This window comes from Candidatus Rokuibacteriota bacterium (assembly GCA_016188005.1).
Classification (GTDB): domain Bacteria; phylum Methylomirabilota; class Methylomirabilia; order Rokubacteriales; family CSP1-6; genus UBA12499.
Window position 1 is genome coordinate 1 of sequence record JACPIQ010000115.1, and the last position, 48,237, is coordinate 48,237.

A 48,237-nucleotide genomic window follows, 5' to 3' on the forward strand; every position below is an offset into this window, starting at 1 on the left:
CCGCTCTCAGCGCGCCGCCGGCCTCCGGCCGCTTGCACTCTCACGCGGGCTCGGAGTACAACACTCGTGCTTGGGGCGCTCGCCCACTGGCCGGTTTTCACCCGTCCACGACTGGCCGGTTTTCAGGTGTCCACCGAGGGCGATGCCGGGTGCCGTCCTTGGTGGTGAGGGTCCAATAGTCGCTCGGCGCGTCGTACCGGAGATGCGCGAGGATGTCGTCCTTGGTGCGGTAGAGGCTCTGGGCGCCGTCCACGAGGGCGAGATCGTAGCTGCGGCCGCCGAAGAAGAGCTTGAAGGTGTCGTCCGAAGCGGTCAGCGTGTTCTTCGTGTCCCGCGTGATCTGACCGCCCACATCGAGGGTCCAGCCCAGCCCGGCGGATTGGCCCTGGGTGCGGGCTCCCAACTCGTCGACGGTCCGGCTGTCGTAGCGGAGGACGACCGCCGGCGCCATCCCCGCGGCCCCAGCTGGGGCCACGGCCCGGATCTGGGCTGTGGCCGCACCCGTGAACAGGTCCGAACCTACACCCTCGATGGCGATGGTGTCCTCGGACTCGGTTCCCTGGGCGGGCACAATGGATAGGGTCATGACCATGACTATCGCGATGCTGAGCAGAAGTTGGCGCATGCTTGCCTCCCGGCTCATGGGGCATTGCGGATCGTTGGACCCCACCGTGCCGTGTGGTGCCTTGCTCATCAATGAACGGGTGAGCGCAACAGATGGAGGAACGGTTCGAGGCGCGTCGAAGGTCACGTGGCCGGCGCCGTGCGCCGGGCGATGAATCGCCCAGCCAGTCAACGGCGTCGTGTCACTGCCTGGATCCTGGGTTTGGGAGCACTGTCCACGGGCGAGCCGGAGTCCCTGGCGGCGCCGCCGGTGGCTCGATGCCGGATTCCGGGAGCCGGGCGGCCGCGGGGAACGGAGGCCCTGAGCCCCCAGGGCCTCCGGCGGGGGCCCGGCCGCACCGACGCGGCGCTTCGAGGGATCGCGCAAGAGCACCACCAGGGGGAGGGTGGGCTCTGCGGCCGTCAGGGGCGGCGACGGGGCCGCCGCGGCTGTAGTCGCCTCCGTCCGGGTCGGGCTGAAGAGGTTCCGTGCCGCGATGCTGTCCACTGCGGTGGACAGCGGCACGGGCGACTTCCTCTGATCCTGGATCTCCGCGAGCCGTCCGTGGTCGGGCAGCGTGACCCCGTCGGGAACCGGAGGAAGGGGGCGCCGGACGAACAGGCTCTGGTAGACCATCCAGGCCAGGAGCCGGCTACCGCCACCAGGGCCGCGTTGACCACCAGCACGACGCCGCGCTGCCGCCGCGAGAGGCCGCGACTCACGGAGACGCTCCGCGATGAGTCGGAAGCCGGCTCATCGCCCGCCGGTAGGCGCCTGGCCGCAAGCCGGCGTGCTCCTGAAACCGCCGCGACAGATGCGAGGCATCCGCGAAGCCTGCGCGCTCCGCGACCCGCTCGAGCTTGTCGTCCGTGGCGACGAGGAGGCGTCTGGCCACCTCGACCCGCACCCGCGTGATGAAGGCCTCGAGCGGGCAGCCGAGCTCCCTCGCGCAGAGATCGACCAGGTGCCGGCGCGACACGGCTAGGGGGCGGCGCACCTCGCCGACTCTGGCCTCGGCGAAGTGCGAGGCGACGAAATCGACGGCGCGGGTCACGTGGGGCCCGAGGTGGGGAACCGCGTTGGCGCCGGGCCCGAGGGCCGCGGCGAGGTGGTCCAGGAGCTTGCCCATGGGCACCGGCTGGTCGAGCATGCTGACCGCACCCAGCCGCGCCAGGTTGTAGATCGTGCTCGGCTGGCTTTGCCTGAGCAGGACGATGGCCGGCGCGTGAGTCGTCCGGGCGCGGAGCGCGTGGATGGCGGCAGCTGCGTCGAGGCGCGGCGGCGCGTGCTCGACGAGGACCGCGTCAGGCGTGAGGCGGCTCAGCACGAGAAGGGCCTCGGCGATGGTCGCAGCCGCCGCAACCTGGACCCTACCGTCGAGCAGGACCGCCACGGCCGCTCGGAACCCGAGGTCCCCATGCGCGACGAGGAGGCGGGGGCCCCGCACCTGCGTCCTCGCCTCGCCTGCCGAGGAGAGTGCCGCCGCTACTTCCCGGGGCCGCTGATCGCCATGCTCCAAACGAACCATGCGCCCCTCCAACGACCATCGCGGGCGTGACGCCCCGACGGATGGTGCTGAGCGTCGAGGAACTTAAGGGGGCGCACGGCGCCATCAATGGACGGATGAGCGAAAGCCGTGGACGTGGACTCTGCGCCGCGCGCTCCGCGCGGGCCCCCACTGTTTCTATCAATAGGCGTGCCAGCGCCGGCTCTCGGGGGATGTCTTTAGGCGACGGGCACTTGCGCAGGCGCCTATCCTGGACTTGCCCCGTGGACTGTGCACAATCGAGGGGGATGTGCACTGCCAACAGTGCATGCTCCCTCCAGACAACTGTCCCGGGCAGGGAAGGCTGGTGGCGGGCGCCCGCCTCCCTACCGGGTCAGCGACGGTCGAGGGCGAGGTGGATGAGCCGCGAGATAAAGGCGGGATAGGAGGGGCCCGAGGCCTCCCAGAGCCGCGGGTAGGCGGATGTGGCGGTGAAGCCGGGGATGGTGTTGATCTCGCTCACCAGCAGCCGGTCGGCCCGCTCGCCCGCTTGGCTCCCTGGTCGCGGTTCGCGAAGCCCTGCCGGGAGGGCGGGCGACTCCCTGCAGGTGCTCGTCGATGAGGGGTTCTTCTCGCACACAAGGGGTCTCGCAGCGCCCCCTGGGGCTGACGATGCGCCGCCTCGCCCGCCCACCGCGCCTCTACGTGACGATCGCCCCGTTCGGCGCGGGGCGCTGGACGGTCAGCAGCGTCGCCGCCCGGGGATCCACACACCCGACGCCGAGGAGCATGCCCTGCGACTCGATCCCCCGGATCCGCGCTGGCGCGAGATTCGTCGCCACGACCACCTGCATGCCGCGGAGCTCGTCCGGAGTGTAGCTCTGGGCGAGGCTGCCCACCACGGTCCGCGTCTCCCCGCCGACGTCGACCAGCAACTTGAGGAGGCGGTCCGAGCCCGGGATCGACTCAGCAGCAACGATTCCGCCGATCCGCAGCTCGATCCGCCGGAACTCCTCCAGGGAGATCACCTGGCTCACCCCTTTCGTCCTGATCGCTGAACCGCGGCGGCCGCCCCTGGAGGAGGGCCTCGATGCCCTCCTTCCAGTCAGCGCGGCCCCAGATCCGCGCGAAGCATGCCGGGTCGTCCGAGCCGCGCAAAGCGCATTTCGCGGCCCGGAGGGCGGTCGAGGACGCGGCAGTGAGATGGTGGGCCTCTGCGATGGCTTCCTCTCGCAACCGCCCCGGTGAGGCCACGTGGCCCACGAGCCCGATCGCGGCAGCCTCCCGGACCTCGATGCCCTGTCCCGTGAGCAGTAGCCGTGTGGCGGGGGCCCGGCCGACGGCGCTCGTCAGCCGGGAGATCGTGCCCCACCCCGGGATGAACCCGTAACCCAGCTCCGGCAGACGGAAGCTGGCCCCGGGCGCGGCGATTCGAAGATCGCAGGCGAGTGCCAGCGCCAGCCCGTCGCCGATGACCTGGCCGTTGATGGCCGCGATCGTCGGCAGCGGTAATGATTCGAGACGGGCGAACACGCTCCGCCCGGCGCGGGCGACATCCGCCCCGTCGGGCACCGTTCGCCAGTACTTCAGGTCGCCACCGGTACAGAACACGCCCTCGAGTCCGCTCGCGATCACTGCCGCTCGGGTGTGATGGGTGCTCTCGAGGTCTTGCAGCAGGCGGTCCAGCTCACCGAGCGCCTCGCGGTCCAGCGCGTTGATCGGGGGCCGGGTCAGCGTGAGCACCGCGATGCTGCCGTCCCACTTGCGATCCCATGCTCCCATGCTCAGCGCTCCTATCGAACCGGCTCGCCGCGCCCGGGCGGCTCGTGGCGGGAACCGCCCGGATCACACCGGAACACGCCGCGGGAGTCGTCGTAGAAGCGGCATTCGGCCTGAAGCATCGCTCGGAGCGCCTTCCTCGCGCGATGCGTCCGCACCTTCACCGCGGCGACGGAGCAGCCGAGGGCCTCCGCGGCGGCCTGCTCGCTGAGCCCCTCCAGATCCCGCAGCAGCAGGCTGGCTCGCAGCGGAGGCGACAGCCGGTGGATGTACTGCTGCAGACAGGCCGCCATCTCGCTCTGCTCGAGCCGCTCCTCGGCGGATCGCGCGCCATCCGGGACATCGGATGGACCGGGCCCATCGGCGTCAGCGTCCAGCGAGGCCGTCCGGCTCGATTCGCGGGCGGCCCGGCTCTTGAGGTGATCGAAGGCGACGTTGGAGGCGATGTGGAAGATCCAGGTGGTGCGCGCCTCGGGTGCCTGGAGCGAGGGGAGGCCACGGTGGACCCGGGCGAGCGCCTCCTGGGTCACGTCCTCGGCATGGCCCGGGTCCCCGACGAGCCCGGCCACGTACCGTGTCAGCCGTGGCCGGTACTCCCTGACGATTGCCTCGAACTCATGGGATTCCATGGGCCCTCCACTTCCCAGGACGAGATCCCGGGGCTCGAAGTTACCGGGAAGCGCCCTTCCCAGCCGCCTCGACGGTACAGCCCCAGGGCCTCGAACACCACAGACCTCGGTTCCCGACGCGCATCTCCGCGCGAGGCGGGCGGCTGTCCGCCCCCTCGCCGGGATCCGTCATCTCCTCAGCCGCAGCACCGGGACGACGTGGTGTCGGCCGGCCTGTCTTCTCCCTGCCCCAGGAGGCGATTCGCCCGGGCGATCATGAGCCTGGCCGGCGTCTCCTTGACCTGCTGGGCGACGGCGACGGCCGCCTGGAGCTGGTCGTTCGTGATGCCCGCCTCGCGAGCCTTCTGCACGTGGTAGGCCAGGCAGGGTTCACAGTTGGCCGCGATCGCCGCCCCGACGGCGACGAGCTCCTGATGGACTTCCGACAAGGTCGCATCCATTCCTGGGCCCTCCTCCGGTTGGTGTGGGACTCTTCGGTGCCGTCACCTGGAAAGACGAGATGCCCTGGCCCAACGTTACCGCGGCGCCGCACGAGCCCCGTGGCCGGGCGCGCCGGCGTCAGCGAGTGCCGAGACGCCTCTCCGGAAGCCGGCACCGCTCCTGCGCCGGTCCGGCCGGCGCTCGCCGGCCCCTCGCCGCCGGCCTCACCGGCCGCGGAGCGGTTCCAAGTTCGTAGAGGCGGCGGTAGTGCGGGTTCCCCACCAGGAGCTCGTCGTGCCGGCCCTGGCCGACGATGCGGCCGTCGTCGAGGAGAATGATGAGGTCGGCGTCGGCGGCCACGCGAAGGTCGTGGGTGATCGTGAGAGAGGTCCGGCCCGCCATGAGGCGCCCCAGCGCTTCTCTGACCTTCGCCTCGCTCTCGACGTCGAGCCCCGCCATCGGCTCGTCCAGGATCAGGATGGGGGCATTGCGGACGAGCGCGCGCGCGATCGCGATCCGCCGGCGCTGGCCGCCGGAGAGCGTGCAGCCCCGCTCGCCGACGACCGTGTCATAGCCGTGTTCGAGCTCGACGATGAAATCGTGGGCGTTGGCCGCGCGGGCGGCGGCCCCGATCTCGTCCGGGGTGGCATCGAGCTTGCCGTACGCCATGTTCTCCCAGATCGTCGTGCTGAAGAGGACCGAGTCCTGCAGGACCACGGCGGTCTGGTCGCGCAGCGAGGCCAGCGTGTAGCGGCGGATGTTTCTCCCATCGACGAGGACCCGTCCGGCGCTCGGATCGCAGAAGCGGCTGCCCTGAAGCAACCCGCCGAGAAAGGCGAGGGAGGCGGGGAGCGGCCGCTGCAGCAGGACGTGATCGAAGCTTCACCGACCAGGGGGCGAGCAGCTCGGTCACCGACAGCCCCAGTATGCAGATCGTGGCGAGCAGCAGGGCGCCCTTCGCCTGGCGCAGGGGGGTGAGGGCAAATCCCCGCCCGGGACGACAGCTACTCGGGGGATCCCGCCAGCCGGTCGCAGGCTTCGATGTTGGCGATGTGGCGCGTCTTCCTCAGGGCCGCACTGCCGGCGCCTCGATCGTCATCCCGCGCGCCCGCCACATCAGGAACAGCTCGAGATCCACGAGCTCGGGGGCGCCGTATGCATACGGTTCCGCGCGCATCCCGACGAGACAGCCGCGCAGCCGCCGCTGGAGCGAGCCGAGCCCTTGCCACTCCAGCCGGTAGAGCGGGTACCCGGTCGGGTGCGCCTGCGGAATGACGTTGCCCGCGAGCCGCCGCCCCCAGTGGTCGTCGTGACACTGGCCGCAGGAGAGATTGAGCTGGCCCTGGCGCCGATGGAAGGTGGCGCGGCCGGCATCGAGGAACGGCTGTGTCCGCTCGTCGATCGCGACCTCGACCGGCCGGCCGCGCGACTGGCGTGCGACGTAGGCGGTCAGCGCGAGCAGGTCCCTGCTTTCCCAGTCGAGCGGCGGCGCCTGCTGCCGGTCCGTGCGGCAGAGGTTGATGCGCTGCTCGAGATCGATCGGCCGTCCCTTCGCGGTGCTGAACGACGGATGGCGCGCGGCGACGCCCGTCATGCTCGCGCGGGCGTCGCCATGGCAGTCGGCGCAGGCGCGGCCGGTGGCGCCGGTCTTCCGGTTCCACAGCGCTTCGCCCTCGAGCACCCAGAGCAGGCCGGGATTGGCGCTGTCGTCGTCCTGCATCGCGCGGGTCTCGCGGCTCATGAAGTCGTAACCCGAGCGGCGTTCGGAGCGCGGGATCTCGCCGGCGAAGGCCGCCGCCGCCAGCGCGACCGCACTCACCGCGGCGCAGACTTGCCGGACTGACAGCATTCCCCCGCTCGATCACTCGACGGTGATGGCGGCCGACTCCGTCAGCGAGAAGTCCTTGTCGCCCGTCCAGTGGAACGCGAGGGTGCCGCTCTCCGTGGCGACCGTCGAGAAGACGAGGAACGGATTCGCGGCGATCGCCGGGTGGAGCTCGGCGCGGAAGACTTCCGTACCGTTGTAAGTACACACGAAGAGCCGGACGATGTCGCGCGGGATCGGCGCGCCCACCTGGCTCCGGCGATACCCGGTCTCCATCGGATGCGAGATCAGCGTCTTGATCTCGATGATCTCGCCGCGCTTTGCCCGTTTCGGCACGTTGATCATCGCGCTCGCCACGGTCACGTCTCCTCCAGGCACGCTGCCAGGGTCACCACGACCGCCGCGCTGGTCGACCAGAACGAGCCGTCACTCAGCTCCGAGATCGCGACGACGGTCTGGGTGTCGGCGAGCCGGATGCGCGTCGCCACGCTCGCCCGCCCAGCGCGGGGCCCGAGACGGAAGCTGGCGACGTTGGGCTGCGGGTTCTTCTCCGTGAAGACGTGGATCGCCCGCACGTGGTCGGCCTCGGTCATGGGACTCTCGACGCTGACGGCGAGCGGGACGGTGTTGCCGTTCTCGACCAGCGGTGGCAGCTCGAGCTTCACCCTGCCCGGAGTGACCCGAGCCGAGCCCACGACCTTGCGGATGGCCTCTCGCATCGCCGCGGGCGTCGCGCGCGGGGGCTCGGCAGCGGCCGCCGACGCCAGCCCGAGACCGGCGACGGCGCCCCCGGCGACCACCAGGAATTCTCGACGGGATGCCCGTCTCTTCATTCAGTCCTTCAATGTCATCAAGAAGGCCACCACGTCCTCGATCTGCTCCGCGCTGAGGACCGGCTGGCCGCGGTAGGCCGGCGCAACCCGCACCAGTCCCTCGGTACGATGATACGCCGGCATGATCGTCGCCGGGTTGACCCGGCCCGGATCGACGATCTGGAGCCGTAGCTGGCCCTCGGACAATCGGCCGCCGACTCCCCTGAGATCGGTGGCGAGGTCGCCCTGGAGCCGCTCCTCCGGGAACGGCCCGCTGTGACAGAGCAGACAGAGGCCGACCTGGCGGCTGGCGACGATCGCGCGGCCCCGCGCCGGATCGCCCTTGGCGCCCGTGAGCGGCTGCCGTATCGCATCGTCTGCACGCGCAACGCCGGCCATGCCGCAGACCGCGACGAGCGCAGCGCCCCACGTCGCGACCGCTCTCACCCGAAGACCTCGGCGCCGATGGTGCGGAACCAGGCCTCGGCCAGCGCGGCCTCGAGCGCCCGCGTCGCGCGCGGTGCGTGCGCCGGACTCACGCCGCCGGAGCCCGGCACCTCGGCCAGCTGGCCGCTCGAAGGTGCGTAGACACCGGCCACCGAGATGCCGTAGTCGGGTGCGACCAGGCTGTAGCAGGTGTTGATCAGCTTGGGGACGGACGGCGCCGCGCCCGTGACGAGCCGTGCGACCGCCGCCGCGCACGTCTTGGCCTGCGAGTTCGCGGCGAAGGCGGATTTCGGCATCGCGCCGGCGATCGCGGCGTCACCGATGACGTGAATGCCGGTCTGGAGCGTCGACTCGAAGGTCACGGGATCGATCGGGCACCAGCCGCTCCGGTCGGTGACGCCTGCGGCGTCCGCGATGCGGCCCGCCTTCTGCGGCGGGATGACGTTGGCGACCGCCGCCTTGTGCCGGCCGAAATCGGTGACCAGCGTGCGGGTGGCCGCGTCGACCGAGATGACCTTGCCGCCCTTGGACAGCGGCACCCACTCGAGCAAGCCCGGGTACAGCTCGGTCCACGCCTGCTGGAACAGCCGCTGCTTGGAGAAGGTGTCCTTGGCGTCGAGGACGATCAGCTTGGATTTCGGCTTCTTCGTCTTGAGATAGTGCGCGATCAGGCTCGCGCGCTCGTAGGGCCCGGGCGGGCAGCGGAACGGATTCGCCGGCGCCGAGATGACGACGAGCCCGCCGTCGTCCATCGCCTCGAGCTGCCGGCGCAGCAAGAGAGTCTGCTCGCCCGCGCGCCACGCGTGGGGCATGTGCCCGGCCGCCGTCTCGTCGTAGCCCGGCAGCGCGCCCCAGCGGATGTCGATGCCGGGCGCCAGCACCAGCCGGTCGTACGGCAGGCGCGTGCCGTCCGCGAGGGTGACCCAGCGCGCCTGCGCGTCGACGGCAGTGGCGCTGGCGCGGGCGACGACGATGCCGGCCGCGGCGATGCGCTCGTACGTGAACTGCTGCGCACTCATCTCTCGCAAGCCGCCGATCACGGCGTTGCTGAGCGGGCAGGCGATGAACGTCGCGCTGGCCTCGACCAGTGTCACGGCGATGCGCGGGTCGGCCTGCCGCAGGGCGCGGGCGCAGCTCGCGCCGGCGAACCCGCCACCGACGACGACGACTCGCGGCGCGGAGCCTTGCGCACGGGCTGGCACGGGGAACAGCGCAGCCGAAGCCGCGACACCCAGCTTCAGGAACGCGCGGCGGCTCGGCCTCATCGCTGCGTGGCGTACCAGCCGGCGATCGCCTGGGTCTCCTCCTCGGTGAAACCCTTGGCGATCCGATCCATGACGGTGGCGGCCCGCTTCCCTGAGCGGAAGTCCTGCATCGCCCGCACGATCGCCGCCCGCTCGAGCCCGGCGAGCCGCGGGACGGGCGAGGTCACGCGCGCCGAGGCCGGATGGCAGCCCGAGCACGCCGCGGCGCCCGGAGGCGGCTCCGCCGATGCGACGACGGCCGCTGCGATCGAGACGGATCCGATGGCAGCGGCCAGGGCCTTGCGCATCGCCTACACCAGCTGGATGCCGTGGTTCTTCAGCGGGAACGTGCGGACGCGGCGGCCGGTCGCATTGAAGAAGGCGTTCAGGACCGCCGGCGCCGCCACGCAGATCGTCGGCTCGCCGACGCCGCCCCAGAACCCGCCGGACGGCATGATGATCGACTCGACCTTCGGCATCTGCGCGATCCGCATCGAATCGTAGGTATCGAAGTTCTGCTGCTCGATGCGGCCGTCCTTGACCGTGCACTCCTCCATGAACAGCGCCGACAGTCCGTACACGAAGGAGCCGGCCATCTGCCGTTCGATCTGCGCCGGGTTGACCGCGTAGCCGGGATCGATCGCCCCGACGATGCGCTGCACCTTCACCTTGTTGCCGCCGCTGACCGAGATCTCGGCGCACGCGGCCACGTAGCTGCCGAACGACATCATCTGGGCCAGTCCGCGGTGGACGCCCCGCGGCGCCGGCTTGCCCCATCCCGCCCGGTCGGCCACGGCGTTCAGCACGGCGAGGTGCTTCGGATGCTTGGTCATCAGCTTGCGCCGGAACTCGAGCGCATCCTGGCCGGCGGCATGAGCGAGCTCGTCCATGAAGCATTCCATGAAGATGGCGTTCTGGTTGATGTTCACGCCGCGCCAGAACCCCGGCGGGACATGCGTGTTGCGCATCGCATGGTCGATCAGGAGATTCGGGACGCTGTAGCCGAAGGCGAAATCCCCGCTCGGGTGGAGCCCCTGGAAGGTGAGAACGTCCTTCCCGTTCTGGAGATTCTGCGGGAACACGGCGGCGAGGATCGACTGTCCCGACAGACGCACATGCAACCCGGTCAGGCGTCCGCCTGCGTCCAGCGCCCCGGTCAGCTTCGCCTGCATGACCGGGTGATACCGGCCGTGCGTCATGTCTTCCTCGCGCGACCACAGGAGCTTCACGGGCGTGCCCGGAATCTGCTTGGCGATCTGGACGGTCTGGGTCACGTAGTCGTGAAAGGCCCCGCGCCGGCCGAACCCGCCGCCGAGATTGATCTTGTAGACCTCACACTTGTCGGCCGGGAGGCCGGACGCCGCCATCGTTGCCGCGAACGCGGCCTCGCCGTTCTGCGTCGGGACCCAGACCTCGCAGCGGTCCGCCGTCCAGCGCGCCGTCGCGTTCATCGGCTCCATCGTCGCGTGGTTCAGGAACGGATAGGCGTAGACCGCCTCGACCCTCTTCGCCGCGGCGGCGATGGCTTTCGCGTCGCCATTCTGGTTGCCGATGAAGGCCTGATCGGCATCGAGGCCGGCTTTCAGCATGTCGGCGATGGTGGCGCTCGACGCCTTGGAGTTCGGGCCCTCGTCCCAGACGATGGGGAGCGCGTCGAGCGCGGTCTTGGCCTGCCACCACGTGTCGGCCACCACGCCGACCGCGGAATCGCCGACCGGCACCACCTGCCGGACGCCTGGCATGCCCTTGACCTTCGCGGCCTCGAAGCTCTTCACCTTGCCGCCGAACACCGGGCAGTCCTTGATCGCGGCGTTGAGCATCCCGGGCAGCTTCAAGTCCGAAGCGTAGATCTGCGCGCCGGTCACCTTCGGCATCGTGTCGAGGCGCTTCATCGGCTTCCCGATGAGCTTCCAGTCCTTCGGGTCCTTGAGCGTCACGTTGGCCGGCGGGGTCAGCTTCGCGGCGGCTGCCGCGACCTTGCCGTACGTGGTCGTGCGGCCGGAGGGCCTGTGCGTGATCACGCTGTTGGCGGCGGTGCACTCGGCGGCAGCAACGTTCCAGGCGTCGGCCGCCGCCTGGACCAGCATCATCCGCGCCGTGGCGCCACCCTTGCGGACGTACTCGTGCGACGTCCGGATGCCGCGGCTGCCGCCCGTGGAGAAATCGCCCCACACGCGCTTGCGCGCGACGCTCTGGCCGGGCGTCGGATACTCGGTCGTCACCTTCGACCAGTTGCACTCGAGCTCCTCGGCCACCATCTGCGCGAGGCCGGTGAGCGTGCCCTGCCCCATCTCGGACCGCGCGATCCGGATCACGACCGTGTCGTCGGGGCGGATGACGACCCAGGCGGTGATCTCGGGCGACCTGTCCTGCGCGCGGGCGAGGCTCGCGCCGAACGGGATCCTGAGGCCCAGGGCGAGCCCGCCGCCGACCGCGGTGGTGCCGATGACGAAGGAGCGGCGGTTGATCTTCGCAGCCTCGGTGATCATGGCCTCTCCTCCCTCATGCCTTCGCCGCAGCGTGGATGGCTTGACGCACCTGCTGGAACGTGCCGCAGCGGCAGATGTTCGTGATCGACGCATCGATGTCGGCGTCGGTCGGCTTCGGCGTGTCCTTCAGGAGCGCGGCCACGGCCATGATCATGCCCGCCTGGCAATAGCCGCACTGCGGCACCTCGTGGTCGACCCAGGCCTTCTGCACCTTGTGCAGGACGCCGCCGACGGCGAGGCCTTCGATGGTGGTGATCTGCTTGCCCACCGCGGCGCTGACGGGCACCACGCAGGAGCGGACCGCCTTGCCGTCGATGTGCACCGTGCATGCGCCGCAGTGCGCGACGCCGCAGCCGTACTTGGTCCCCGTCAGGCCGAGCTGCTCCCGGATGGCCCACAGCAGAGGCGTGCCGGGATCGACGTTGACCTCGCTGGTCCTGCCGTTGATCGTCAGACGTGCCATGGCGTGACCTCCCTGGGTTTCGGTGCTGGAAATATCCGCCCTCGCGCCTCTCGATGCAAGCAGTCGTCGCGGCGGGATCAGGACGTCGGCTTGCAGTGCGTCCGGGGCGCCTGTACACTCACCAACGTTTGGCAATGGCACAGAAACTCCTCAGCCGCACCCGCTGACCGCGCTCGATGCAGATCTGGGTCGACGCCGACGCTTGCCCCCAGGCCATCAAGGAGATCCTGCTCCGGGCCGCTGAGCGCGCGCAGGTGCTGACAACGCTGGTCGCCAACACGCTGCTTCGGACGCCGTCGTCGCCCTTCATCCGGGCCATCCGGGTGCCGCAGGGGTTCGACGTGGCAGACCACCGCATCGTGCAGGAGATGCAGCCGGGCGACCTCGTGGTCACGGCCGACATCCCCCTGGCCGCCGAGGTCATCGCACGCGGAGGGCACGCGCTCGACCCTCGAGGCGAGCTGTACTCGGAGGACAATGTCCGCGAGCGCCTCGCCATTCGCAACCTGATGCAGCAGCTGCGCGCGAGCGGGGCGCTCATCGGCGGCCCGGCGGCGTTCGCCCAGAGCAACCGGCACCTGTTCGCGAATCACCTCGACCGCTTTCTGACCAAGCAGCGGCCGGCCTGATCCCCGGCGACAGAGGGCGCGACCGAGGTCATCGCGAACGGCGGCGCTCCTCGAGCTCCGCGAGCGTGCGCGGCCAGTCCTCTCGGAGCAGGCGCGAGAGCGCGCGGTCGGCGAGGAGCTTCCCGCCCGTCTGGCAGCGCGCGCAGTAGTTCGTCTCGTTCTCGGCGTGGACGATCCGCTGCACGGGCGCGCCGCAGTCGGGGCAGGGCTTTCCGTAGCGTCCGTGCACCGCCATCCCGTCCCGGAAGGCCGTCACCCCCTCGGGGAACCCCTCGCCCGCCTCGCGCCGGAGCCGCTCGATCCAGTCGATGAGCGTGGCCCGCGTGGCCGCGTGGAAGCGCGCGCTCTCCTCCTCGGTGAGCTGGCGGGAGAGCTTCACCGGAGACAGCCGCGCCCGGTGGAGGATCTCGTCCGCGTAGGCGTTGCCGATCCCGCTCACGAGGCGGGGGTCGGTGAGGATGCGCTTCAGCGTGTGGTTCTCGCGCGCGAGCGCGGCCCGGAAGGCCGCGAGGTCGGCCTCGAGCACCTCGAGCCCGCCGGGGTCGTGCTCGCCGAGGGCGGCCTCCCCGCGCACGACGTGGAGGGCAGCCCGCCGGGTGGTGCCGGCCTCGGTCAGCACGAGCGTCCCCGCGGTGAAGTCGAGCGCCGCCAGCCCGATCTTTCCCGGCAGCCGCGCTCCCGCTCCCCGCCAGTGCAGGCGCCCCGCGATCATCAGGTGGAGCACGAGGAAGAGGTCCCCCTCGAGGGCGATCACGATGCGCTTGCCGAGGCGCCGGAGCCCCCGCACCTCCCGGCCCCCGGCCTCGACGAGGGGCGGGTCGACGGAGCGGAGCACGAATGGGCTCGCCAGCCTCGCGCGCTCCAGGCGCGTCCCCACGATCCGGGGCCTGAGCGCGTCGATGTAGACGGTGACGTCGGGCAGCTCGGGCACGGCGTGGGGGGTCAGCGGCGCCGGGCCGCCCGGACGGCTCGGCGTTGGCCGGTCGCCGGCGGACGGGCCAGGCGCTCCAGCTCGGCCAGGCGCCGCTCGATCGTGCGGAGCACCGGAGCCATGGCGTCCACTCCGCGCGGCTGGCTGAGATAGCCCCGCTCGAGCAGTGCGACGAACGCGTCGGCGATCCGGTCCGGCGCGAGCCGGCCCTCGGGGCGGTACCACTTGTAGAGCCAGTTGCACGCGCCGAGGATCGCGAACACCAGGAGGATCGGATTGACGTCGCGGAAGGTCCCCTGGCGGATCCCCCGCCGCACGACCCCCTCGATGGTCCGGTCGTACTGGCGCTTGGTCCGGGCCACGCGCTGCGCGAGCTGTGCGGGGAGCTCGCTCTCCTCGCTGAAGAAGACGGCGAGGAACGGCAAGTGGGTGGTGAGCATGCGCACCTGATGATGTACGATGCGCCGCAACGTCTCGTCGGGAGGCAGACCCTGTTGGACGATGGCCTCCAGACCCCCGTGAAACGCCTCGATGGTGCGCTCGAAGACCCGCCAGAGAAGCTCCTCCTTGCTGGACACGTACCGGTAGAGCGTGACCTTCGACACGCCCACCCGGGCCGCGATGGTCTCGAGCGTCGTCGCGTGGTACCCCACCCCGCCGAAGCAGACGGCGGCTGCCCGGACGATCTCCTCTTCGACGAGCCGGGCGACGGCCTTGCGACCGGTCCGGCGCCCTCCCTCAGGCTGTCTTGACATCCGCCCGCCCTCCGTACTACTGTGAACGCGCCGGTTCAGTAAGTTAACTCCGACGTAACCCCAGTGGGGGTCCGCCATGGCCAGCCCGCGCACCACCGTCGCCGGACACGATACCGCATTCGCCGACGGCCGTCCCGGCGAGGCGCCGGCGTTGCGCCGGCCGTGCGAGGACGCCCCTGAGGATACCCGGCCTCCACGTCCCGGCGGGGGTCGACCGCGCGCCGTGCCGACGGATCTGGACAGAGAGAGGTGACCGCCATGGAGCCCGACACCGTTCACTACGACCGACACTTCGGCCGCCTCGTGAGAGACAAGACCCAGAGCAACATCCCCATCAAGCCCGTGTACGGCCCGGCGGACGTCGACGGGCTCGACTACGATCGGGACCTGGGCAACCCTGGCGCGCCTCCCTTCACCCGCGGCCTCTACCCCGAGATGTACCGCCGGAACCTCTGGCTCAAGTCCCTGATCGTCTGCTACGCGACGCCGGAGGAGACCAACCGGGCCTTCAAGAAGTACATTGCCGCGGGCCAGACGGGTCTGCGTGTCCTGACGGACACCTCGACCCTCTCCGGGGTCGATCCCGACCATCCGCTCGCCCGGTACGACATCATGTGCAACGGCAGCCCCACGTTTGCGCTGAGCGAGTACGAGACCATGCTCGACGGCATCGCACTGGAGAACGTGGACCTCGAGTCGGCGAACTCGACGCCGTCCGGCAGCTTCTTCACCTACGTGTTCCTGGTCGCGCTGATGGAGAAGCGCGGCTTGGACATCTCGAAGCTGCGCGGCACGAACATCAACGATCCCATCCACGCCTTCATCGTGTACGGGACGCCGGAGTTCCCGCCGGCCGTCGCGCGACGGGTGAACCTGGACCTCATCGAATTCGGGATCCGCCACACGCCCCGGTGGCACCCCTGCACGCCGTGTGGCTACGACATGCGGGACGCCGGGCTCACGTCCCCGCAGGAGATGGCCTTCGTGATCGCCAACGCCCTGCAGTACTATGGTGACGCAAGCCGGGAGCGCGGCCTCCCCTTCGACGGGTTCCGGCCCATGGTGTTCTCCATGAGCTCGGAGTCGGACTTCTTCGAGACCATCGCGAAGTTCCGGGCCACGCGGCGGCTGTGGGCCCGGGCGGCCAGGGAACGGCTGGGGGCGTCGACCCCGCGCAGCATGTCGTGCCGGATCGGCATCCGCACCGCGGGCAACTCCATCTACCCGCAGAAGCCGCTCAACAACACCGCCCGCATCACGCTGCAGGTCTTGGCGGCCGTGCTGGGCGGCGTGCAGGCCATCGACCCGTCGGGGATCGACGAGACCTTCGGCCTGCCATCGGAGGAATCCCGCATCTTCGAGCTCGATCTCCAGCACATCATCGCCCACGAGGGGAACGTCCCTCTCACCGCCGATCCGCTGGGCGGCTCCTACTACGTGGAGTGGCTCACCACCAGGCTGGAGACCGAGGCGACCCGGCTGCTGGAGGAGATCGATCGCCTCGGCGGCATGTGGAAGTGCCTGGAGTCCGGGTGGCTGCGCCAGCAGTTCGACCGGACGACGACGGAGGTCCAGGGCGAGATCAACGACGGCAAGCGCCTGATCGTCGGCGCCAACTCGTTCCGCGGCCCGGACGGGGCCATCAGCCGCGCCGTCGTCGACGGGGCGTACAAGGTCCCGCCGGACGACAAGCGCTTCGGCGCCATCGACCGGGTGCGGCAGCTCCGGGAGGCGCGCGACGGAGAGGCCGTCAGGCGGCGCCTGCGCGACCTGGCGGAGGCCGTGCGGGAGCAGCGCAACGTGGTCCGGGCGGCGGTCGAGGCGACCAAGGCCTATGCGACCCTGGGCGAGATGGTGGGGACGATCCGGATGGCCCACGGCCTGTGCTTCGACCCCTACGAGCGCATCGCGGCCCCTGACTGTCTGGCACTCGTGTAGGGAGGGCGGCGCCCATGGTCCAGAGCGAAGCCAGGGTCCGCGTGCTGATCGGCAAGGTCGGGTTCGATCCCCACGATCGGGGCATTCTCGTCCTGTCTCGGGGGCTCCGGAACGCCGGCATGGAGGTGATCTTCCTCGGCAAGGTCATGACGGCGGAGGAGGTCGTCTCCGCCGCCATCCAGGAGGGCGTCGACGTCATCGCGCTCAGCGACCACTGCGGTGTCATGCGGCTCATCGGGCGGGACATCATGGCGGAGCTCGAGCGGCAGGGGGCGCCGGACATCTGCGTCGTGGCGGGGGGCATCATCCCGGAGGAAGAAAAGCCTGCCCTCGAGGCCATGGGGGTCACCGGGAACTACGGCATGGGGACCCCGATGGAGGAGATCGTCAGCCACATCGTCCAGCGCGTGAGCAGCCGGGCGAAGAAGGCCTAGCGCGGAGCCCTCGCCGGGGTCGCGCGCCCCCGGCTCTCAGGCGCTGCGCTCGGACCCCACGATGCTGACGAAGGACACGCACTCGCCGGGGGCGCCGCCGAGGTTGTGGGTCATGGCGAGCTTCCTGCCGCGGGCGACGCTCGGGATCTGGCGCGGGCCGGCCTCGCCGCGGAGCTGCAGCCAGGCCTCGAAGAGCATGCGCAGGCCCGAGGCGCCGATGGGGTGGCCGAAGGACTTGAGCCCGCCGTCGGGGTTCACCGCCAGCTCGCCGTCGAGGTCGAAGGTGCCCGCGAGCACCTCCTTCCACGCCGTCCCGCGCGGGGCGAAGGCGAGGTCTTCCATGAGGGTCAGCTCGGTGGGGGTGAAGCAATCGTGGACCTCGGCCATGGCCAGCTCGGCGCGCGGGTCCTTGATGCCCGCCTGGCGGTAGGCGTCGACGGCGGAGGCCGCCACCTCGGGGAAGGTGGTGTAGTCGTAGTCGGGATCGATGGGCCCGGCGGCGGGGCCCGCGATGAAGGACAGGGCCTTCACGAAGAGCGGCTTGTCGGTGTACCTGTGGGCATCCTCGGCCCGGACGATCACCGCGGCGGCCGCGCCGTCGCTCACGCCAGAGCAGTCGAAGATGCCCAGCGGCCCTGCCACGCGTGGCGAGCAGGCGATGACCTCCTTCGCGACCTCTTTCCTGAACTGGGCCCGCGGGTTGAGCGCCCCGTTCTTGTGGTTCTTCCAGGCGATGCGGGTCATGACGTCCTTGAGGAGGGCCTCGTCGATCCCGTACTTCTTGGCGTAGGCCGGGGCCAGCAGGCTGAACATGGCCGGCGCGGTGATGCCGGCCTGGGTGCCGTCGGCGGGGGCGGCGAGCCCGGGCAGCCCGGAGAACCCCGAGTCCTTCAGCTTCTCGACGCCGATGGCCATGGCCATGTCGTAGGCGCCGCAGGCGACGGCGTAGGAGGCGTTGCGGAAGGCCTCGGAGCCCGTGGCGCAGAAGTTCTCGAGCCGGCTCACCGGCTTGTAGTCGATCTTGAGCGGGCGGGAGAGCGTGAGCCCGCTCTGGCCGGAGAAGAGCGTGCCGAGCCAGAAGGCGTCGATCGCGTCGATGGGGACGCCGGCGGAGTTCAGGGCGCCGGTGGCCGCCTCCACGAGGAGATCGTCGACGCTCTTGTCCCAGTGCTCGCCGAAGGGCGTGCAGCCCATGCCGATGATCGCCACGCGGTCGCGGATGCCGTTGCTCGCCATGGTCAGATCTCCTTCACCTGGGGCGGGCACCCGGGCTGTCGCCACGCCCGCCCCCGCCGGATATTCGCGTTGCTTGATTCTCTTCGCGCGGCCTCAGCTGCTGCTGGCGCGGAGAGGACGCGCCTTCCAGAAGTAGTTGTGGACGCCGCCGGCCGTGAAGAGCCGCCGGAAGGTCATCTCCACTCGGGTGCCGATGGCGACCGCGGCGGGGTCCACGTCGGTCAGCTCGCACTGGAAGCGGCCGCCGCCCTCGAAGTCGATCACCGCGGCCACGACGGGCGGCGACAGCGAGTAGGCCAGCCGGTCCACCGTGAAGGTGGCGATGACGGCCGGCACATCGCTGAGCCGCTCGGGCGCCATCCGGTCCACGGCGTGGCACTTGAGACAGATGCGCTGGGGCGGCACGTGCCGGGCCCCACAGGCCTGGCAGCGGCTGCCCGTGAAGGCGAACTTCCACGCCCCGCCGCGGAAGGACGGCGGCGCCGCCGGGCGCTCGGGATCGGGCCGGCGCGGCGGCTCGCGGTCGAGGAAGCCGCGCCAGGTGAGGAAGGCCGCGTAGGGGACCGCGGCGCCCCCGGCGACCTGCTGCGCCACCGTCCCCGGCGCGCGGCGCGTGGAGAGCGCGGCAGTGGTGCGCCAGATCGTCACGTCGCAGCCGTCGGCCAGCGAGACCACCGCGAGGAGCTGATCGGGCGCGGCGCCGTCGAGGGTATCCGCCAGCAAGAGCCCCGCGTGCGCCGTCCCCGTGTTGCCCACCGTCGCGGAGAGGTCGTCGGCCACCGCCGCCGGCTTCGCCCCCACCGCCGCGGCGACCCGCTTGCAGGCCCGGGCATGCGGCCCGGCGACGATGAGCCGGTCCAGCGCCTGCGCCGTGACACCGGCCTGCTTGAGCGCCTCGGTCACGGCTGCCTCGCCCAGCGGCACGTAGGCGTGCTCGCCGAAGCGCTCCTCCCACTGGCGGGAGGCGGTGGCACCCGGCGGCCGCCAGCGATCGAGGAACTCGGCCGTGGCATGGGCCCAGGCGACGGGCTCGGCCAGGAGCGGCGCCTCGGCGGAGCCCTCGCCGCAGAGGAAGGCCACCGCCGCATCTCCGCCCTCGCGCTCGTCGGCGCCGCCGGGCAGTCCCGTGCGGATGTCGGCGCACACGGCCAGCGTCAGCCGCCCGGCGTCGAGCGCCGCGCGCAGCGCGCCTGCGCCCGAGCGCACCGCCCCCAGCATGTCCCAGGCCGGCGCGGTGAGATCGAGGCCGAGCGCCGCGTGGATCGCCGTGGCATTGGTCTTGTCGAGGTAACCTGGCGCGGCGGTGGCGAAGTAGAGGGCGGCCGGCCGCACCCGGGGCGCTGCCCGCAGCGCCGCCCGCGCAGCCTCCACGCCCATGGAGGTCGTGTCCTCGTCGTAGGAGGCGACGGCGCGGGTGCCCTTGCCGCCCGGCTGGCCGAGCGCGGCGGCCATCGCCGTGCGGTCGAGGCGGAAGTACGGGACGTAGGCGCCGTAGGCGACGATGCCGTTCATGGCTCCGCCACGTTAGCAGGGGGCGCCGGCGACAGTCAATCGGTCGTCACGCTGTCGTCACGCCGGCCGCTTGACCCGGTCCGCCGGGACCACCGCGACGGCGTCGATCTCGATGAGGTACTCGGCCTTGACGAGGCGCTTGACCTCGACCAGGGTGCTGGCGGGATAGGGGCGCCGGAAGTACTGGCCGCGGACCTCGTGGATCTGCGCGAGCCCGCTCATGTCGGTGACGTACACGGTGACCCGCGCCACGTCGTCCAGGTAAGCGTCCGGTGAACCCCACCTTCACGCCGAGGCCGTAGCGCCGCACGATAGTCGTCGTAGCTCATTCCCTGGAGGTGATCTATGGCAGCGGCGAAGTCTCGAACGAGGGCGGCGACGGCCCCGGCGGCCCCGGGGTCACGGCGAGCGTACTGGCGGGCGCTGGTGGCGGCGCACCAGGGGAGCGGGCTGAGCCTGGCGGCGTTCTCCCGGCAGCGGGGCCTGCGCAAAGGCACGCTCGGGTTCTGGCGGTGGACGTTCGCGCGGGAGACGGCGGCCGCGCCGCGGCCCATCCCCCCGACCTTCGTGCCGATCCAGCTCGCGCCGGCGCGGCCGGCGCCCGGCGCCGCCGGGGAGCTGGAGATCGCGCTGGGACCGGCTGTCCCAAATGCCAAACTCTGGCGAAAGAGCGCTGACTCGCCGCCCGGCGCGCGGAGCTGTTGCCCGTCGAGTACTTCCATCTCGTCTTCACCCTCCCGCATCCCCTCAACGCCCTCGCCCAGGGGACCCCCCGGCTCCTCTACACCCTGCTCTTCCGCGCCGCCGCCGACACGCTCACCACCTTCGGCCGCGATCCCCATTATCTCGGTGGCGATCTCGGCGTCACCGCGATCCTCCACACGTGGGGGCAGAATCTGTCTCAACACCTCCACCTGCACTGCGTCGTCACGGGGGGCGCCCTCGCCCCCGACGGCGCGCACTGGCTTTCCGCCCCGCCCGGCTTTCTCTTCCCCGTCCGCGCCCTCGCCCAGGTCTTTCGTGGCAAGTACCTCGACGCGCTCCGGCGCGCGTTCCACGCCGGCAAGCTCATTTTCGCCGGATCGACTGTCCCTCTCGCCGACCCCCGTGCCTTCGCTGAGTGGCTCCGCCAGCTCCGCCAGCCCGACTGGGTCGTGTACGCCAAACGCCCCTTCGCCGGCCCCGAGCAGGTCCTCGAGTACCTGGGTCGTTACACCCATCGTGTCGCGCTCTCCAACGAGCGCATCGTCAGCCTCGCCGACGGTCGCGTCGGCTTCCGCTGGAAGGACTACGCCGACGGCGATCGCGTGAAGGTGATGGAGCTGGCGGCGGCGGAGTTCATCCGCCGCTTCCTCCTCCATATCGTCCCCGAGGGCTTCGTCCGCATCCGCCACTTCGGCCTCCTCGCCAACCGCACCCGCACGGCCAAGCTCGCCCAGTGCCGACAGGTCCTGGCCCAGCCCGCTGCCCCGCCCGCCCGGTCGAGTCGGTGCACGCTCTGATGCTGCGGCTGACCGGCATCGACATCGACCGCTGTCCCGTGTGCCAGCAGGGGCGCGTGCAGCACGGCCATCCTGCCGTCGGCGGCGCGCCCCGCTCGCCTCGCGCCGATCTGGGACAGCTCGTGAGCCCGGCCCCCCGGCCATGGCCCGCCCCCGGCTCACCTGATCCCGATCAGGATCCCCGACTCCCCGTCCCCTCCGCTCCCGCCCAATCCGCCACCCGCCTGCTCCACACGCGCCGCCATGGCCGGCCGGACCTAGCGGAATCCCGTCCGGGTACCCACGTCGGGCCATCCGGCCAGTCCTCAAGCGACTTCCCCGCTGCGCACGACAGGGCTAGAATCCCCATAGCGGTGGGAGCACTGCGGTTCAGTCCAACTGGTCCTATCCGCCGTGCACCCCCCTGGACCGATGAGACTGCGCGCGTGGCACGGCGGATGAGACCTTATTTGTTGGCCGATTTCAGGATCGAGGGTTCGTTCATTGATGCGACACCCAAGCGCAAGGCGTCGAGGACGGCCATGGTTGGAATGGGAATACCGGAAGTAATCATTCTGGCTCGAAGCGGCTCGCGGACATTCGAAAGTAGGCTCCCCTGTAGACCGCTCATGCCTTTCATGCCTGGAATAAGCGAAGTGAAAACGATCCTCCTGCTCTTGGTTTGCGCATCGCTGCTCGCATTGGGCGCCGAGGCGCAGACGCCCGCGAAGATTCCTCGGGTGGGGGTGCTCCAAAACGGGTCCACGGCCACGGCTGGCCACCTGACGGATGCCTTTGCGCGGGGCCTGACCGAGCTTGGTTACACCGAGGGCAAGAACATCATCCTCGAAGTGCGCTACGCCGAGGGCCAGTTGAACCGGCTGCCTGCCCTCGCGCAGGAGCTTGCGAATCTCAGGGTGGATGCGCTGTTTGCGCCGTCTGCGCTGGCATCCAACGCTGCAAGGAAGGCCGGCCTCCGGGCGCCGATCGTGTTCGCCTTGGCGCCCGATCCGGTCGGCGACGGGTTCGCCGCCAGCCTTGCGCGGCCCGGGGGAAACATGACCGGGCTGACGAGCCAAAGCCCTGATCTCGCCGCCAAGCGCGTCGAACTCCTGCGTGAGGCGTTTCCGAAGACTTCCCGGCCGGCGGTCCTCTATGCCATGGGATTCCCGGGTGTGGGCGCGGAGCTGCAGGAAACAGAGCGCGCCGCGCGGACGTTCGGGAAGGATCTTTTGCCGGTCGAGGCGAAGCGTCCCGGGGACTTCGAGTCGGCGTTTGCCGAAGCGCTCAAGCGGCGGGCCGATGCGCTGCTGGTCATCGAGAATCCTATGTTCTTCACCAACCGGACCACGATCGTCGGCCTGGCGGAAAAACACCGGCTCCCCGCCATCTACCGATCCAGGGAATACGTCGTTTCGGGCGGGCTGATGAGTTACGGCTCCAACTACGCCGACCTCTGCCGGCGCGCGGCGAGCTACGTCGACAAGATATTGAAGGGAGCGAGACCCGGTGAGCTTCCTGTGGAGCAGCCGGTCAAGTTCGAATTGATCATCAACCTCAGGACCGCGAAAGCAATAGGACTGACGATCCCGCGCGGGCTGCTGCTGCGCGCCGATGAAGTGATCGAATGACCGCAAGGAAGTTCGGCGCTCAAATCATCTTGGTTGAACCGATTTTCGTAGGAGGTCATCCATGATCATTGCGCTGGCGTCGCCTCGTATCGCCTCGGCCCTTGATGAGGGCTTATTAGCGGGGGGCGCCGGCGACAATCAATCGGCCGTCACGCCGGCCGCTTCACCCGGTCCGCCGGGATCACGGCGACGGCGTCGATCTCGATGAGGTACTCGGGCTTGACCAGGCGCTTGACCTCGACCAGGGTGCTGGCGGGATAGGGGCGCCGGAAGTACTGGCCGCGGACCTCGTGGATCTGCGCGAGCCCGCTCATGTCAGTGACGTACACGGTGACCCGCGCCACGTCGTCCAGGGTCCCGCCGGCGGCGGCGAGGACCGTGCGGAGGTTCTCGAGCACCTGCCGGGTCTGGGCGCGGATGTCGTCCTTGCCGACCAGGGCGCCGGCGGCGTCCTGGGCCACCTGTCCGGCGACGTGCAGCACCTTGCCCTCGGGCTGCCAGGCGGCGCTGGAGAAGATGCCGAAGGGCTTCGCGGTGCCGGGTGCGTCGAAGGCGTCTGCCATGGTCCCCTCCCGGGCTGGGTGTTGTCGCGGCCCCGATCATAGCGCAGCGCCGGTCGTCCTTGACGCTCCGCTTCCACCGGGATAGGCTCCCGGTGGCGCGGATGCGCCGCCGCCGATCCCAGCGCGCCGGGCGCTCGCCCGGGGAGGAACCCATGGCAGACGAGGTCCACTGTTCCGTCCAGGATCGCATCGCGACCGTCACCCTCGACCGCCCGGCCAAGCGCAACGCGCTCAACATGGCCGTGGTCGAGGGACTCTCCACGATCTTCGCGCGGCTCGAGCAGGCCCCGGACGTGCGCGTTGTCGTCATCCGCGGCGAGGGCCCCGTCTTCTGCGCCGGCATGGACCTGCGGGAGCTCGGTCAGCGGCTGGGCGAGGAGAAGGATCCGGAGCGGCGCGTGACCGAGGTCTTCCAGGAGATCGAGCGGAGCCGCCACCCCACAATCGCCATGGTCCAGGGCGACGCCGTCGCGGGCGGCTGCGAGCTGGCGCTGCACTGCGATCTGCGCGTGGCGGCGACGGCCGCGCGCTTCGCCATGCCGCTGGCGCGGCTCGGGCTCGTCGTGCCCTTCCCGCTGGGTCAGAAGCTGGTGGAGGTCGTGGGGCCGGCCTTCACGCGGGAGATCCTGCTGATGGGCGAGCCCGTGGACGCGCAGCGGGCCCGCGAGATGGGCATGGTCCACCGGGTGGTCCGTGCCGAGAAGCTCCATGGGGCCGTCTACGCCATGGCGCGAGCCATCGCCGCCCACGCCCCGCTGTCGCTGCAGGGGCTCAAGGCCACGACGCTGCGTGCCGTGGCGGCCAGCTCGCGCGTCGAGCACGGTGATCTCGACGAGCTGGCCCGGCGGGCGCGAAAGAGCCAGGACGCCGTGGAAGGCGTTCGCGCCATGCTGGAGAAGCGGCCGCCGGTGTTCCGAGGGGAGTGAGATGCCGCCGCTCTCCGGGCGGGTTGCCGTGGTCACCGGCGCCTCGCGGGGGATGGGGCGCGCCATTGCGCTGCGCCTCGCCGAGGACGGCGCCGACTGCGCGCTGATCTACCGCCAGAGCGCGGAGCAGGCGCAAGAGGTGGCGGGCCAGATCCAGGCGCGGGGGCGCCGGGCGCTGGCACTCCCGCTCGACCTCCGCGAGCCGGCGCAGGTGGGCCCGGTCTTCCAGCGCATCCGCGAGACCTTCGGCCGCGTGGACATCCTGGTCGCCAACGCGGCGGCCACGGCCTTCCGGCCCATGCTCGACCAGAAGGAGCACAACCTCCGCCGCACCTTCGCCATCTCGGTGGATTCCTTCGTCGCCGCCGTGCAGGCGGCGGTGCCGCTCATGGAGGGCCGGCCAGGCCGCATCGTGGCCATCTCCGGCATCGACAGCCACCAGTCGATGGCCGGCCACGGGGCGCTGGGCGCCGCCAAGGCTGCGGTGGAAAGCCTGGTGCGGACGCTGGCGCTGGAGCTCGGGCCGCGCGGCATCACGGCGAACGGCGTCAGCCCGGGCTTCGTCGAGACGGACTCCTCCCGCTTCTACACCGAGCGGGGGCTCAGGCGCGAGTACTCGCCGGCGGCGCTGGAGCTCATCGAGGGGACGCCCGTGCGGCGGCTCGGCACCGGCGAGGACGTGGCGGCCCTCGTGGCCTACCTGGTGTCCGACGGGGCGGGGTTCCTCACCGGCCAGACCATCGTCATCGACGGCGGGATCACCATCGTCTCGCCGCTCCACCGCCCCGCCCGGAATCTCTCGTCACGCTGAGCGGGCCAGCGCGAGCATCTCGCGGGCCGTCTTCACCATGGCCTCGTCGACCATGTCGCCCTTGTAGGTCACTGCGGCGATCCCCCGCGTGCGAGCTTCCTCCATGGCCTGGATCAGTCGCTCGTAGTAGGCGACCTCGTCCGCGGACGGGGTGAAGACGCGATTGACGATGGGCACATGCGAGGGATGCATGACGGTCTGCCCCCGGAAGCCGAGCTGCCGGTTCCAGCGGGCATCCTTCTCCAGCCCCTCCAGATCCTTGATGTTCCACCACGAGCTGACGGTCGGGTACTGGATGCCCGCCGCCCGGCAGTCCAGCACGGTCTTGGAGCGGAGGTAGAGCGTCTCCATGCCGTCCTTGGACCAGAGGTAGCCGATGGCCCGCGCGGCGTCTCCTCCGGGCCCGGCCGCCAGGCTCACCCGCCTGACCCGTGGGCAGGAGGTGGCGATCTCGTAGATGTTGCGCATCGCCGCCGCCGTCTCGCATCCCAGCGGCGTCTCGATCGTCCCGGGGGGGATGCCCAGGCGCTTCTCCAGATGAGTCAAGAGGGCGTCGAGCTCTCTCATGTCGGCCACCGTCTCGATTTTCGGCAGCGCGACCCCGTCGAGCTCGGGGCAGAGGACCCCCTCGAGATCGTCGAAGGTCAATCCCGTGGCGAAGCCGTTGATCCGGACGTTGACGGCCTGCCCCCGGGCCTTGAGCGAGGCGATGGCGGCCTTCACCAGGGGGCGGGCCGCGACCTTCTCCTGATCGGGGACCGAGTCCTCGAGATCCAGGATCAGGCAATCCGCCCCGTAGGCGATCGCTTTCTCCATCCAGGCCGCCCGATTGCCAGGCACGAACAGCGACGAGCGATACGGTTTCATCGGTCCCTGTCCTTTCGTGTCACCGGGCCTTGTACGCCGGCTTGCGCTTCTCGGCGAAGGCCCGGGGGCCTTCCTTGGCGTCTTCCGTCGTGCGGAGGAACTCCTGGAACGACTGCTCCAGCCGGATCCCCTGGTCCAGGGGCAGGCTCTGGCTCCGGATGGCCAGCTCCTTGATCGCGCGCAGGGCCAGCGGGCCGTTCTCGCAGAGCTGCCGGGCGCACTGCTCCGCCGCGGGCATCAGCTCCGCCATGGGGACGACCCTGTTGATCAGGCCGTAGCTCAAGGCCTCCTGGGCACTGAGGCGCCGCCCCAGGAGGAGCAGCTCCATGGCGACCGCGTAGGGGAGCTGTCGCAACGCCCGCTGGGTGCCTCCGTTGCCCGGCAGGATCCCTCGTTTCACCTCCGAGATCTCGAAGACCGCGTGCTCCGCCGCGATCCGGATATCCGTCCCGAACAGGAGCGTCATCCCACCGGCCAGGCAGTACCCGTTGACCGCGGCGATCACCGGTTTCCAGACCTCCAGGCCCCGGTTCAGCAGCATGTCCTTCTGCGTGAGCCAGAAATCCGCCTTCGCCGGCGCGCGGGTGATGAAGGACTTGAGGTCGGCTCCCGCCGTGAAGGCCTTCTGCCCGGCCCCGGTGACGATGGCCACCCACACCTCCGGGTTGTCCCGGACATCCACCCACGCGCGCGAGAGCTCCTCGTACACCTCCGCGTCCATGGCGTTCATGGCCTCGGGCCGGTTGATGGTGACATAGGCCACCCTGTCCTTCACCTCGTAGATCAGCTTCATGGTCTCCCCTTCCCTTTTCTCGTGCGCCTCAAACGAGCCTCGGCTGCTCGACGCGGGCCGGCACTAGTAGCCCTTGCGCTTGTCGATGAGGGCCAGGAGCGGCCGCCCGTCGCGCCGCCGCCGGAGGTTCTCGCAGAAGCAGGCGATGACGCGGCCGGCGCGGCGCGGGGAGCCGCCGGCGGTGTGCGGGGTCACGATGACCCGGGGGTGGGTCCAGAGCGGGTGCCCCGCCGGCAAGGGCTCGGGGTCGGTGACGTCGAGGCCCGCGCCCCAGAGGAGCCCCTCCGCCAGCGCCGCCATCAGCTCCTCGCCGTGGACGATCTCCCCGCGCGTGACATTGATCAGGATGGCGCCCAGGCGCATGCGCCGGCAGAGATCCCGCGTGAAGAGGTGGTGCGTCGCCTTCGTGAGCGGCAGGCCGATGACGACCACGTCGGAGAGCCCGAGCATCTCCCCCAGGCGGGCAGGACGCCAGATGGCCTCCACGCCGGGCTCGGGCGGCACCTCCTCGATGTCCACGGCCAGCACGCGCATCCCGAAGCCGAGCGCCCGGCGGGCCACCGCTCGCCCGGTCCCCCCGAAGCCCACGATGCCCATGGTCTGCTCGAAGAGCTCGCGCTGGTCAAGCCGGATGGGCTCGCGGAGTCGGTAGTCCGGATCGCGGAGCGCCGTGTGCACGCCGCGGGTGAGCCCGAGGAGGAGGGCGAAGGCGTGCTCCGCCAGGTGGACGCCGACTCCGCCCTTCTCGCTGGCGAGGATCACGTCGCTCTCCACCAGCTCGGGGCAGAGGAGGGCGTCCACGCCGGCGCCGATGGAGTGGTAGTAGCGGAGCCGCCGGGCGAGGAGGTAGATGTCCGGGGGCACGCGGCCGAAGAGGATCTCGGCCTCCGCGATCTCGGCGCGCTGGCGCTCGGGCTCGCGGGCCTCCACGAGGACGGCCCCCGGGCCGGCCGCGTCCAGGATGCCCGCGCGGTCGCCCGGGCCGAGGGCGGGCACGATGAGGTTGGGCGTGTAGAGGATCTTCACGGGAGCAGCCGGGGGAGGATCTGGCTGATCGGGCCGCGGAGCACGGCGTCGGCCAGCTCGTCCATCTCGGTGGGCTCGCCGTTGACGATGACCACCCGCGCCCCCGCGCTCTTCGCCGTCGGCACGACGCCGGCGATTGGCCACACCGAGAGCTTGGTGCCGAGAGCGAGCAGCAGGTCGGCGTGCCGGGCGGCCTGCTGGGCGCGCGTGAGGTCCGCCTCCACCAGCGCCTGGCCGAACGAGATCGTCGCCGACTTGAGGATGCCGCCGCAGGCCCGGCAGGCCGGGTCCTCCTCGCCCTCCCTGATCCGGGCCAGCGCCCGCTCCATGGGCGCCCGCGCGCCGCAGGACAGGCATACCACCTCCCGCAGGGTCCCGTGGATCTCGACCACGCGCTCGGGGGAAGAGCCCGCCAGCTGGTGGAGCCCATCCACGTTCTGGGTGATGAGGGTGTCGAGCTTGCCGAGGCGCTCGAGCGCCACGAGGGCGCGATGGCCGTCATTGGGCGCCGCCTGCCAGGCGGGGGACTCGAGCCGGCTCTGCCAGGCCCGCCGGCGCACATCGGGGTCCGCCAGGTAGTTCTGGAGGGTCGCCAGCTTCTCGGCGCCGGGGTTGCGGGTCCACAGGCCCTGGGGGCCGCGGAAGTCCGGGATGCCGGAGTCCGTGGAGATGCCCGCGCCCGTCAGCGCCACGATGCGCCGCGCCGCCTCGATCCAGCCTCGGACCGTGTCGATCATGTGGGCTCAGCCGAACACCATGACGCCGCGTGGCAGATCCCGGTGGCCATCACGCGGACGCGCGCCTCGCCCGCGCGCGGGCCCTCCTGCTCGACGTCGACCACCTGAAGGGGCGGGTTGGCCTGGTAGAGAATCGCGGCTTTCATGAGAGCGGTCTCCCTGGGGCGCCGATGACGCTCGCAGCGCTCGTTGACGCCGGGGCCTGGCGGGCCGGGCGGGCCAGCAGGGCCGGCACCGCATGGTAGCACCGTGGCGCGACCCTGCGCCATGCGCCCCGGCCCGCGCGCCTGCTCCTTGACGTTACCCGGGCATCGGGGCAGTATCGGGCCGGGCGGACGTCGCCCACGCGCCATGACGGAGGACGGCGCCCGCGCCGAGGGATGCGCGGGCGCGAGGAGAGCGAACGATGAGAGGAGCTCAGCGGACCTGGCCCCTGGCGCTGCTGGCCATCGTGTGCGTCGGCGCCCCGATCGCGCTGCAGGATGCCCACGCGCAGGACGACTTCCCCTCGCGGCCCATCCAGATCGTCGTCCCCTTGCCGCCGGGGGGCGCGGCGGACCTGCACGCCCGCCCGCTCGCGCGCGTCATGGAGCGCCTGCTCAGGCAGCCGGTCGTGGTGGTCAACAAGCCCGGCGCAGGCAGCGCCGTGGGCACGCAGTTCGTGGCGAACAGCAAGGCCGACGGCTACCTGCCGATGGTCGCGATGCCCGGCTTCTTCATCATCCCGCAGGTGGATGCGCTGTTCGCCCGGGCGCCGAAGTTCACGGTGGAGCAGTTCGGGCCCATCGCCCGCCTCAGCGCGGACCCGCTGGTGCTCGTCGCCCACCCGGCCCGGCCGTGGAAGTCGGTCGCCGAGCTGCTGGCCGACGCCAAGCGCCGGCCCGGCGAGATCACCTACGGGTCGTCCGGGAACTACACGGGCATCCACCTGCCCATGGAGATGTTCGCCGCGTCCGCCGGCATCACCCTCAAGCACGTCCCCTATAACGGCGCCGGCCCGGCGGTCGCCGCCCTGCTGGGCGGCCACCTGGATACGATGATCTCCGGGCCGGGCCCGGTACTCGCCCATGTCAAGGCGGGGGCGCTGCGCGCGCTGGCGACGATGGGGAGCAAGCGGCTTCGGGCGCTCCCCGACGTCCCGACGCTCCGGGAGCTCGGGCGCGACTTCGAGTACTACCTGCAGGTCGGGATGGTCGTGCGCCGGGAGACACCCCCCGCGGTGGTGCGCACCTTCCGCACCGCGGTGAGGCAGGCGGCCGCGAGCCCCGAGTTCGAGTCGGCGATGACGACTCTGGGGACGACCGTGGCCTACATGGACGCGGACGAGTGGGGGGCGCGCTGGGCGCGGGACGTCAAGCTCATTACGGAGACGCTCCAGCGGATCGGGAAGCTGGAGTAATCTCGCGGCCGCCGTCGAGCCTCAGGGGGGATCGCCAGTGGACCTCGGCCTCAAGGGCAAGGTGGCCGCCATCACCGGGGGCAGTGAAGGCATCGGGCTCGCCACGGCGCATCGGCTCGGCGAGGAGGGCGTGCGCGTCGCGATCTGCGCCCGGCGGGCGGACACGCTGCGGGAGGCGGCCGGGGCGGTGCGCGCGGCCACGGGCGCCGAGGTGCTCGCCGTCGTGGCCGACGTCGCGAAGCCCGGCGATCCCGAGCGCTTCGTCAGCGAGACGCTCGAGCGCTTCGGCCGGATCGACGTCCTGGTGAACAACGCCGGGCGCGAGGCGATCGGCCCCTTCGAGGCCGCGGGCGACGAAGCGTGGCAGGCCGACCTCGACCTCAAGCTGTTCGGCGCCATCCGGGCCATCCGCGCCGCGCTCCCCGCCATGAGGCGGAATGCCGGCGGGCGCATCGTCAACGTGACGCACATCGGCGCGAAGCAGCCGCGGGCCCGGTCGGTTCCGACCTCCGTGAGCCGGGCGGCCGGGATCGCGCTGACGAAAGCGCTGTCGAAGGAGCTGGCGGAGGCCGGCGTCCTGGTCAACACCGTGTGCGTGGGGCTCATCTGGTCCGGCCAGTGGGAGCGCCGCCGGCGCCTGCTGTCACCCCCGCCCTCCCCCGAGGAGTACGAGCGCCAGGTGATGACCGAGCGGGCGGCCGCCCTCAACCCGATCCCGCTCGGCCGGATGGGCCGCCCCGAGGAGGTCGCGGACCTGATCGCCTTCCTGGCCTCGGCGCGAGCGGCGTACATCACCGGCACCGCGATCAACGTCGACGGCGGCGCCTCGGGCGTGGTCTGACTCGGCGACGGGGCCGGGCCGTGGCCGAGGGGAGCGGGTGGCGCGTCGTCCGCGGGTTCTTCGGGAGGACGGACCGTGTCAGCGGGATGTTCCTTGTCCTGTTCGGCACGGCCGTGCTCTGGGAGAGCCGGGCGCTGCCGCTGGGCACCCTCCGGAGGCCGGGCCCGGCCTTCCTCCCGGTGGTGCTGGCCGGTCTTCTCCTGGGACTGGCGCTCATGGTCCTCGCTTGCGGCCGGCGCTCGCCGTGGCTCCGCTCGCTCGACTGGAGCGAGGCGGGACACGTGGCGGCGATCCTCTCGGCGTGCGGGTTCGCCGCGCTCGCGCTCGAGCGGCTCGGCTATCGGCTGACGCTGGCCGTCGTGCTCGCCTTCCTCCTCGGCATGGTCGAGCGGAGCCGGCCCGCGGTCACGGTCTCGATCGCCGTGGGATTCGCCCTCGCCTCGTACTGGGTCTTCCGGCGTCTCGGGGTGCTGCTGCCCGACGGGCCCTTCGGCTTCTGAGTGCAGCCGCTCAGCGACCTGGCCTTCGGCCTGTCGGTCGCGCTCCAGCCCGGGAACGCCCTCTACGCGGTCCTCGGGTGCGTCATCGGCACCGTCGTCGGGGTGCTCCCGGGCATCGGCCCCATCGCGGCGGTGAGCCTCCTCCTGCCTGGCACCTTCGGGCTCGACGCGACCAGGGGCGTGATCCTGCTGGGCGGCGTCTACTACGGGGCGATGTACGGAGGCTCCACCACCTCCATCCTGCTCCGGATCCCCGGGGAGGCGGCGTCGGTGGTCACCTGCCTCGACGGCTACGCCATGGCGCAGAAGGGCCGGGCGGGGCCGGCGCTCATGATCGCCGCCGTCGGGTCGTTCGTCGCGGGCACCCTCGCCGTGGTCGGGCTCATGTTCCTCACGCCGGCGCTCGCGCGCCTGGCCCTCCGCTTCGGTCCGCCGGAGTACGCCGCACTCCTGATCCTCGGCTTCGTCGCGATCGGCTACATGAGTGGCGGGTCGATGCTCAAGGCCCTGCTCATGGCGGCCCTGGGCCTGATCCTGGGAACGATCGGGATCGACCTGAGCGGCCACCAGCGCTTCACCTACGGCGTCGCCGAGCTCGGGGACGGCATCGGCGTGGTACCGGTCGCTGTCGGCCTGTTCGGTCTGGCAGAGATCCTGGCGACCGCGGGGCGGAAGCTGCCGCCGAAGGCCTTCGCGGCCCGCCTCCGCGACCTGCCTCCCTCGGCGGAGGAGTGGCGCGCCTCTGCCGGCCCCATCGCCCGGGGAACCGTCGTGGGCTTCCTGATCGGCGCCGTTCCGGGGCCCGCCCACATCATCGCCAGCTTCGCGTCCTACGCGCTCGAGCGCCGGCTGTCCAGGCACCCGGAGCGGTTCGGGCAGGGAGCCATCGAGGGGGTGGCGGGGCCCGAGGCGGCGAACAACGCCGCTGCCGAAGCCGCCTTCGCGCCCATGCTCGCGCTGGGGGTCCCGTCGAACGCCATCATGGCGATCATGATGGCGGCCATGATGATCCACGGGGTGACGCCGGGCCCCATGCTCCTGCGTGAGCATCCCGGGGTGTTCTGGGGATTCATCGCCAGCATGTACGTGGGCAACCTGGTGCTCCTGATCCTGAACCTCCCCCTGGTCGGCCTGTTCGCCACCCTCCTGCGCATCCCGTATCGCATCCTCTACCCGTTGATCGTCGCCTTCTGCGTCCTCGGCGTCTACGCCGTCAACGGCAGCGTCGTCGAGGTCTGGATCATGGCGGTGATGGGCCTTGCGGGCTGGGCGCTCCGCAAGCTCGACTACGAGCCGGCGCCCCTCGTCATCGGCCTCGTGCTGGCGCCGATCTTCGAGATGTCGCTGCGGCAGTCGCTCATCCTGTCGGGTGGCAGCTACGTCATCTTTCTCCAGCGCCCGCTGGCGGCCTCGCTCCTCGGCCTGGCCGGGGGGTTGCTGCTCCTGGCGCTGGTCCCGCTGGTCCGGCGTCTCGGGACCGCCGGGCCCAGCCCCGTGGCGTAGCCGCCACGGAATTTCGGGTTTTCCGGAGCGTCACCCCCGCGTACACTCTGCTTCCATGATCGGTGTCTCGCCGCCCCGCAAGGAGGACCAGCGCCTCCTCGTGGGCGCAGGCCGCTTCCTCGATGACCTCCGGCGCGATGGGATGTGCTACCTCGGCGTGGTGCGGAGCCTCCATGCGCATGCGCGCCTCGTCGGGGTCGAGGTGGCGGCCGCGATGGCGGCGCCCGGCGTGCTCGCCGTCTGGACCGCCGCCGATCTGCCGGAGGCCGCGCGCCCGGTCCTGACCTTCGGCGGCAGCGTCCACCGCGACCGCCCCTTCGCCGTGCCGCTCCTGGCCCGCGACCGGGTCCGCTACGTGGGCGAGCCCGTGGCGGTGGTCGTGGCCGAGCACCCCGCGCTCCTGGCCGACGCCATGGAGGCTGTGAGCGTGGAGTACGAGACGCTGCCGCCGCTCGCGACCGCGGAGGCCGCGCTCGCATCGGGCACGCGGCTCCATGATGGCTGGCCGGACAACCGCGCGCTCGAGGTGCGTGGGGCGGTGGGCGATGCCGCGCGCTCCATGGCCACAGCCGATGTCGTGGTCGAGGGGTGCTTCCGCCACCCGCGGCTCGCCGCGGTGCCCATCGAGACCCGGGGCGCCCTGGCCGACCGGGACGGAGACAGCGGCCCGCTCACGGTGTGGGCCTCCATCCAGAATCCCTACAGCCTGCGGGAGGCCATCGCCTCGGTCCTCGAGCTGCCGGCAGAGCAGGTGCGGGTCGTCGTGCCCGACGTGGGCGGCGCCTTCGGTCCCAAGGGCCAGGTGTATCCGGACGAGGTGCTGGTGGCCGTCGCGGCCTGGAGGCTTCGCCGGCCGGTCAAGTGGGTGGAGAGCCGGCGCGAGGACTTCCAGAGCCTGGGCCACGACCGCGAGCACGCCCACGACGCGCGAATGGGCTTCGCGCGCGACGGAGGGATCGCCGCCCTCGAGGACTCGTTCCTCGCCGACGTGGGCGCCTACCCGGTGTCGGGCACGGGCCTCACCGCCAACACCGTCAACCACCTGCCCGGGCCGTATCGCGTGCCTAATTATCGCGCCGAGGGCGTGAGCGTCGTCACCACCAAGGCGCTGAACGCGGCCTACCGCGCGGCGGGGCGCCCCGAGGCCGTCTTCGTCATGGAGCGGCTCATGGATCTCGGCGCCCGCCGGCTCGGACTCGACCCGGCGGAGCTCAGGCGCAGGAACCTGGTGCGGCCCGAGGAGATGCCGTACCGCCCGGGTCTCACCTACAAGGACGGCGTGCCCGTCGTCTACGATCCGGGGGATTTCCCGGCGGCCTTCGAGCGCGCGCTGGGCCTCCTCGGCTACGACGACTGGCGCGAGCGGCAGCGGGCGCAGGGACCCGGCCCGAGGCGCCTCGGCGTGGGGCTCGCCTGTTACGCGCAGGGCACGGGGCTCGGCCCCTTCGAGGGCGCGACGGTGCGCGTGGATCCCAGCGGCACGGTCTATGTCGTCGTGGGCGTGGCGGCACAGGGGCAGGGGCATGCCACGACGCTGGCCCAGATCGCGGCCTCGGCGCTGGGCGCGGCGTTCGATGACGTCGTGGTCCAGGCCGGGGACACCGCGCGCTTCCCCTATGGCATGGGCACGGGCGGCAGCCGCGTCGCGGCCAATGCCGGGCCCGCTGTCGCGCGGACGGCGCGCGAGGTGCGGGAGCGCGCCGCGCGCGTGGCCGCGGAGCTGCTCGAGTGCGCGCCAGCGGACATCCGGATCGCCGAGGGCCGGGTGCACGTGGCGGGCCTGCCCGACCGCACGCTCTCCCTCGGGCGCGTGGCCCAGGCCGCCGTCAGGTCGAAGGCGCTGGCCCGGATGGGCGAGCCGGGCCTCAACGCCTGCACGTACTTCTACCCGGACACGGTGACGTGGGCCTTCGGCACCCACGCCTGCGCCGTCGAGGTGGACGTGGAGACGTGCGCCGTCCGCCTCCTCGCCTACGCCGTCGTCCACGATCCAGGCCGCGCCATCCACCCGGCCATCGTGGAGGGACAGCTCCAGGGCGGCGCCGCCCAGGGCATCGCCGCCGGGCTCATGGAAGAGGTGGTGTACGACGCGGACGGGCAGCTCCTCAGCGGCAGCCTCATGGACTACGCCATCCCCAGGGCCGACGAGCTGCCCTGGCTGGAGGTGGCGCTCACCGAGCACCCGTCCACCATCAACGAGCTCGGCATCAAGGGGGTGGGGGAGTCGGGCGCCATCCCCGGCGCCGCGGCCATCGCCAACGCGGTGGAGGATGCGGTGGCGGAGCTCGGCGTGCGGATCCTCGAGGTCCCGGTGACCCCCGCGCGGCTCTTCGCCCTGCTCTCGGGAGCGCGGACGCCGCGGCGATGAAGGGGGCGACCCTGGTCCTGCTCGTGCGCCACGGGCTCACGCCGACGACGGGACGCAAGCTCCCCGGTCGGGCGCCGGGCCTGCACCTCGCCGAGGCGGGGCGGCGTCAGGCCGAGGCGGCGAGCGCCCGCATCGCCCGGCTGGGCGGCGTCACGGCCGTGTACACCTCGCCCCTGGAGCGGGCGCGCGAGACGGCGGAGGCCATCGCGCGGGCCTGCCATGTGCCGGCGCGTGTCGAGCCTGGGCTCAACGAGGTCCAGATCGGCCGGTGGACGGGGCTGTCCATCGCGCGCGCCCGCCGGAAGCGGGAATGGACGAACGTGCTGCGGCATCCGAGCGGCTTCCGCTTCCCCGATGGCGAGTTCTTTCCCGAGATGCAGGCCCGCGTCGTCGCGGCGCTCGAGCGCCTCTGCGAGCGCCACCCGGGCGAGACGGTGGTCGCCGTGTCCCACGGCGATCCCATCAAGGCCGCGGTGGCCCATGCCCTCGGCGTGCCCCTGGATCTCTTCAACCGGATCGTCGTCGCGCCGGCCTCCGTCACGGCCATCGCCTTCCGCCCCGAGGGGCCAGTCGTGCTCACCGTGAACTCGTCCGACGGCGAGCTCGGGGGGCTCGGCGGCTGATGGGCGAGTCCTTCGAGCTCGACGCGCCCGATCACTTCACGGCCGGCACGACAGGGGCTCCGGGCGAGCGCGTCTTCTACGTGCAGGCCCGCCAGCAGTCGCGCCTCGTCACGCTCAAGAGCGAGAAGGAGCAGGTCCGCAGCCTGGCCGACTACCTGGCCGGCCTGCTCGTCCGGAAGCCGGGCGCGGCCGGAGCCGCGCCCGCGGACCTCGATCTGCTGGAGCCCGCGGACCCCGCCTGGGCGATCGCCTCGCTGGCCGTGGGCTACGACGAGGCGCGCCAACGGATCCTGGTGGAGGCGACGGAGCTCCTCGAGGAGGAGGGCGAGGGACAGGGCGAGGAGCGGGGCGCGGGCGAGCCGGCGGTGGCGCGCTTCCACATCACGCGTGCCCAGGCCGCGGCCTTCGTGGCCCAGGCCCGCGCCCTGATCCGGGCGGGCCGGCCCCTCTGTCCCATGTGCAGCCAGCCCATGGGGCCCGAGGGCCACGTCTGTCCTCGCAGCAACGGGCATGTCGTGAGGTGAGCCGCGTGTCGGCAGGGCCGACGGCGCTCGATCTCCTCACCCGCGGCGGCATCACGGTCAAGGGCCGGCTGCCGTGGAGCAGCAACGCGACCTTCCTGGTGGAGCTGACGCTCGAGGGGGAGACGGCCTCGGCTGTCTACAAGCCCGAGCGCGGCGAGCGACCCCTGTGGGACTTCCCGCCGGGCCTCTTCAAGCGGGAGATCGCGGCCTACCACCTCTCCGAGGCGCTCGGCTGGGGGCTGGTGCCTCTCACGGTGGAGCGCGAGGGGCCCTTTGGCGCAGGATCGCTCCAGCTCTTCGTCCCGGCCGACTTCGAGCAGCACTACTTCACCCTGGTCGAGCGGGCGGAACACCACCCCCGGCTGAGACTGATCTGCGCCTTCGATCTGCTCGCCAACAACGCCGACCGGAAGAGCGGCCACTGCCTGCTGGGTCCGGACGGCGCCATCCACGCCATCGACAACGGCCTCTGCTTCTCGGCGGAGCCCAAGCTCCGCACCGTGATCTGGGACTTCGCCGGCCAGCCCGTGCCCCCGGCGATCCTCGGGGACGTGGGGCGCCTCGTGGACGCGGAGCTGCGGCCGCCGCTGGCCGTGCTGCTGGCGCCGGCCGAGCAGGAGGCGCTCCTCGCCCGCGGGCGGACCCTCATCGCCGAGGGCCGCTTCCCCGCACAATCAGGCGGCCGCGACTACCCGTGGCCGCTCGTCTAGGACCGTCGTGACGAAGAGCTCGGGGCGCAGCAGGCTGTTCTCCGGGGTGGGCGGGGGCCTCGGGTTCGATCCCGTGGTGGCGCGGCGGGCGCTGGCACGGGCGGACGCGGAGCTGGGCGCGCTGATGCGCGCGGCCGGCCGCTTCCGGCTGGAGCCGGACGCGATCTCCGACCCGTTCGCCTCGCTCGCGGAGTCCATCGTCTACCAGCAGCTCACCGGCAAGGCGGCGGCGACCATCTTCGGGCGGGTGAAGGCGATCTACGCGCCCGCCAGGACGCTCGCCCCCCGCACGGTGCTGGACACGGACGACGCGCGCCTGCGGGCCGCGGGGCTCTCGCGCGCCAAGACGGAGGCGCTCAAGGACCTGGCCGGGAAGACGCTCGACGGCACCGTGCCGACGATCCGGGAGCTCGGCCGGATGGCAGACGAGGAGATCGTCGAGCGGCTGACGGCGGTGCGCGGGATCGGACGCTGGACGGTGGAGATGATGCTGATCTTCCGCCTCGGGCGCCCCGACGTGATGCCCGCCACCGACTACGGCCTCCGCAAGGGCTACGCGCGCGCCTTCCGGAAGCGGAAGCTCCCGGAGCCGAGAGCGCTCCTCGCGCACTCGGAACGCTGGCGCCCGTTCCGCACCATGGCGAGCTGGTACCTGTGGCGGGCCAACGAGCTGGACGAGATTCCGTTCTGTCGCTGACGCCCTGCCGAGGCGTCTATCCGGACCTCAGCGGATCCACCCACCGCAGCCCGGCGAAGCGCGCGAAGTCGGTATCGCAGGAGCAGAGCTCGGCGCCGTGCTCGATCGCGAGGGCCGCGAGGTGCGCGTCGGTGACCAGGTTGCCGGCCATTCCGCTGGACGCGAGCAGCCGGCGCAGCAGGCTCGCGTGCCGATCCCCGGGATGCACCACGGTCGCACAGGGTTGTGCGAGCCACGCCTCGACGACATCGAAGGCGCGCTCCCCGGCGAGCGGCCGGGTGAAGACACGCGGGTTCGTGCTCAGGCGCAGGAATGCAAGCAGGACGCCCCAACTGAACGCGATCGTCTCGGATCCGCTCAGCTGCCCCTCGAGCCAGACCCGGGCCTCGCGGTGACGGGGGGAGTGAGCGTCGACCGCATAGAGCAGCAGGTTGGCGTCGACGAGCCTCACTTGCGCAGCTCGAGCTCCCGGATGGCCTCGTCGTCCTCCAGCGCGGCGGCGAGCTGGAGGGCTTTGTCCACCGAGACACCGGCGCGCAGCCCCATGGGCTGGGTGTGCTGGCGGAACCGTCGGCGCCGCGCGCGCCCCGGCCCCAGGCCGGCGCGCACGGCCTGGTTCAGGGCCTGCTTGAACGAGATCCCGCGCTCGCGAGCCACCTTCTTGAGCTTGGCTGTGACGTCCGGGTCCAGCGTCACCGTCGTTCGCATGAGCGCATCATAGCATACGTGCGAATGCTGTCATGATGCCTCTCGGGCGTCGCCACCCCGCGCCGGGCCGCGCGCCCCCGTCAGATCCGCAGGATGCGCTGGGCGTTCTCGTAGAAGAGCAGCCGCCGCTCGGCGTCCGACAGGGGGAGCGATTCCGCCCGCTGGCGCTCCTTCAGCGGCACGCAGAGCGGCCAGTCCGAGGCGAACATCACGCGGTCCAGCCCGACCAGCCGCAGCAGGCTCACGATCTCGCCGTCGGAGAGCGGCGGGGGGCTCCAGGTCCCGGTGATCGCCAGGCAGGTGTCGAAATAGACGTTGGGGTATCTCTGGGCGAGCGCGCCCGCCTCCTCCTGCCATCCGAGACCGATGTGCGCCAGGACGACGGGCAGCCGTGGAAAGCGCTCGGCGATTCCCGCAAACCGCGCCGGTCGCGAGTAGTCGCTGAGGTGACATCCCAGGGGATGCCACCCGCTGTGGAAGACGACGGGCAGGCCGAGCTCCTCGGCACGCCCGTACACGGCCCAGAGACCCGGGTCGCTCGGGTACGATCGCTGCGTCGAGCAGTGGAACTTGACGCCGCGCGCCCCGGCCCCGACACATGTCTCGAGCTCGGCGAGCATCCCGTCCTCGCCCATGCGCGGATCGATCCCGATGAAGGGCACCAGCCGCGCGTGGTCCCGCGCGACCTGCAGGGTCCATGCGTTGCGCCGCTGGACCCGCCCCACGATGCTCTGGCGGACCTGCTCCTCGAGCGCGCCCCACTGCGCCGGCGCGGTGCCCTTCGCCCCACGGACGAGGTTGTCCTCCCGCATCTCCCCGGTCGGGGTGAAGTTCAGCATGACGGCACGGGCGAACCCGGCGGCGGCCAGGTCCGGCAGGAGATCCTCGACGACCCCGGAGGCGCCCGGGTGGGGGAGCGCCTGGATGGCCTGCCGGCCGACCTCTCGCGTCGGGAACGTGTGCGTGTGGGTGTCGATGATCGGGTAGTCCCGCATGGGCTCTCTTCTCCGTCAGGAGAGGCGTCGCGCTCGTCACCGGGCCGGGTTCGCCCGGCACGACCCTACCCCTCTGCAGGACGATGCGTCAAGGCGCGATCCTGCGTTTGCCGGACAGCGCGGCCTACGCGGCCAGCGGCCAGTCGGTGTAGAGGGCCTCGGCTTGGGCCATCACAGCCGCCAGGAACGGCTCGAAGTCCTCGGCCTTCACATCGCGGGCGCGCAGGACCCTGCGCACCGCGCCCCGCACCGCGGCCTTGACGTCGTCGCGGTGGGGCTCCGTCCAGTCGACCTTGAGGGTGCGCTTGATGACCTGGACCACCTCGTGGATGAGATCGCGCAAGACCTCGACCCCGTAGGCGGCCTCCCGCTGGGCAGCCACGGCATCGTAGAACGCCAACTCGTCCGCCTCCAAACCGAGCTGGGCCGCCCGCTCGTCGGCACGGGACATCTCCAGGCGGATCTCGAGCATGGCCTTGATGACGGCGGCCGCGTCAATGAGCCGGTTGTGGTAACGCTGCAGCGTCTGTTCGAGCAGCTCCTTGAAGCTCTGCGCCTGAGCCAGGTTCCGCGGCTGGCGCGCCTGGATCTCGTCGGATACGAGCTTCGTGAGCAGCCGGAGCCGGAGATCGGCCAGCGGCCGGTCCTTGAAGGTCTGGAGGAAGGCGTCGTCGAGGATGGAGATGTCCGCGCGCGCGATGCCGGCGATCTTGAAGATGTCCACCATCCCCTGCGATTCCACGCTGTCGTCCACGAGGTCGCGGACGGCGCGCTCGAGCTCCTGTCCGGGCTTGGCGCCCGGCAGCGTCTTGCCCAGCTCCTTGCGCACTCGTTGGTAGAAGATCACCTCGTCGGCATGGGGCCGGCACTCGTCGAGGTGCTTGACGAGTAGGTACGCGTGGGAGAGGCGCAGCTCGGCCTGGAGGAAGGCGTCCCGACGCTCGTCTGAGTCCGTGAGGTGCCCGAAGACCAGCGCGTATCGGTCCTCGAGATCGGCCGGCGACAGGCGCCGCCAGGCGCCGTAGTCGTAGCCCTCTGGGAGCATCTCCCGCACGGCGGCCAGGGCTTGGAGGAACAGGGGCCTGGCCTCCTCGGACACGCCGGGGGCTGGCTCGCCCCGCCCCCCGCCCTGTGAGTACTTCCCTGTCGCCTCCCGCAACTCGTCGGCGATCCCGATGTAGTCCACGATCAGGCCATGGGGCTTGTCGCGGAAGACACGGTTCACGCGCGAGATGGCCTGGATGATCGTGTGCCCGCGCATGGGCTTGTCGAGGTACAGGGTGTGCAGACACGGGATATCGGTACCCGTCAGCCACATGTCACACACGATGGCGATCTTGAGCGGGTCGTCGGGATCCACCATCCGGGCCTTGATCGCCTCGCGCTGCGGCTTGGTGGTGATGTGGCCGGCCTGGCTCCACTCGACGGGGTCCTCGCCGAGATTGCCGGTCATCACGACCTTCACCTCGGGGCAGCCCGGCAGGGCGGTCAAGGCATTGTACAGGCGCACGCAGTTCTCCCGCGTCATGCAGACCACCAGCGCCTTGCCGTCGAGCGTGGCCGTGCGCTCCCGGAAATGCGCGAGGAGGTCCCCTGCGATCTCGTCCACCCGCTCCCTGGCGCCCGCCGCCTGGGCAAGCGCGGCCCACCGGCTCTTGCGCCGCTCGAGGTCCGTGACCTTCTGCCAGGCGGTGATCTCCTGGAGCGCCGCATCCACATCGGCGTGAGTGAGATGCAGGCGCACCTGGCGCGGCGCGTAGTAGATGGGTACGGTCGCCCGGTCCTCCTGCGACTGCTTGATGTCGTAGGTGTGGATCAGGTCGCCGAAGACCTCGACGGTGTCCGCCCCGCTGAAGCTGATGGGCGTGCCCGTGAACCCGATGCGCCGGGCATGGGGCAGCGCCTCGGCCAGGTAGCGCGCGTAGCCCTTGAGGAAGCCGTACTGGCTGCGGTGTGCCTCGTCGGCGATCAGGATGATGTCCGACCGCGTCGAGAGCACCGGATGCTCCACCTCGGTGGCTCCTTCACTGTCGCGCTTGAGGCGGAACTTCTCGATCGTCGTGAAGATGATCTCTCCGCCCTCGGTTCGCAGCAGCTCCCGCAGCTCGTCCACCGAGTCGGCGTGCTTCACGCCCCCCACCAGCGCCCGGGCGTAGACGAACTGGTCATGGAGCTGGTCGTCGAGATCGGCCCGGTCGACCTCGATGACGAACGTCGGATTCGCCAGCCGGCGGCGCAGGATGCCGACCAGGAAGACCATGGACAGGGACTTTCCCGACCCCGTGGTGTGCCAGATGACCCCGATACGGCGGTCGGCGTCGGCCCGCGAGGCCTCCGCGGCCTTGTCCGCGGCGATGCAGACCGCGAAGTACTGATGATACTTCGCCCCCTTCTTGGCGACCTTCTCGTTGGCCACCTCGAAGAGGATGAAGTGGCGAATGTAGTCGAGGAACCGGTCCTTCCGGAACAGCCCCTCGATGAGCGTCTTCATGCTTGCGGTCGTGCCCGGCTCCACCTGCTCGCCGTCGATGGACCTCCACGGCGAGAACCATTCTGGCGGGGCGTCCCACGTCCCGTGGAGCGTCGTGACGCCGTCAGAGACCACCGTCACGGCGTTGAATTCGAAGAGCTGGGGGATGTCGTGGCGATAGTGGGCGAGCTGGTTGAGGGCGTTCTCCACGGTGGGGTGGGGATCCCAGGGGTTCTTCAGCTCGAACGCCGCGAGCGGCAGCCCGTTGACGAAGACCACCACGTCGGGACGGCGGTCGTTCCGACCGCGTACCGAGAACTGGTTGACGACCAGGAACTCGTTGCCTTCTGGGTGATCCCAGTTGACGGCGTACACGTGCCGGTGCTCCACGCGACCACCGGGCCCCTCGACCCGCACCTCGATGCCGCGCGTGAGGGCTTCGTGGAAGGCCATGTTCCGGCGCAGGGTGTCCACTCCCTCGGGACGGGAGAGGCGATTGAGCGCCTCTTCGGTCGCCGCACGAGGGAGATCCGGGTACTGCCGGGCGAGGAAGGCCTTCAGGCGATCGCGGAGAACAACTTCCTCGAGAGGGCGGTCCAACTCGCTACCGTGGATGTGACGATACCCGAGGCGCTCCAGGCGCTCGATCGTGGCAAGCTCAAACTCAGTCTCGCTGCCCCGGTGCGCCACGGTCTGGCGAGCTATCCGGGCTGGCTCACGTCGATGGGCTTGCCGGTGGCGCGCGCGTAGAGCACGTCGGGGTCGAGGTCGGCTCCCCCCGGCCAGCAGATCGTGCCCAGTTCGGGATGGACCCGCAGCTCGGCGAAGCGTTCCGGATCCCGAAGGGGCGCAAACACCCCCTCGAAGCGAATCACCTGGCCGAGGTCCAGGTCCGCCTCGACTCCGTCCTCGAAGCGGAGATGCACCCGATAGCCGCCCAGGAGCCGAGCTTCCACCACGTCCACAAGCATGGCCTACTCCAGCGGCGCGATGGCCTGCAGCGGCGCTTGCTGCCGGGCCAGGCGCCAGTCGTCCCGCAGATCCTCCTGGTGGAGGGCTGCCCATTCAGTGACCAGCCCCAGCACCCGCGGCGACAGCCGCCCCTCCAGCACCGTCAGCGAATCGATTGCCACGAGCGCCCGTTGCCCGCCGTATCGAGCGTGGAAGTGCGGCGGGTTGTGGTCATTGTAGAACATCGTGATCACGATGCCGAAGAAGCGGCAGATCTCAGGCACCCGCCCGCTCCACCAGCTTCTCCGCCTCGCGCACCCGGATCTCGCCGCTGAGCAGCTTGGGGAGGAGGGTGTCGCGGAGCGCAGTCAGTGCCCTCGACTCCTCGTTGTTCCTCCAGGCAAGTTCGAGGAGCGGGTCCACCATCTCCTCGAAGGCCCTGACGATAGGCTCCGACGGATGGACCACCCTGCCGCGCGCAAAGGAGTCGGGACGCACCGCAGGATAGGCACTGCCCTCAGCGTGGCTCGTCAGGTACTCGACGAATTCATCCGTCGTCGCACTCATGTAGAGAAACGCGCCCGCACCGGACCGCGGAGTAAGCACCGCGAAGCCAGTCGAAACGACCGTGTCGTGGGCTGGATTGCGGATGAAGCAGTATGACCGCCGATTCGGTCGAACGCATGACCAGATGGTGTCGCCGTGGCGAACGAGACGGCGCGCCCGGCTTGGTGCGTTTGCCCAAGCATAGTGCGCCAGGCTGTCGATTCGGCCAGGCGACACGGAGGAGATATCGACATATCGGATCGACGCGGACGGCGAGCTGTCAGAGATCTGACGGACATTGATGCCAGCGATGTCAGCCAGGACTCCAAGGCGCCACCCGACCGGGAGTGGTCCCTCCCCGGAGTCGGCAAAGCGATCCGGGAACAGGTTTGCCGTGGTCTTTATCATGCCGAGGGGCTGGCGGCCCGCAGTCTTGGCGGTGACCGGGTCGAAGTCCACGAACCATGACTTGAAGAGCGCCTGCGCCATCGCCTCCAGTGTCCGGTTTATCTGGCGATTCAGCTCGATCTTGTTCTCCAACGCGCCAAGGATTCGGGCAATCGCACGCTGTTCCTCAAGAGGAGGTACCGGCAGCACGACCTGGCGCAGAGAAGCCTGGCTGATTCCCATAACTGTCGTGCCCGTCGCCCGCGCATGTAGCTGCTCCTGGACGAAATCTGACCGCAACGCGAGCTTTAGATACGTGCTATCGAGAGAATCCCGCCGTCCCCGGAGGACGATGATCCGCTGGGCCAGAGCAACCCGGCCTGGGCCGAGCTGCGCGACCTCTCCCAGCGGTGCCTCGGTGGTCAACACCACATCGCCAAGCTCGGGGAGCCCGCGCGTCATCCAACGCTCGTAGTCCTCGTGCGGGATGAACTCCTGCGGCTCGAGTATGCGCCCGTCCTTCACGATCTTCGCGGTGACGAGCGGAATCCCGGAGGGGGCCTTTCGCGGGCTCTTGCCCCGATAGTCGATTACAGCAGCCGTGCTGCTTTCGATGGATTGCAGCAACCAACCCCGGGGCCACTCAGGAACCACGGAGAACCTCCTGCAGCTGGGCACGGATTGCAGCCTCGAGCTCGCCCGATCGCGCGAACTGTTCCTCCAGCTGCTTCACCAGGCGGGGGAACTTCTCCTCGAAGGGCTCGTCGTCGTCGGGACCGTCCTCGGCGCCCACGTAGCGCCCCGGCATGAGTGCGTAGTTTTGGCCGCGGACGTCATCAAACGTGGCGACCTTGCAGAACCCGGGCACGTCCGGCGGCCGGCCCTCGCTGCAGTAGGCGCGGTACACCGAGGCGATGCGGTGGACCTCATCGTCGCAGAGCTGCTTCTGCTTACGGGAGCCGGGGATGAGGGCACCCAGCTTGCGCCCGTCGATGAAGAGGATCTCGCCCTCGCGCGCCCGGTACCCGCGCTGGCCGTGCCGATTCCTCGCGAGAAACCATAACGAGCAGGGGATCTGCGTGTTCGCGAAGAGCTGGCCGGTGAGCTGGACGATGCAGTCCACGTAGCCCTGCTCGACTAGGGTCTTCCGCACCTCGAACCGGGCAATCTCGCCGTTGCCCAACTCGCCGGTGGCCATGACGAAGCCCGCGGTGCCCCCGGCCTTGAGGTGGTGAAGGAAGTGGAGGATCCACATGGTGTTGGCGTTGCGGGGGGACAGCGGCACGCGCTGGCCGCCGACGACGAAGCGGGGGTCCTTGTCGGGGATCCGGTCGGCCCCCCACCCGCCCTCGCTCTTGGCACCGTCATTGAAGGGGGGATTGGCAAGAACGTAGTCGGCCTTGAGCGTGGCGTGGCGGTCGTCGAAGTAGGAGTTGCCCAGCTGGATGTTGCCGTCCAGCCCGTGGATGAAGAGGTTCATCCGGCAAAGGCGATAGGTGAAGTCCTTGGACTCCTGGCCCACGAAGGACAGGCGCTGGCTATGGCGGGTGAAGAGATCGGACTGCACGAACATGCCGCCGGAGCCGCAGCAGGGGTCGAACACGGTCCCCTGCTCCGGCGCCAGCATGTTCACCAGCACGCGGACGATGCTCACCGGCGTGAAGTACTCGCCGCCGCGCTTGCCCTCGGAGTTGGCGAACTCCCCGATGAAGTACTCGTAGACGAGGCCGATCAGGTCGGTGCCGCCGTGGTCTTCCCTGAAGACGTCACGGGAGAAGAGGTTGATGAGTCCCGTGACGCTCTCGCGCCCGAGGTTCGAGCCGGCATAGGTCCGCGGCAGCAAGCCCCGGAGCTTGTCGGGGTAGGCCTTCTCGAGGGTCTCCAGCGCGCTGTCCAGCCGCACCTTGATGTCATCGGCCTGGGCGTGCTTGACGATCTCCTCCCAGCGCGCAGCCTTCGGGACGATGAAGGCGCCGACCGCCCGGTACTCGTCCGCGTCCTCCAGGATGGCGGCGGCCTGCTTCGGGCTCTTCGTGTAGTACTCGGAGCCGGGCGCCTTGACCAGCCGCTCCAGCTCATGGCGGCGGCGCTCGTACCGAAGGGAGAGGAAGCGCAGGAAGATGATCGGCAGGACGTAGCGCTTGTAGTCCGCCGGCTCGATGGAGCCGCGCAGGGTGACGGCGGCCTCCCAGAGTTGGCGGATGAGGTCGGCGTGGCCGTTGCCTGTGTGCCTGGGCTTGCCGGTCTTCCTTCCGCGCCTCGCGGGCCTGGCCGGCATGGTGGCCCTATGCGCGTGGCGCTCTGCGAGCGCCGGGCGGGGGAGCGAGGGGGAGCGTGCGCCTGGTCTTCACCGGGCCTGATGGTGCCCTGGCGGCCCATGGGACGTCAAGCCCAGGGTCTATGGGTGACCTCGCGAGGAGGCGGCCAGCGCGGTGGACTCGGGCTCGGTGGTGACGAGCTTCCCCAGCGTCGAGGAGTCGAGATACACGGGCCTCACGGGCGACGCCCGTCGCGAAGCCTGGCCAGGGCGCGGCTCGCCTTGCGGGAGGGCCGGCGGCCGCGGGGCGGGCCGAGATCGAGGAGGTCCCCCCGGGCCGGCGTGGCCCGTCCCGCGGCGATCAGCCGGTCGAGCACCGTCGCGCCTTCGCCGGCGGGGCGAGGACGGCGACGCGGCGGCCGCGCTCTCTGACGTCGAGGCTGGCTCCCGCCTTGACGCGCCGGAGATGGACGCTGAGGTGCTGGCGCAGTTCGCGCACCCCCACATTGCCACGGCCGTATCGCATGCAGCACACCGTAGCACAGCTCGCCCGTCTTCGATTGGCGCGTGGCGACGGCGCTACCCGAGTGTCGCCCCCGGGGAGGCGGGCCCGACCGCGCCCTCGTGGCAGCCTCCCCGGGGGGGCGTCATCTCCAGATCGAGGCAGGCCCATCCTTGCACCCGCCGCGACGAGGACCTACAGTCTGCCGACTCACGCTGGGCCGCTGGGCCTTCGCCGAGCTCACCGGGATCTGCCGGATCGAGTCGGATGGCCGGATTCATCGGGCGCTCCTCGGGTGGCGATGCGTAACGCAGCGTTGGCTTGTTCCGGGTGGCATGAGCGGGACGGGCCAGGCCGATAGCAGGTATACTTCGCCCATGGATCTCCTTCAGCGGATCACGCGTGACCCTGCGGTGATGGGCGGGCGGCCGTGCATTCGGGGAATGCGGGTGACCGTCGGCACCATCGTGGGACTCCTCGCCGCCGGGCGGACTCACGAGGAGATCCTGCAGGCCTATCCCTACTTGGAGGCCGACGACATTCGCGCGGCGCTCTCGTACGCCGCCTGGCGCACTGAGGAAGTCGAACTGCCCCTTCCATGAAGCTCCTCCTCGACATGAACCTGTCGCCCACGTGGGTCAGGTTCCTGGGGGAGAACGGGTTCGAGGCCGTTCACGGGAGCGCCACCGGCGAGCCCAGCGCCACCGACGCCGTGATCATGGCGTGGGCGCGCGATCGTGGCTTCGTCGTGGTCACCCATGATCTCGGCTTCTCCGCCCTCCTCACCTCCACCGAGGCCCTTGGCCCGAGCGTGATTCAGGTCAGGACCCAGGACGTCCTGCCCGACGCCGTCGGCTCGGACGTCGTGCGGGTGCTTCGAGAGCACCGCACCGCGCGGGACAATGGCGCCATCGTGAGCATCGACGATCTGGCCTCGCGCGTCCGTGTGCTTCCTATCCGGAGAAGGTGATGGCGAAACGATTGAATGCGTTCCGCCCTCGACGAGCCCGGGCGCCCCGGGCCCGACAGAGCCGGCGTTGATCCACGGGTTCCGGGTGACGTGAGCGGCACCACCATGGAGTTCCGCATCGCCGACACCTTCACGGACAGCCTCGCGCGGCTCACGGGCGACGAGCAGAAGGCCGTCATGGCATGCGACGACGAGGTGGTGCCGCTGCAGGCGCGAATCGAGGCCGTCACGGACGAAGGCGACCTCGAGGAGGTGTACGACACCGAGCGTCATCTGCTGTACGTGGCGTGTACCCGCGCGCGCGATCACCTCCTGGTGACCGGCGTCAACCCGGCGTCGGAATTCCTGCAGGATCTGCGGCGCTGACGTGCGCCGCCTACACCGCGAAGGAGTAGCCGCCATTGACGGGGTAGGTCTGCCCCGTGATCCAGGAGGCGGCGTCCGAGGCGAGGAAGAGGATCATGTTGGCCGCGTCCGAGGGCTCGCCCATGCGCCGGATGACGTAGAACTGGAGCATCCGCTTGACGGCCTCCGGGTCGGCGGTGGCCGGCGCCACGCCCGGCGTCCGCGTGGCCGCCAGCGCCACGCAGTTGGCGGTGATGCCGAAGCGCCCCACGGCCTTGGCCAGCCCCCGCATGGTCCCGGCCGCCCCCGCCTTGGCCCCCGAGTAGACCACCAGATGCGGCTCCCCCACGCGGCCGGCATCGGAGATGACGGTGACGATGCGGCCGTACTTGCGGGCGATCATCCCCGGCAGCGCGGCGCGGCAGCCGTTGAGGACGCCGTGCAGGTTGGTGCCGAGCCAGTGCTGCCACTCC

At 70.7% G+C, this 48,237-nt stretch carries 54 protein-coding genes and 1 pseudogene; 19 read left to right on the forward strand and 36 right to left on the reverse strand.

Annotated features, from left to right (window positions below):
- Nucleotides 1–97: 97 nt before the first annotated feature.
- The 16 genes from HYV93_22090 to HYV93_22165 all read right to left on the reverse strand — a co-directional run bounded on the left by HYV93_22090 (nucleotide 98) and on the right by HYV93_22165 (nucleotide 12,198).
- Nucleotides 98–586, reverse strand: a complete 489-nt coding sequence (locus tag HYV93_22090) for a hypothetical protein (protein MBI2528660.1) — start codon at nucleotides 584–586, stop codon at nucleotides 98–100.
- A 736-nt stretch (nucleotides 587–1,322) separates the two neighbouring features.
- Nucleotides 1,323–2,051, reverse strand: coding sequence for a helix-turn-helix transcriptional regulator (locus HYV93_22095; protein ID MBI2528661.1), 729 nt, complete (start codon nucleotides 2,049–2,051; stop codon nucleotides 1,323–1,325).
- A 433-nt stretch (nucleotides 2,052–2,484) separates the two neighbouring features.
- Nucleotides 2,485–2,784: a hypothetical protein gene (locus tag HYV93_22100; GenBank protein MBI2528662.1), complete on the reverse strand. Its 300-nt coding sequence runs from the start codon at nucleotides 2,782–2,784 to the stop codon at nucleotides 2,485–2,487.
- A gap of 7 nt (nucleotides 2,785–2,791) precedes the next feature.
- On the reverse strand, nucleotides 2,792–3,127 hold the full coding sequence (locus tag HYV93_22105) for a methionine--tRNA ligase (GenBank protein MBI2528663.1): 336 nt from the start codon (nucleotides 3,125–3,127) through the stop codon (nucleotides 2,792–2,794).
- Nucleotides 3,057–3,872 (reverse strand): enoyl-CoA hydratase/isomerase family protein, encoded by an 816-nt coding sequence (locus HYV93_22110; protein MBI2528664.1) that lies wholly within the window; start codon nucleotides 3,870–3,872, stop codon nucleotides 3,057–3,059. Before HYV93_22110 ends, HYV93_22105 begins: the two co-directional genes overlap by 71 nt.
- A gap of 11 nt (nucleotides 3,873–3,883) precedes the next feature.
- Entirely contained in the window at nucleotides 3,884–4,498 is a 615-nt protein-coding gene (locus HYV93_22115) for a sigma-70 family RNA polymerase sigma factor (protein ID MBI2528665.1), read from the reverse strand.
- Between the two features lie 176 nt (nucleotides 4,499–4,674).
- Nucleotides 4,675–4,938, reverse strand: coding sequence for a carboxymuconolactone decarboxylase family protein (locus tag HYV93_22120; GenBank protein MBI2528666.1), 264 nt, complete (start codon nucleotides 4,936–4,938; stop codon nucleotides 4,675–4,677).
- A gap of 118 nt (nucleotides 4,939–5,056) precedes the next feature.
- Nucleotides 5,057–5,785, reverse strand: a complete 729-nt coding sequence (locus tag HYV93_22125) for an ATP-binding cassette domain-containing protein (GenBank protein ID MBI2528667.1) — start codon at nucleotides 5,783–5,785, stop codon at nucleotides 5,057–5,059.
- Nucleotides 5,786–5,984: 199 nt separating this feature from the next.
- Nucleotides 5,985–6,767 carry a sulfur oxidation c-type cytochrome SoxA gene (gene soxA / locus HYV93_22130; GenBank protein ID MBI2528668.1) on the reverse strand — a complete coding sequence of 261 codons (783 nt, stop codon included), beginning with the start codon at nucleotides 6,765–6,767 and terminating at the stop codon, nucleotides 5,985–5,987.
- 12 nt (nucleotides 6,768–6,779) lie between these two features.
- Complete coding sequence (gene soxZ / locus HYV93_22135) at nucleotides 6,780–7,088, reverse strand: thiosulfate oxidation carrier complex protein SoxZ (GenBank protein MBI2528669.1); 309 nt, start codon at nucleotides 7,086–7,088, stop codon at nucleotides 6,780–6,782.
- Nucleotides 7,089–7,102: 14 nt separating this feature from the next.
- Nucleotides 7,103–7,576 carry a SoxY-related AACIE arm protein gene (locus HYV93_22140; GenBank protein ID MBI2528670.1) on the reverse strand — a complete coding sequence of 158 codons (474 nt, stop codon included), beginning with the start codon at nucleotides 7,574–7,576 and terminating at the stop codon, nucleotides 7,103–7,105.
- Nucleotides 7,577–7,954 carry a sulfur oxidation c-type cytochrome SoxX gene (gene soxX / locus HYV93_22145; protein MBI2528671.1) on the reverse strand — a complete coding sequence of 126 codons (378 nt, stop codon included), beginning with the start codon at nucleotides 7,952–7,954 and terminating at the stop codon, nucleotides 7,577–7,579.
- 44 nt (nucleotides 7,955–7,998) lie between these two features.
- Complete coding sequence (locus HYV93_22150) at nucleotides 7,999–9,267, reverse strand: FAD-dependent oxidoreductase (protein MBI2528672.1); 1,269 nt, start codon at nucleotides 9,265–9,267, stop codon at nucleotides 7,999–8,001.
- Complete coding sequence (locus HYV93_22155; protein MBI2528673.1) at nucleotides 9,264–9,554, reverse strand: cytochrome C; 291 nt, start codon at nucleotides 9,552–9,554, stop codon at nucleotides 9,264–9,266. Before HYV93_22155 ends, HYV93_22150 begins: the two co-directional genes overlap by 4 nt.
- Before the next feature lie 3 nt (nucleotides 9,555–9,557).
- Complete coding sequence (locus tag HYV93_22160; GenBank protein ID MBI2528674.1) at nucleotides 9,558–11,735, reverse strand: xanthine dehydrogenase family protein molybdopterin-binding subunit; 2,178 nt, start codon at nucleotides 11,733–11,735, stop codon at nucleotides 9,558–9,560.
- Nucleotides 11,736–11,748: 13 nt separating this feature from the next.
- Nucleotides 11,749–12,198: a (2Fe-2S)-binding protein gene (locus HYV93_22165; GenBank protein ID MBI2528675.1), complete on the reverse strand. Its 450-nt coding sequence runs from the start codon at nucleotides 12,196–12,198 to the stop codon at nucleotides 11,749–11,751.
- A 176-nt stretch (nucleotides 12,199–12,374) separates the two neighbouring features.
- Here HYV93_22165 and HYV93_22170 point away from each other — a divergent pair, with 176 nt between their 5' ends.
- Complete coding sequence (locus HYV93_22170) at nucleotides 12,375–12,827, forward strand: YaiI/YqxD family protein (protein MBI2528676.1); 453 nt, start codon at nucleotides 12,375–12,377, stop codon at nucleotides 12,825–12,827.
- Nucleotides 12,828–12,855: 28 nt separating this feature from the next.
- Here HYV93_22170 and HYV93_22175 read toward each other — a convergent pair whose 3' ends face one another.
- Together HYV93_22175 and HYV93_22180 are read right to left on the reverse strand one after the other, a co-directional pair.
- On the reverse strand, nucleotides 12,856–13,758 hold the full coding sequence (locus HYV93_22175) for a formamidopyrimidine-DNA glycosylase (protein MBI2528677.1): 903 nt from the start codon (nucleotides 13,756–13,758) through the stop codon (nucleotides 12,856–12,858).
- An 11-nt stretch (nucleotides 13,759–13,769) separates the two neighbouring features.
- Nucleotides 13,770–14,513, reverse strand: coding sequence for a TetR/AcrR family transcriptional regulator (locus HYV93_22180; GenBank protein MBI2528678.1), 744 nt, complete (start codon nucleotides 14,511–14,513; stop codon nucleotides 13,770–13,772).
- Between the two features lie 258 nt (nucleotides 14,514–14,771).
- Between HYV93_22180 and HYV93_22185 the strand changes: the two genes are divergently transcribed.
- Together HYV93_22185 and HYV93_22190 are read left to right on the forward strand one after the other, a co-directional pair.
- Nucleotides 14,772–16,451, forward strand: coding sequence for a methylmalonyl-CoA mutase (locus HYV93_22185; protein MBI2528679.1), 1,680 nt, complete (start codon nucleotides 14,772–14,774; stop codon nucleotides 16,449–16,451).
- Between the two features lie 14 nt (nucleotides 16,452–16,465).
- Nucleotides 16,466–16,885 carry a cobalamin B12-binding domain-containing protein gene (locus tag HYV93_22190; protein MBI2528680.1) on the forward strand — a complete coding sequence of 140 codons (420 nt, stop codon included), beginning with the start codon at nucleotides 16,466–16,468 and terminating at the stop codon, nucleotides 16,883–16,885.
- A gap of 36 nt (nucleotides 16,886–16,921) precedes the next feature.
- Here the strand turns inward: HYV93_22190 and HYV93_22195 are convergent, their stop codons facing one another.
- The 3 genes from HYV93_22195 to HYV93_22205 form a co-directional block, all read right to left on the reverse strand.
- The gene (locus tag HYV93_22195; protein MBI2528681.1) at nucleotides 16,922–18,121 is read right to left on the reverse strand and encodes an acetyl-CoA acetyltransferase; all 1,200 of its coding nucleotides are present in this window, start codon (nucleotides 18,119–18,121) and stop codon (nucleotides 16,922–16,924) included.
- 93 nt (nucleotides 18,122–18,214) lie between these two features.
- Entirely contained in the window at nucleotides 18,215–19,633 is a 1,419-nt protein-coding gene (locus HYV93_22200) for a hydroxymethylglutaryl-CoA synthase family protein (protein ID MBI2528682.1), read from the reverse strand.
- A gap of 57 nt (nucleotides 19,634–19,690) precedes the next feature.
- A complete protein-coding gene (locus HYV93_22205) occupies nucleotides 19,691–19,855 on the reverse strand; it encodes a hypothetical protein (GenBank protein MBI2528683.1) in 165 nt (54 codons plus the stop codon).
- 479 nt (nucleotides 19,856–20,334) lie between these two features.
- Between HYV93_22205 and HYV93_22210 the strand changes: the two genes are divergently transcribed.
- Both HYV93_22210 and HYV93_22215 read left to right on the forward strand, forming a co-directional pair.
- On the forward strand, nucleotides 20,335–21,135 hold the full coding sequence (locus HYV93_22210; GenBank protein ID MBI2528684.1) for a transposase: 801 nt from the start codon (nucleotides 20,335–20,337) through the stop codon (nucleotides 21,133–21,135).
- A gap of 635 nt (nucleotides 21,136–21,770) precedes the next feature.
- Entirely contained in the window at nucleotides 21,771–22,745 is a 975-nt protein-coding gene (locus HYV93_22215) for an ABC transporter substrate-binding protein (GenBank protein ID MBI2528685.1), read from the forward strand.
- Nucleotides 22,746–22,894: 149 nt separating this feature from the next.
- Here HYV93_22215 and HYV93_22220 read toward each other — a convergent pair whose 3' ends face one another.
- Entirely contained in the window at nucleotides 22,895–23,308 is a 414-nt protein-coding gene (locus HYV93_22220; GenBank protein MBI2528686.1) for a RidA family protein, read from the reverse strand.
- Nucleotides 23,309–23,460: 152 nt separating this feature from the next.
- On the opposite strand from HYV93_22220, the gene HYV93_22225 reads away from it, so the two are divergent.
- Together HYV93_22225 and HYV93_22230 are read left to right on the forward strand one after the other, a co-directional pair.
- Complete coding sequence (locus HYV93_22225) at nucleotides 23,461–24,234, forward strand: enoyl-CoA hydratase/isomerase family protein (GenBank protein ID MBI2528687.1); 774 nt, start codon at nucleotides 23,461–23,463, stop codon at nucleotides 24,232–24,234.
- A gap of 1 nt (nucleotide 24,235) precedes the next feature.
- Nucleotides 24,236–25,045 carry an SDR family oxidoreductase gene (locus HYV93_22230; protein MBI2528688.1) on the forward strand — a complete coding sequence of 270 codons (810 nt, stop codon included), beginning with the start codon at nucleotides 24,236–24,238 and terminating at the stop codon, nucleotides 25,043–25,045.
- Here HYV93_22230 and HYV93_22235 read toward each other — a convergent pair.
- The 5 genes from HYV93_22235 to HYV93_22255 form a co-directional block, all read right to left on the reverse strand.
- Nucleotides 25,037–25,912, reverse strand: coding sequence for a CoA ester lyase (locus HYV93_22235; GenBank protein MBI2528689.1), 876 nt, complete (start codon nucleotides 25,910–25,912; stop codon nucleotides 25,037–25,039). The genes HYV93_22230 and HYV93_22235 overlap by 9 nt on opposite strands.
- Nucleotides 25,913–25,931: 19 nt before the next feature.
- Complete coding sequence (locus HYV93_22240; protein ID MBI2528690.1) at nucleotides 25,932–26,705, reverse strand: enoyl-CoA hydratase/isomerase family protein; 774 nt, start codon at nucleotides 26,703–26,705, stop codon at nucleotides 25,932–25,934.
- 63 nt (nucleotides 26,706–26,768) lie between these two features.
- Nucleotides 26,769–27,731, reverse strand: a complete 963-nt coding sequence (locus HYV93_22245; protein MBI2528691.1) for a D-2-hydroxyacid dehydrogenase — start codon at nucleotides 27,729–27,731, stop codon at nucleotides 26,769–26,771.
- Nucleotides 27,728–28,468 carry an NAD-dependent deacylase gene (locus HYV93_22250; protein MBI2528692.1) on the reverse strand — a complete coding sequence of 247 codons (741 nt, stop codon included), beginning with the start codon at nucleotides 28,466–28,468 and terminating at the stop codon, nucleotides 27,728–27,730. Before HYV93_22250 ends, HYV93_22245 begins: the two co-directional genes overlap by 4 nt.
- On the reverse strand, nucleotides 28,465–28,614 hold the full coding sequence (locus HYV93_22255; GenBank protein MBI2528693.1) for a hypothetical protein: 150 nt from the start codon (nucleotides 28,612–28,614) through the stop codon (nucleotides 28,465–28,467). The genes HYV93_22250 and HYV93_22255 overlap by 4 nt, the downstream gene beginning before the upstream one ends.
- Before the next feature lie 260 nt (nucleotides 28,615–28,874).
- On the opposite strand from HYV93_22255, the gene HYV93_22260 reads away from it, so the two are divergent.
- From HYV93_22260 to HYV93_22300, 9 genes are all read left to right on the forward strand, one after another.
- Nucleotides 28,875–29,867: a tripartite tricarboxylate transporter substrate binding protein gene (locus HYV93_22260; GenBank protein MBI2528694.1), complete on the forward strand. Its 993-nt coding sequence runs from the start codon at nucleotides 28,875–28,877 to the stop codon at nucleotides 29,865–29,867.
- A 37-nt stretch (nucleotides 29,868–29,904) separates the two neighbouring features.
- Nucleotides 29,905–30,708 carry an SDR family oxidoreductase gene (locus HYV93_22265; GenBank protein ID MBI2528695.1) on the forward strand — a complete coding sequence of 268 codons (804 nt, stop codon included), beginning with the start codon at nucleotides 29,905–29,907 and terminating at the stop codon, nucleotides 30,706–30,708.
- Between the two features lie 20 nt (nucleotides 30,709–30,728).
- Nucleotides 30,729–31,208: a tripartite tricarboxylate transporter TctB family protein gene (locus HYV93_22270; GenBank protein MBI2528696.1), complete on the forward strand. Its 480-nt coding sequence runs from the start codon at nucleotides 30,729–30,731 to the stop codon at nucleotides 31,206–31,208.
- Nucleotides 31,209–32,711: a tripartite tricarboxylate transporter permease gene (locus HYV93_22275; GenBank protein ID MBI2528697.1), complete on the forward strand. Its 1,503-nt coding sequence runs from the start codon at nucleotides 31,209–31,211 to the stop codon at nucleotides 32,709–32,711.
- Between the two features lie 55 nt (nucleotides 32,712–32,766).
- On the forward strand, nucleotides 32,767–35,079 hold the full coding sequence (locus HYV93_22280) for a xanthine dehydrogenase family protein (protein MBI2528698.1): 2,313 nt from the start codon (nucleotides 32,767–32,769) through the stop codon (nucleotides 35,077–35,079).
- On the forward strand, nucleotides 35,076–35,702 hold the full coding sequence (locus HYV93_22285; protein ID MBI2528699.1) for a histidine phosphatase family protein: 627 nt from the start codon (nucleotides 35,076–35,078) through the stop codon (nucleotides 35,700–35,702). Before HYV93_22280 ends, HYV93_22285 begins: the two co-directional genes overlap by 4 nt.
- Nucleotides 35,702–36,226 (forward strand): DUF3090 family protein, encoded by a 525-nt coding sequence (locus HYV93_22290; protein MBI2528700.1) that lies wholly within the window; start codon nucleotides 35,702–35,704, stop codon nucleotides 36,224–36,226. The genes HYV93_22285 and HYV93_22290 overlap by 1 nt, the downstream gene beginning before the upstream one ends.
- Entirely contained in the window at nucleotides 36,223–36,936 is a 714-nt protein-coding gene (locus HYV93_22295; GenBank protein ID MBI2528701.1) for an SCO1664 family protein, read from the forward strand. The genes HYV93_22290 and HYV93_22295 overlap by 4 nt, the downstream gene beginning before the upstream one ends.
- Before the next feature lie 124 nt (nucleotides 36,937–37,060).
- On the forward strand, nucleotides 37,061–37,633 hold the full coding sequence (locus HYV93_22300) for a DNA-3-methyladenine glycosylase 2 family protein (GenBank protein ID MBI2528702.1): 573 nt from the start codon (nucleotides 37,061–37,063) through the stop codon (nucleotides 37,631–37,633).
- 16 nt (nucleotides 37,634–37,649) lie between these two features.
- Here the strand turns inward: HYV93_22300 and HYV93_22305 are convergent, their stop codons facing one another.
- The 8 genes from HYV93_22305 to HYV93_22340 form a co-directional block, all read right to left on the reverse strand.
- Complete coding sequence (locus HYV93_22305; GenBank protein MBI2528703.1) at nucleotides 37,650–38,084, reverse strand: type II toxin-antitoxin system VapC family toxin; 435 nt, start codon at nucleotides 38,082–38,084, stop codon at nucleotides 37,650–37,652.
- A complete protein-coding gene (locus HYV93_22310; protein ID MBI2528704.1) occupies nucleotides 38,081–38,341 on the reverse strand; it encodes an antitoxin in 261 nt (86 codons plus the stop codon). Before HYV93_22310 ends, HYV93_22305 begins: the two co-directional genes overlap by 4 nt.
- An 80-nt stretch (nucleotides 38,342–38,421) precedes the next feature.
- Nucleotides 38,422–39,336: an amidohydrolase gene (locus HYV93_22315; GenBank protein ID MBI2528705.1), complete on the reverse strand. Its 915-nt coding sequence runs from the start codon at nucleotides 39,334–39,336 to the stop codon at nucleotides 38,422–38,424.
- Nucleotides 39,337–39,460: 124 nt separating this feature from the next.
- Nucleotides 39,461–42,496 (reverse strand): type I restriction endonuclease subunit R, encoded by a 3,036-nt coding sequence (locus tag HYV93_22320; GenBank protein MBI2528706.1) that lies wholly within the window; start codon nucleotides 42,494–42,496, stop codon nucleotides 39,461–39,463.
- Between the two features lie 11 nt (nucleotides 42,497–42,507).
- Nucleotides 42,508–42,777 (reverse strand): DUF2442 domain-containing protein, encoded by a 270-nt coding sequence (locus HYV93_22325; GenBank protein MBI2528707.1) that lies wholly within the window; start codon nucleotides 42,775–42,777, stop codon nucleotides 42,508–42,510.
- 3 nt (nucleotides 42,778–42,780) lie between these two features.
- Entirely contained in the window at nucleotides 42,781–43,041 is a 261-nt protein-coding gene (locus tag HYV93_22330; protein ID MBI2528708.1) for a DUF4160 domain-containing protein, read from the reverse strand.
- Nucleotides 43,034–44,344 carry a restriction endonuclease subunit S gene (locus tag HYV93_22335; protein ID MBI2528709.1) on the reverse strand — a complete coding sequence of 437 codons (1,311 nt, stop codon included), beginning with the start codon at nucleotides 44,342–44,344 and terminating at the stop codon, nucleotides 43,034–43,036. Before HYV93_22335 ends, HYV93_22330 begins: the two co-directional genes overlap by 8 nt.
- A complete protein-coding gene (locus tag HYV93_22340) occupies nucleotides 44,334–45,968 on the reverse strand; it encodes an SAM-dependent DNA methyltransferase (protein MBI2528710.1) in 1,635 nt (544 codons plus the stop codon). The genes HYV93_22335 and HYV93_22340 overlap by 11 nt, the downstream gene beginning before the upstream one ends.
- 858 nt (nucleotides 45,969–46,826) lie before the next feature.
- Between HYV93_22340 and HYV93_22345 the strand changes: the two genes are divergently transcribed.
- From HYV93_22345 to HYV93_22355, 3 genes and pseudogenes are all read left to right on the forward strand, one after another.
- On the forward strand, nucleotides 46,827–47,051 hold the full coding sequence (locus HYV93_22345; protein ID MBI2528711.1) for a DUF433 domain-containing protein: 225 nt from the start codon (nucleotides 46,827–46,829) through the stop codon (nucleotides 47,049–47,051).
- On the forward strand, nucleotides 47,048–47,419 hold the full coding sequence (locus tag HYV93_22350) for a DUF5615 family PIN-like protein (GenBank protein MBI2528712.1): 372 nt from the start codon (nucleotides 47,048–47,050) through the stop codon (nucleotides 47,417–47,419). Before HYV93_22345 ends, HYV93_22350 begins: the two co-directional genes overlap by 4 nt.
- Nucleotides 47,420–47,590: 171 nt before the next feature.
- Nucleotides 47,591–47,785, forward strand: a pseudogene (locus HYV93_22355) (hypothetical protein).
- Nucleotides 47,786–47,795: 10 nt separating this feature from the next.
- Here the strand turns inward: HYV93_22355 and HYV93_22360 are convergent.
- A partial coding sequence (locus HYV93_22360) for an SDR family oxidoreductase (GenBank protein MBI2528713.1) occupies nucleotides 47,796–48,237 on the reverse strand: 442 nt, incomplete at its 5' end.

Bases quoted from the DNA above. Each gene is read 5' to 3' on its own strand.
- HYV93_22090 (MBI2528660.1), bottom strand. From the start codon at position 586: ATGACCCTATCCATTGTGCCCGCCCAGGGAACCGAGTCCGAGGACACC.
- HYV93_22240 (MBI2528690.1), bottom strand. From the start codon at position 26,705: ATGAAGCTGATCTACGAGGTGAAGGACAGGGTGGCCTATGTCACCATC.
- soxZ (MBI2528669.1), bottom strand. From the start codon at position 7,088: ATGATCAACGTGCCGAAACGGGCAAAGCGCGGCGAGATCATCGAGATC.
- HYV93_22110 (MBI2528664.1), bottom strand. From the start codon at position 3,872: ATGGGAGCATGGGATCGCAAGTGGGACGGCAGCATCGCGGTGCTCACG.
- HYV93_22290 (MBI2528700.1), top strand. From the start codon at position 35,702: ATGGGCGAGTCCTTCGAGCTCGACGCGCCCGATCACTTCACGGCCGGC.
- HYV93_22250 (MBI2528692.1), bottom strand. From the start codon at position 28,468: ATGATCGACACGGTCCGAGGCTGGATCGAGGCGGCGCGGCGCATCGTG.
- HYV93_22150 (MBI2528672.1), bottom strand. From the start codon at position 9,267: ATGAGGCCGAGCCGCCGCGCGTTCCTGAAGCTGGGTGTCGCGGCTTCG.
- HYV93_22340 (MBI2528710.1), bottom strand. From the start codon at position 45,968: ATGCCGGCCAGGCCCGCGAGGCGCGGAAGGAAGACCGGCAAGCCCAGG.
- HYV93_22200 (MBI2528682.1), bottom strand. From the start codon at position 19,633: ATGAACGGCATCGTCGCCTACGGCGCCTACGTCCCGTACTTCCGCCTC.
- HYV93_22185 (MBI2528679.1), top strand. From the start codon at position 14,772: ATGGAGCCCGACACCGTTCACTACGACCGACACTTCGGCCGCCTCGTG.
- HYV93_22230 (MBI2528688.1), top strand. From the start codon at position 24,236: ATGCCGCCGCTCTCCGGGCGGGTTGCCGTGGTCACCGGCGCCTCGCGG.
- HYV93_22285 (MBI2528699.1), top strand. From the start codon at position 35,076: ATGAAGGGGGCGACCCTGGTCCTGCTCGTGCGCCACGGGCTCACGCCG.
- HYV93_22160 (MBI2528674.1), bottom strand. From the start codon at position 11,735: ATGATCACCGAGGCTGCGAAGATCAACCGCCGCTCCTTCGTCATCGGC.
- HYV93_22195 (MBI2528681.1), bottom strand. From the start codon at position 18,121: ATGGCGAGCAACGGCATCCGCGACCGCGTGGCGATCATCGGCATGGGC.
- HYV93_22260 (MBI2528694.1), top strand. From the start codon at position 28,875: ATGAGAGGAGCTCAGCGGACCTGGCCCCTGGCGCTGCTGGCCATCGTG.
- HYV93_22155 (MBI2528673.1), bottom strand. From the start codon at position 9,554: ATGCGCAAGGCCCTGGCCGCTGCCATCGGATCCGTCTCGATCGCAGCG.
- HYV93_22255 (MBI2528693.1), bottom strand. From the start codon at position 28,614: ATGAAAGCCGCGATTCTCTACCAGGCCAACCCGCCCCTTCAGGTGGTC.
- HYV93_22140 (MBI2528670.1), bottom strand. From the start codon at position 7,576: ATGAAGAGACGGGCATCCCGTCGAGAATTCCTGGTGGTCGCCGGGGGC.
- HYV93_22220 (MBI2528686.1), bottom strand. From the start codon at position 23,308: ATGGCAGACGCCTTCGACGCACCCGGCACCGCGAAGCCCTTCGGCATC.
- HYV93_22225 (MBI2528687.1), top strand. From the start codon at position 23,461: ATGGCAGACGAGGTCCACTGTTCCGTCCAGGATCGCATCGCGACCGTC.
- HYV93_22325 (MBI2528707.1), bottom strand. From the start codon at position 42,777: ATGCTTGTGGACGTGGTGGAAGCTCGGCTCCTGGGCGGCTATCGGGTG.
- HYV93_22120 (MBI2528666.1), bottom strand. From the start codon at position 4,938: ATGGATGCGACCTTGTCGGAAGTCCATCAGGAGCTCGTCGCCGTCGGG.
- soxA (MBI2528668.1), bottom strand. From the start codon at position 6,767: ATGCTGTCAGTCCGGCAAGTCTGCGCCGCGGTGAGTGCGGTCGCGCTG.
- HYV93_22350 (MBI2528712.1), top strand. From the start codon at position 47,048: ATGAAGCTCCTCCTCGACATGAACCTGTCGCCCACGTGGGTCAGGTTC.
- HYV93_22235 (MBI2528689.1), bottom strand. From the start codon at position 25,912: ATGAAACCGTATCGCTCGTCGCTGTTCGTGCCTGGCAATCGGGCGGCC.
- HYV93_22170 (MBI2528676.1), top strand. From the start codon at position 12,375: ATGCAGATCTGGGTCGACGCCGACGCTTGCCCCCAGGCCATCAAGGAG.
- HYV93_22345 (MBI2528711.1), top strand. From the start codon at position 46,827: ATGGATCTCCTTCAGCGGATCACGCGTGACCCTGCGGTGATGGGCGGG.
- HYV93_22115 (MBI2528665.1), bottom strand. From the start codon at position 4,498: ATGGAATCCCATGAGTTCGAGGCAATCGTCAGGGAGTACCGGCCACGG.
- HYV93_22180 (MBI2528678.1), bottom strand. From the start codon at position 14,513: ATGTCAAGACAGCCTGAGGGAGGGCGCCGGACCGGTCGCAAGGCCGTC.
- HYV93_22300 (MBI2528702.1), top strand. From the start codon at position 37,061: ATGCGCGCGGCCGGCCGCTTCCGGCTGGAGCCGGACGCGATCTCCGAC.
- HYV93_22315 (MBI2528705.1), bottom strand. From the start codon at position 39,336: ATGCGGGACTACCCGATCATCGACACCCACACGCACACGTTCCCGACG.
- HYV93_22280 (MBI2528698.1), top strand. From the start codon at position 32,767: ATGATCGGTGTCTCGCCGCCCCGCAAGGAGGACCAGCGCCTCCTCGTG.
- HYV93_22310 (MBI2528704.1), bottom strand. From the start codon at position 38,341: ATGCGAACGACGGTGACGCTGGACCCGGACGTCACAGCCAAGCTCAAG.
- HYV93_22205 (MBI2528683.1), bottom strand. From the start codon at position 19,855: ATGAGCGGGCTCGCGCAGATCCACGAGGTCCGCGGCCAGTACTTCCGG.
- soxX (MBI2528671.1), bottom strand. From the start codon at position 7,954: ATGGCCGGCGTTGCGCGTGCAGACGATGCGATACGGCAGCCGCTCACG.
- HYV93_22190 (MBI2528680.1), top strand. From the start codon at position 16,466: ATGGTCCAGAGCGAAGCCAGGGTCCGCGTGCTGATCGGCAAGGTCGGG.
- HYV93_22165 (MBI2528675.1), bottom strand. From the start codon at position 12,198: ATGGCACGTCTGACGATCAACGGCAGGACCAGCGAGGTCAACGTCGAT.